We start from the raw sequence: 57,671 nt of genomic DNA, 5'->3' as shown, positions 1-57,671 counted from the left end.
TGAAGGTATTTTACTAGGGTTTCAGCTGTTTTGCCTTTATAAAATTCATCCCTGCCATTTTTTAAAATTCTTTTCAATGTGGCTGCCAGCGCAGGATATTTTATGACATCATTTTCTTTGAAAACAGTTGCAAACAACGTTTTGTCACTATTTACTTTGATAATTTTGGCTCGATAAGCATGTAACCGCTCTTCTTGTTTTTTAGTAACAATAACACCTCTTTCAGCAAGTGCAATGACTGGCTTTAGAATTTCTTCTATCGGTAATGAACCCATTTTTTGATGTACTGCAAAAACGCCGGCTATCGTTCCGGGAACACCAATTGCAAGCGGGGATTCGGTGCTTTTTCCTTTTATAACGTTTCCTTTTTCATCCAAAAACATGTCTTTTGTAGCTGCTAAGGGTGCCTTTTCCCTGTAATCCAATGAACCAATTTCGCCATTCGCTTTTCGGTACACCATAAAACCACCACCACCAAGATTTCCTGCAAACGGATAAGCAACAGCAAGAGCTAATTCCGTTCCAACCATAGCATCAAAAGCATTTCCCCCTTTTCTCATGATTTCGACACCAATTTTGGAAGCTTCTTCCCGGGCCGAAACCACCATCGCTTTTGAGCTTACTAAACCTGTCGGTTTCGCTATTTTTTGACTCGATTTGCAACCTAAAATGACTAAGGCCAGTAGAAAAAGTATTTTTTTCATAGCGTTTTTATTTTATTATTGGCGTGGATTATTAATTCTTCAAAAAAATGAGTGAACTCATTTTCAAATTCGACATAAAATGCAGCAAGTTCATTAGTCGCAAATCTCATTTTAGATTCGTTATTGGTACGCTGATCCATTTGAGTCAAAATTCGCTTAATTCCTTCCACTGTTTTATAACTGACGAGCCAATTGTATTTGATCATGTAAGGCATTATTTCCCGGGTTCTATCCGATAGAATCGCAGTGTTGTCGTGCAAAGATTGATAAAAACGGGCTACAAAATCTTCCAGTTTCTCATCAGAATATTTCGCCCAGTTTTTTGCCAAAAAATGATCGTAAAAAACATCCACTATTACACCCGCATAATGATGATAGTTCTGATGTAGTTTTTTTGTGCTTTGTCTAAAAATGGGATGTGTATCTGTATAGGTATCTATTTCTCGATGCAGCAGAATTCCTTTTTGAACTTCTGAAGGATAGCTTTCAAAATGTTTCCCGCGAATGCCATCGGCCATAAAATTGCCAATTTTGATCAAATCGTTGTCACCGGAAAGATAGATATGGGCCAGAAAATTCATCCGTAAGTTTGTTGGATTAGTAGCTATTGTAAAATTGTTGCTATAAATATAAAAAAAACTTTTTTCTTAAAGGTAAAAAAAGAGATTCGCTGCAATTAACTCCCTTAATTTTTAATTGGTATCAGATGCCCAATAAAAACTGCCATTTTTTTTCTGTTTTATTTTGTTGTCGTTGCATTAAATATTTTTATAAATCGTTCAGAAATAACTGATTTAGTTGAATATGAATTTACTAAAATCGGTTGTTTAAGTTTTAGTATACTATCAACTATTGTTTGTATTTCCTTGTCGGAATTAGAATCAGAAATTGGTAAAAAAAGAAATTTCTGATTGTATTGTTTCATGATTTTTTTCTCTTTTTCAATTAAGACACCATCAGTTTTTTCTGGTATTGTTTGATTGTCGGTCATTGTAATTATACCGACCAATAAGCGTCACATTTTTTAATTGTTTAATGTACTGCAAGCTTGTATAATTCCATGGGCCGACACCAGACCTGTTAAAAAAGGTTATGGTGTTGCTAATACCAATCCGGTCTGAAAAGGAATTTAGTTTCACATCAAATAATTGGTCTTTTAAACTGGTATCTGCAGGATATTTTTCAACTAAAAAAATTAAATAATCAAAAGTTGTTTTTGGATCTTTTTCTAAATTTAAAGCTTGCAGTTTTAATATATAAAAATCTTTTTCATCAGGATAAAAAGATAAAGCCTGGTCTATAACTGTTATAGCTGCTTTACTATTTTTTTGCTCTATCTCCAATTTGGTCAGGTAACTAAATGCTTCTTTATATTTTGGGTTTTTAATAATGACATAATTAAAATAATACCTTGCACTGTCAATCTCATTTTTCATTTTATAAGCCCTGCCCAATGCCAAATGAAAATCTAAATAATTAGGCGACTTTTTTATTCCCAAATGACCAAGTTCAATGGCTTTATTATAATTTTTTTCAACAGAAATTAATTTGTTCGTTACGACTACTAAACTATCAATATCGATTTTTTTGAGAGAATAAATAAGTGTTGGATAAGATTGCCTCAAATTTTGAAGATTTAAACCTGTTTATTTTTATTTTTATTTAATATTTTTAAATCAATTAATTGATTATAAATTAAAAAGAATTACTAAAAAGAACACAGAAATTAATTTCTAAAGTACAGTCATTCGTACTAAAATTAGTTACAAAATTTCTTTCAAAAAATTGATCTTTGCTACAAAGTAATGATTTACATCAAAAGAATTAATATGTTTTTGCAATTTATATTATTCGCTTTTTTCTTATAAAATGATGCAGTTGACTACAAGTTAAGTAATTAAATCTGGTGATTAAACTTAATAGTGACTATTTTTAAAAATAGGTTTGACAAGTATTATTGCAACTCCGGTAACTTTTTTATATTTGTCCATCTTAAATACCTTAAAATCTAAATCATAAATGACTTTAATAAAATCTATATCGGGAATTCGTGGAACTATTGGCGGAAAAGTAGGAGATAATTTAACACCAGTTGATGCGGTTAAATTTGCTTCGGCTTATGGAACTTGGTTGAAAAAATATATTGGAAAAGAAAAAATCACTGTTGTTGTAGGTCGGGATGCGCGTATTTCCGGACCAATGATTCACAATCTAGTGGTGAATACTTTAATAGGTTTAGGAATTGATGTGATTGATTTAGGTCTTTCAACAACGCCAACTGTTGAAGTGGCGGTTCCATTGGAAAAAGCTGAGGGTGGAATTATCCTTACCGCTTCACACAATCCAAAACAATGGAATGCCTTGAAATTATTGAATGAAAAAGGAGAGTTCCTAAATGGGGAAGAAGGGCTGAAAATTCTTGAAATTGCCGAAGCGGAAGCTTTCGATTTCTCTGATGTAGATGACTTAGGAGCTATTATGATTAACGATGCATACATGGATATTCATATCGATGAAGTATTGAATTTGCCATTGGTTGATGTTGATGCGGTGAAGGCTGCTAAATTCAAAGTGGTGGTTGATGGCGTAAATTCTTCAGGAGGAATTATTATTCCACGATTACTTGAATTAATGGGCGTTGAAGTGGTAGAACTGTACTGTGAGCCAAACGGACATTTTCCACACAACCCTGAGCCTTTAAAAGAACATTTGACAGCTATTTCGGAATTGGTAGTAAAAGAAAAAGCGGATTTAGGAATCGTGGTAGATCCTGATGTGGATCGCCTGGCATTCATTTGTGAAGATGGTGAAATGTTTGGGGAAGAATACACTTTGGTAGCTTGCGCCGATTATGTTTTGAGTAAAACTCCTGGAAATACGGTGTCGAATATGTCGTCTTCCCGTGCGTTGCGTGATGTGACAAATGCACATAACGGTAGCTATGAAGCCAGTGCTGTAGGTGAGGTGAATGTAGTGGAATTGATGAAGCGGAACAGCGCTGTTATAGGTGGAGAAGGAAACGGTGGAATCATTTATCCTGAATTGCATTACGGACGTGATAGTTTGGTGGGAGTAGCGTTGTTTTTAACGCATTTGGCAAACAAAAAAATGACAGTTTCCGCTTTACGTGCTTCGTATCCGGAATATTACATGAGCAAAAATAAAATTGAATTGACGCCACAGATTGATGTTGATGTAATTCTTGTTGCCATGACAGAGAAATACAAGAATGAAGAGATTACAACTGTCGACGGAGTGAAAATTGATTTTGCTGAAAATTGGGTTCACCTAAGAAAATCAAATACAGAACCCATTATCCGTATTTATACCGAAGCTGCTTCTCAGGAAAAAGCGGATGCTTTGGCATTAAGAATCATGGACGAAATAAAAGCGGTAGCCGGGATATAACCTCACTTTTTTTAATAAATAAGACCCTTTCAGAGTTTACTTCGAAAGGGTTTTTGACTACAATAGGGATTGTTTCTATTTACCCTCATTGCCTTTTTCATAGTGAAGTCGAGTTATTGCCTGGCTTTATTTCTTATTTCTTGGATCATCGGCAGGATTGATATAGGTGATTCCCCACGGCCCCATACCGTGCAATTGAATGATGCATTCTTCTTTTGTGAAGAAATAATGGTGCGTGCCGGTTTTCATCACAGCAAATGCTCCTGTTGTCATCTTCGTTGCTGTTTTTTCGTCATATTCATCTCCCATTCCCATATAACATGACCCCTTAAGAACAGTAATATGCTCATCGGCAGGATGCCAATGCGGCATTATCCTGTAATTGGCGGGAATTTTTGCGCGCATCGTAAATAATCCTGCCGCACCAGGGTCGCCTTCTATCACTGCTGCCTGGGATCCTGGTGGCAAACCTGGAGGAGCAGGGGCCCACTTAATATCATTGGGCATAACCATGATGTGATCGCCGGACATTTTCATATCCTGCGCCTGAACTTGTATAACCATGCTGAAGATACCCAATAGCATCAAGACAGCCATTTTTTGTATTGCTTTCATTTTCATTGTTATTTTACTATCGTTTTTGTTAAAAAAGATTTGATTGGAGATCTGGAGCTGAAAAGACAAAAAGACCTTAGGGATATCGTTCCATTTTGTTAAACGGTATAAATTCGGAAAATTAGAGAGGAACTGTCCTAGCGGGACAGTCCTTCTCATAGGTATTTTAACGGACTGATTGGTGTTCAACGAAAAGGATTGCCAGAATATTCATAATGAAGAGGCAATACGGTGGGTTGGGTGGGCGTAATACCATTTTTAGTAAGGATGGGTGTTAACGTTTGTCCAAATTCATTAAACTTGTCAGCATTTTCCCAAACATCAATCACTTTTAAACCTTTACCGGCTTGTGCGCTCACGTGATATTCCAACCCTTGCGGATTTTCATGACCTGCTGCACGTAAATCCTGCCACACCTGGTCATATTGTTGTGATGTCATTTCAGGAAATTCGTACTGAACCATTATTTTTTTCATATTTTCCATTTTGTTATTTTTTATTCTTCTACTCGTGTGGCTTTTCGATGACGCCCCGTTTTTTTAGTGGCTTCTGGTCTCCACTTTCAACTCTTATATTTTAAACTTCGTATGTTAAGAATTCGCCGAAGAACCTTGTAACCGGTTCTTGTTTTATCCTTTTCCAAATGGAAAGGATTTTTAGTAAACAAAATAGCGATTGCAGCTACTGGAAGCATTTCAAGCCTATTGTTTTTGACAAGAAAAAAAGTCTAACAAAAATACGAATATTTAAGATTTAATACGTTGATTGTTAGTTAAATGTGTTTGTTTTTTTTATTTTTATTTAACGGCTTTAGATAAAAAAAAACATTATTAAAACATTGTTAAGTAAAAGGTTTGTATGAAAGTAAATTTAAAAGTAATAAAACAAGTGGTTTTAAATTGAAAATAATAAAGATTGAAATGATGTCAAAGGGAATCAATTTAAGCTCCTAATAATTGGCGCAATCAAATGTGGTGTTTCATTATTACCATTATAGAAAAACAAAAAGTACTGGAGCTCTTGTCCAGGCTATTAAGGAAGATTTATAAGTGGTAATACGGATTAAAAAGAGCGCGTTAAAAAAACAATCCTTTTTAGCGTATAGTACTTTAAAGGGATAGGATTACAGATCAGCTCAACGTTACGATGAAATATTAAAAATTCACTCTGAAACTTATATTTGGCGTTAAGCCAAGTGATTTGTTGTCGACCTGAACGGCATCATTGGTATCATTTGGGTTCACCTTGTAATAACGATTGATGCTGTTCTCCTGATTGGTGGCATTAATTACACCGGCAGTAAAGGAAGCTTTAATGAATTGCGACAGGTTAAAGTTGTAATTTAAGGAAGCGTCTAAACGCATGAAATCAGGTAAATTTTCGCTGTTTGGGGAATCATAATTTACCATGGTGTTATTTCCGTTTTGTATCGTTTCTTTACCCTCAATCGGTTTTGTGTAGGGCTGCCCGTTTCTCCAAATGCCACCAACAGCTATTTTTAGATTTTTAAATATATTGTAATAAAAACCTAAAGATAGGGAATGTCTTATGTCTACATTATTAGGAAAGGTTGAAGGCGTAAAAGTATCAAATTCATAGTCATTTGTACTAAAAGTGTAACTAATCCAAACGCTATAATGATAAGCCGTTTTATTGGCTAAAAATTCCAACCCTTTGGCAGTGTAACTTCCATGAGCAATATCAAACTGAAAACTGTTATAGAAACCCTGATTGGAAGGAGTAATACCATCAACAACTTTATAAAAACCTGTAGCCTCAATATTCAGTTTGTTTTGGTTGAATTCTAAACCAAAAGATCCTTGTTTACTCGTTGCAATTGGGATGTCCTTATCATTGACTAAAACCCAACGTCTTTTTTCGACACCTAAAAAATCATCTTCAAAATCTACAATTTGGGTAGCAGATTGATTTTTAAATTCGCCTTCTAATTTTAAAGCAAATTGATTTGATAATTTTTGTCTGATATTTATTCTTGGTTCCACTAAAAGCTTTTCAAATTTTTGAAAATAATTCAAACGCAATCCAACTCTCAAATAGGTATTATTCTTATTGTATTCAACTTCAGAAAATAAAGCATGATTTAATAAAACATCTTTTTTAGTACTGGAGTAAAATGGATTCCTAACGGTCGTTTGGTTTAACATGCCCGTTTCGTTAAATTGGTAACCAAACAGGAAATTCAGGTTGTCATTTGTTTTATAATAAGTGTTTAGCTTTGTTCCGGTTTCCAGAACTTCATTGGCTTCGGTTAAACGCTGGTCTGTTTCCACCCTGTAATCGCTGGCGTCAATATTGTATCTGGAAAAGTACGTGATAAAGTTTGTGCTTAATTTTGGATTCCATTGTGCTTTCCAGTTTCCTCCATAGCCAATGTTTTTTTGAGATAAGTTGCTGGCTTTAGATTCGGTTTCGTTTGAATTTGTAAGGAGACGTTCTGAATAATCTAAAGCGTTATTGATACCAATAATATTGGCTCTAAATTGATGTTTTTCATTCCAGTCAAAAAGTAATTTAGCCGTATAGTCATAGAAGTAAAAATCAGAAGAAGTATCCTTTCGGTCACTATCCGAACTGATGTCAGTATCCTGAAAACTTCGTTCAAAATATTTAGTATAGGTTGGTGATTTAAACAAATCGGTAATGGAACGACGTCCTGAAATATGTAGTTCTAATTTTTTAGTTATCGGAATTTCAAAAAATGCATCAGCACTTATTAAATTAATTCCTCCGCCTCCGGAAAAAATATTTTTAACATCGTCTTTGGTCTGCATGTTTATCGTACTCGAAACACCATCGCTATATTCAGCACTTGTTCCGTTTTTACTAACGATTACTTTGTTTGTAAGATTGGGGTTGTATGGTGAAATTAATCCAAAGAAGTGACCCGAGTGATACATTTTGATATTGTCCCAAATCACTAAATTTTGATCGTTAGTCCCGCCACGCACATTAATATTAGCAATACTTTCATTAGTACTTTCAACACCAGGAAGTACTTGAATGGATTGCAAAATGTCGGGTTCGATTAATCCGGGAAGAATGCCAAATTTTTTAGTATTTAAAACAGTGCTTCCGTCTAAATATTTTTGTAATCCGGGAGTTAAATAGACATTGATCAAAACCTGATTCAGTTCTTCATTTTTTATGGAAAGAACAATTTCTTTGCAATTATTTTGTGCAGAAAACAATTCATTTGCCGGCATTCGCTTGGATTCAAAACCTAAGTAGGAGATGGTAAATGTTGCATTTATTGGAATATTCTGCAACTTAAACGTACCGTTTTCATCTGTATTTGTAGATCTTCCGATATCATTTACAATTACGGAAGCACCAATAAGAGGGGTCTTTTTTTCGTTGGATAAAACAATTCCGCAAATGGATATTGTTTTGTTTATTATCGAAACGGTAACATATCGATTGTCCAAAGCTTTGAAATTCAAAAGTGTTTTTGAGTTGAGATAATCAATTGTTTCCTGCAGTGTAAATGAAGTATTCGGTTTTTCAATTGCAATGGCAGCTACATCTTCAACAGCATACGAAAACTTAATATTAAATTGTTTTTCTGTGGAAATAATAACTTCGGTTAAAGGAATTTTTTTAGCTGTATTTTGCCCGTAACATATACTTCCAATACAAATTAGCAGCGCAATCAACCATTTATTTGACATCATAGTTGTAAAATATAATGGTTTTACCTTGAATCCTGTAACTTAATTTAAGTGGAATTGTAACTGCCTGGAGCGCTGTTTGTTCATTGGTATGTGTAAAACTTCCTGTAAACAGTTTTGAAGTATCTATGCCTTCTGTTTTAATTTTTATATCGTATTGACGCTCCAGTTCTGCGATTACCTGATCTAACGGAATGCTTTTAAAACTTGATTCTTGCTGTATCCATGAAGGGTTTTGGGCATTAAAATCTTCGATATTTTCAATAGTACCATTGATAACCCGGAATGTTTTCCCAGGAGGTAATTTAACGATTTCATTGTTGTAAGTCACACTCACCAGGCCTTCATAACAATTAACTTCAAAATAGTTTTTGCGTTCTTTTACATTAAACTGGGTTCCTAAAACTTTGACAATTCCGGTAGTTGTATGTACGCTAAAAGTTTGTCCTTTCTTTACTTTAAAAAAAGCTTCTCCTTCTAATGTTAAATCTCTTTTTTTAGACCATTTTTTTTCGTTAAAAGTTAATTTGGAAGCGGCGTTTAGTATCACTTCGGAATGATCTGGCAGCGTAACGGTTTTTGTCTGTGCTATTTGCGTTTCGAAAGCTATAGTATTGTTAAAAAAGAAGAAATAGGCTGCGCTTAACAAAAGAACTAAAACCGCAGCGACTCTATACAATGCCTTAAAGTTTAAAGTGCGGACTTTCGTTTTTCTGTTAGCATGGTTTCGGGCCTTAAATGCTTCTAAGGCTGCGTGTGCATTTACTTTTGGAGTTTCCAATTGCGATGCATAATGAGCAATTTTTTCAAGTGTTTCCAAATCTTCAGATCGTTTCAAATCTTCAATTTCTTCGCTTGAAAGCTCATTATTTAACCATTTTAATATCTCTTTTTCGTTTTTCATTTTATATCTCTATGTTTATAAGACAACTAACTTTTAAATTACCCTACCGCTTCAGGACTACTTATATATTTTCTATTTGGGCTTTTAATATTTGTAGCGCTCCGGACATTCTTTTTTCCACTGTTTTTTGAGAAACAGCAAGTAATTCAGCTATTTCTCTGTATTTTTTTCCATCTATTCGGTTCATTAAAAATACTTCCCGCTGCGCTTCACTTAATGATGCGATGGCTTTTGTAAGTTTTTGTTTGAATTCTTCTTCTTCTAGTAAATATTCGGGACTTTGATTATTGGTATCTAAATTGGGTGTTTCTTTTGCATACCGCAATACAACTTTTTGATGCTTTATGTTATTGAGAAACAAATTATTGATACTGGTAAATAAATAGGTTTTTACTTTACTGAAGTCGATTTTGGAACAGTTCTCCCAAATTTTAGTAAATGCATCCTGTACCAAATCTAAGGCAGCTTCATCGTCGCCACATTTGTAAAAAGCAAAATTATTTGCTGATTGCACGTGCTTTAGGTAAAAATCTCTAAAGTGATTTTCTTCGCAAAGTTTACTGTTTTCGTCGCTCATCTAGTAGTAATTCGTTTTTCCGTAGGTTGTAAAAGTAAATTATTTTTTCAAAAAGCAAGTGGGTAAATTATAATTGTCTTTTCATAAAAAATATTTCAAAAGTTAATTTATTGATTTGTAGGTTTTTGTGAATTTATTTGTAAAATTTTATATTTTTTTTAAAATTTAGGTAGGGTAAAAAGCAAGCGAGTTGTCTTACTAACAGAAAGCGTAGAAAACATCGCTGGTACATATAAAAATACATTAAATTTGAAAATTATGAAAAAATTAAAAATTATTACAGGAATTGCAATGATGGCTATCTTAGGATTTACATCATGCCAAAGTGAAATAGAGGACGTACAAGGAGAAAATCCAAATACAAATTCTGCTAACTCAACTACAACAAGCAATCTGAAACGTACCTCGATGTACGATGGTTCATTTGATGATTTTTTAGACGGAGCCTCATGTTCTTCCATTTTATTACCGGTTACCGCTAAGGTAAATGGTGTTCAGGTTTCCATTTTAACCCAAGTGGATTATCAACAAGTTATTTCTATTTTGGGACAGTTTAATAATGACCAGGATGCAGTAGTGTTACAATTTCCTTTACGAGTTAGATTAAGTAATTATACAGAGGCCACTGTTAGTAACCAAACGGAATATAATGCTATTCTTAATGCATGTACATCAGCGGAAGCTTCTGGTCAAGATGCCATTTCGTCTGTAAATATTAGCTTCCCAATCACAATTTTAACCTATAATTTGAGTTTACAACAAACAGGAAATATTGTCATTACGTCCGAACAACAATTATATACGTACATGTCTAGTGTAAGCAGCACTGAATTGTTTTCAGTAAAGTATCCAATTTCTGTGACTATTAACGATGGAACGAAAACAGCTCTTTCAAGTGATGCTGAATTGCAAGCAACGATTACCGCATCTCTAAAGACAGAAGCAGCAATGGCAGAAGCAGTTCAAAATTCGAAGAAATTAGAAACGATCTTGGTTAACGGTAAGTTTAAAGTAGATTCATTTGTAAGTACAGGAGTGAACTCAGCAACAAATTACAAAGATTTCACGATAGATTTTGCAAATAATTTATCAGTAACTGCAGTAAATTTATTGAATACAACTGTAAACGGTACTTATGCCGTAAGGTCGGAATTAAATGTTTTTGTAAAATTGAATTTTTCTGAAAATGCTACGTTTACGCTATTGAATAATAATTGGAAAGTAACAAGTTTTACCGCTTCGACAATATCGTTACAAAGTACAACCAATGCAGCGGTTACATTAGTATTAAAACAAATATAGGGCTACATCTTAGTTGGTACTTTTTAAAAGGACAGCTGCTGAATAAGATGTAGCTGTTCTTTAAAAATAAACATATAACACAAAAGAGAATAATGAAAAAAGTAATTGCAATGCTAACAATGGGTTTCGTCCTGTTGGTGTCCTGTTCAAAAGATGATGCTCCTGATACTGGTGACACTATAAATCCTGTCACTAATAAACAAACAACCGGAAGTTCTTCGAACGATTTATTATCGGATAAAAAGTTTAAAAGCATGGTTATAGAAGTCGTTTATGTACAAGGCTTTGAGCCATCAACAACCGCGATTAATAATTTTGTCTCTTTTCTTGATTCAAGAACCTATAAACCAAGTGGAATAAGTATTGTAAAAAGAGCCATTCCATCAACAGGGAAAGCAACTTTTACTGACCAGGAAATTGTAGCGATAGAAGACGCTAACCGAACAAAATTCAACACATCGAATCAGATTGCGGTTTGGGTCTTTTTTACCGATGGAAAATCATCAACTGACACCAGTACTGCAGTTGTTTTAGGTACAGCATACAGAAATACTTCCATAGTTATTTATGAGCAAACCGTTCAGGGTTTGAGCGACAGCCCATTTGAACCTAATAGAAGTTTATTAGAAACAACGGTCATTTCGCATGAATTAGGGCATATCCTGGGACTTACCAATTTAGGAGCAACATTACAAAGTAATCATGAAGATACTACCCATCCCAAACATTGCAATGTAGAAAATTGCTTAATGTATTGGTCATCTGAAACGGGAAAGGGAATTTCAAATATGGTTTCCACAGGTTCGACACCACAACTGGATGCACAATGCATTGCTGATCTTCGAGCCAATGGAGGAAAATAATTTAATAAAAAATCAGAAAATTTTATGAAAAAGAGGAATTTGACACTAGCATTATTTTTGGGAATAGTATTCTCGATAAATGCGCAAATGAAAACAACACATAAATCGAATGGAGGAATAAAAGGGGGATATACTTTAGCTGCAGTAAGTTTTGACGGAGAAGCAGAAACAGAACAACGACATAGCTTTCATATAGGTGTTTATGGGGAGGAATTTATAAGTGAAAGCTTTTCTATTCAACCTGAATTGCTGTATTCTCAGCAGGGATATGTAATTACAAGCAGTAGTGGGACTTTTACCCAAAAGCTGAATTACATCAATTTACCGCTAATGCTTAAAGCCTATCCTTCCCAAAACTTCTTTTTAGAAGCAGGGCCACAAATTGGAGTGGCTGTTTCGCACAAAGAAGAATATGATGGGCTTTTTAGTGGTTCGCAAGATTACGATCCTAATAATTTTGATTGGGGAGTTAATTTTGGAGGAGGTTTTAAAACCAATTCCGGAGTCAGTTTAGGCGTACGTTACCATTTAGGTTTAGGAGATTTATATGATGACGGGAAAGCAAAAAACAGAGTTTGGCAATTTTCCGTAGGTTTTGATTTATAAAGTTGAAAATAAGAAAATAAAAGCGTCAGCCCTATCAATCCACTATTTTTAAAAACAATAACCCTTTCAGAGTGAAGTGCTTCGAAAGGGTTATTGTTTTAATTTTGCTTTTGTAGCTTATATGCTACGTACTATTTCTATCATAATTCGGACCCGGCTTTAGGACTGTATTTAATACGTTCTAAATAGAGCTCAATGTTAATTTTTAATTTAGTGATACGGGAATAGTTATTTTTGTTTAAAGCGATGCAAACTAAGATAATTGCGGCAGTTAGGGAAATAACCACACCGAATGCAGCGAAAAGAGTAAAGGATAATACAGCGACAACAAGAGCGCATAGTAACCCAAATATTTTTATTGATTTTTCAGGATTTGACTGGGCAGTATTAATTTCTATAATTTTAGGTAATTGCTGTAGTAGTGGGGTAATATCGGGTTCATAAATTTCATTTTTTTTTAAATCAGCAATCAAATCCTCAACAGTTTTTATTTTTTTATTTTTAGAATAGAGGTAAGGGAATATCTCATTGATAAAATTTTGATTTCTTAAATCTTGAATATTTCCAATCAACATTTTAACTTCGTCGGGTATATCTTTCCTGATCAAGATTTCCTTTTTTAAGGCGCCAAAGGACAGTGTTGTTAATGAATCGACATTTTTATAAATATATTGGGTTAATTCTTCTTCAGAGAAGGAATGTAATTTTTTCTCCGGAATGATACGGTTATCCATGATAAAATGTGGTATTAATTTATAAAAGAGATAAATATTTCTATATCTTTTACAAAAGTATTTCCTTTGTTTTGTATTACTTTACGGGAAACCTCAATGGAAGTGAAATTAGTGGAAATTCATAAAAATGGAAGTGATATTCGGAAATAACAAGCCGCTAAATTCTCAATTTCATAAAATAATAATATCTTTGAATCAAATTAAAGCATAATGACTACAATCGAAACGCCAACACAATTAGAACTTTACTTCCAAAAGTTTCGTCAGAATATAATAGGAATTAACCAAGAGTTTGAATCGCCTTACGGAAAAAAACAAATTATTTATACGGATTGGACAGCAAGTGGACGGTTGTATCGTCCTATTGAAGAAAAGTTAATGAATGAGTTTGGTCCTTTTGTAGCCAATACCCATACTGAAACTACGGTTTCGGGAACAGCAATGACTAAAGCATACCATCAGGCGCGACACATTATTAAACAGCATGTTAATGCCAATGCCGACGATGTTTTAATTACGGATGGTACAGGAATGACTGGTGTTGTCAATAAATTTCAACGAATTTTGGGATTAAAGGTACCGGAAAACCTAAAGGATTTCATCACGATTCCCGCCGAAAAGAAACCGATTGTGTTTATTTCGCATATGGAACATCATTCCAATCAGACGTCATGGCTGGAAACGATTGCTGATGTTGCCGTCATTCCATCCAGTGAAGATGGATTATTTAGCATAGAAAATCTGGAACTTTTATTAGAAAAGTATAAGGAGCGAAGTTTTAAAATTGCTTCCATCACTTCTTGCTCGAATGTTACCGGAATTAAAACGCCTTATCACCAGGTTGCTAAAATTATGCATCAACATAACGGACTTTGTTTTGTTGATTTTGCCTGTTCAGGTCCCTATGTGAAAATAGACATGCATCCGGAAGATTCCGAAAGTTATTTGGATGCAATTTTCTTTTCACCTCATAAATTTCTAGGCGGACCAGGCACTTCCGGTGTTTTGGTTTTTAATAAAAAATTATACCAAAACCTGATTCCGGATAACCCTGGAGGAGGGACGGTAAGTTGGACAAATCCCTGGGGCGAACACAAATACATCGATAATATTGAAGATAGGGAAGATGGAGGGACGCCAGGTTTTCTTCAGGTGATAAAAACCGCTTTGGTGATTCAGTTGAAGGAACAAATGGGGATTGAAAATATTTTGAACAGGGAACATGAAATCGTTACTGTTGTTTTCGAATCACTTGGAAACATCCCAAATATTAAAATTCTGGCAGGTCAGCATCGGGATAGGTTAGGAGTGATTTCTTTTTTTATAGAAGACTTACATTTCAATTTGGGTGTAAAGCTATTGAATGATAAATTCGGAATCCAAACGCGCGGCGGTTGCAGTTGTGCCGGAACGTATGGTCATTTTTTATTGCATGTGGACCAGGAAACTTCCCATAAATTAATTGACGAAATTACGCTGGGTGATTTAATAAGAAAACCGGGTTGGATTAGAATGTCTATTCATCCCACAACCACAAATGCTGAAATTGAATTTGTTTGCAATGGAATTAACGCCTTGGCTAAAAACCATAAAAAATGGGCTTTAGACTACAATTACAATTCAGCTACAAATGAATTCGTGCATAAAGATGTACAGCCTTTAGAAGATGAATTGGTGAAAGAGTGGTTTTCATTATAAGAAACTGAGGTGTTTCGGAACTAAATAATTTGACAATAAAAAATCACTTATTCAAAAACAATGCGTTTTTCAATAGGTGATTTTTTATTTTTTTTCGGACCGCTATCTTCTATGCTTCCATCTTTTATGGGTCCAAAAGTAATATTCCGGAGCTTCAAGGATTTGTTTTTCAACTTCCTGAATATAAGCATGTGTAATTTCAAAATTAGGAATTGAGTTAGGATTGTCACTAATAGGAATTATGGTAAGCTCATAGTAACCTCTTTTTACCTTTTTTACTTTTGCAAAAACAACAGTCATGTCGTATTTTTTTGCTAACATTTCAGGCCCTGTATGTACAGGTACTTCAATACCCATAAAGCGATCCCAATGAAATATTCTGTCCGCTTTTGGGGATTGATCACTGGCTAATCCATATACGCAAAGAATATTGTTTTTTTGATTGTGTGCAATCAGTGGTATTGTTTTATTTGTGGGAACTAATTCGGTATTGTATTTTGATCGGATGTCTCTAACGAGTTTATCAAAATATTTATTGGCTAATTTTTTGTAAACACCTATACCCTGGTACCCTATTTTTTGGTTAAGGGTAATCAACCATTCCCAGCTTGCATAATGAGAGGCAATAAGCATAATGCTTTTTCCTTTTTTTTCATATTCTTTAATGACTTCCAAATTTGTTATTACAAATCTTTTGTTCATTTCTTCGGATGAAATAGTCATGGTCTTGATCATTTCCATAAACATATCACATAAATGGTGATATGATTTTTTTTCGATAGTAAGGCGCTCTTCATCATTGAGATGTGGTAATGCAAGGGCTAGATTTGCCCGAACTACTTTTTTTCGATACCCAATGATGTAATATACTAAAAAGTACACCGCATCTGACAACCCATAAAAAATACGAAATGGAAGAATAGAAACGATCCAAAGAAAGGGGTAAGCAATAATAAAAACAAGAAATTGCATGCAAAAATTTTTTTTGCAAATATAAGGTAAAAATGAACATCGAGATAAATTTTGACCAGTTACTGTGTCTGCATTTGAGAATGACTATATTTACAATTCACAATAAATACACTTTATGAATACCTTTTTAATCGCAATAATTGTTGTAAATGTTTTAATTAGTTACAAGGGTTTTAATGATCTTATCTTTTTTAGAAAATATGAATTTCATGTAGGGAGTATTCGTGCAGGCGAACAAATAAGAATGTTGTCATCGGGTTTTCTTCATGCTGATTTACCCCATCTGATTTTTAACATGCTTACTCTTTATTTCTTTGCACCGGTAGTAATTGGATTTTTGGGTGATTTATCGTTTGTATTGATTTATTTTGGAAGTTTAATTTTTGGAAGTCTATTAACAATGATTTTTCACAAAAATCAATACAATTACAGAGCTGTTGGAGCATCTGGGGCCGTAACCGGAGTTTTGTATTCGGCAATATTATTACAGCCGGATATGATGCTGGGTATCTTTTTTGTTATTCCAATTCCCGCCTATCTTTTCGGAATCCTTTATTTATTATATTCTATCTATGGAATGAAGGCTAAGAATGATAATATTGGACATACGGCCCATTTTGGCGGCGCTGTTGGCGGTTATCTGATTACACTTATCAAAGAGCCTCAATTGTTCGTAGATCACACTTTAATGGTCGTATTATTAGCAATTCCAATAGTTATTCTTTTTGTTATGGAAAAAACGGGAAAACTATAATGGCATAAATTTTGGAAGAGAATTACAACAAAAAACACTTAAATTAGTATCATAATGAAAAAAGCAGTACTATTTCTATCTATCATGTTTATGACTATGTCTTACGCACAAGAAATTAAACAGGTTCCTCAAATTAGCGTAAACGGGGAGGGCAAGGTAAAGGTTGTTCCGGATCAGGCTACCATATTGGCAACAATTGAAACAAAAGGAAATAATGCCAAAGACGTTAAAAAACAAAATGATCTAAAGACGGAAGCGGTTTTAAAGTTTATAAAAAAAATGAACTTAGATCCGGCGGATTATAAAACCCAACGTGTTGCTCTAAATCCAGAATACGATTATGAAAAAAAGAAGCATAATTATAACGCTACACAAACAATCGAAATTCTGTTGAAAGATTTATCAAAATATGATGAATTGATGGAAGGGCTGGTAGATGAAGGGATCAATAGAATTGACAACGTTACCTTTCAATCTTCAAAATTGGCGCAGTATCAATCTGAGGCCAGAAAACTAGCTATGAAAGAAGCTAAATTAAAAGCAGAGGATTATGTTTCGGTTTTAGGTCAGAAAGTGGGTCGTGCTATGACGATAGCTGACAATTCACAAACGTATTACCCACAGCCGATTCGTTTTGCGGCCATGAAAATGGAAATGAGCGATGCTGCAGCACCAAGAGAAACACTTGCAGTAGGAGAAATTACTATTACGTCTAATGTAAGTGTGAGTTTTATTTTAGAATAAAAAAACAAAATTATAAATAGAAAAATCCCATCTCACTTTTAGGCTGAGATGGGATTTTTTGATTCTTAAATAAGACTATTATTTATACATAAAAAAAACTCTTCAATTGCTTGAAGAGTTTTAGTGGGGAGAGCAGGATTCGAACCTGCGAAGTTTACACAGCAGATTTACAGTCTGCCCTCGTTGGCCGCTTGAGTATCTCCCCAAGACTCAATAAGGATTGCTTATCGTGCTAACCGGGTGCAAATATATAAACTGTTTTGAAGTTTCCAAACTATATTTAAACTTAATTTTAGTATTATTTTTAAAGTATTGGTATTGAATAAAATAAAAAAATCTCCACTAGGGAGATTTTTTGTTTTATTCAATTGAAGCAGCTTATTTTGCTAAAAGCGCTATGATTTTTGCTCTTAATTCGTCGCCTCTTAAATCTTGTGCTACTACATTTCCTGATGCATCAAGAATAAAAGTAGCAGGAATAGATTGCACTTTATATTGTGCAGCTATTGGCTCATCCCAAAATTTTAAATTGGAAACATGGTTCCAAGTCAATTTGTCTTTTGCAATCGCATCTTTCCACGCTTTAGCATCTTTATCTAGAGATACGCCAACAATGTTAAGCCCTTTTGAATGTAACTCTTTATAAATAGCCACTACATTTGGATTTTCTCTACGGCAAGGACCACACCAGGAAGCCCAAAAATCAACTATTGTAACTTTTCCTAAACATTCTTTCAGAGAAATTACTTTCCCTTCAGGATTAGGACCTGAAAAATCAGCTCTTCATTTAGTTTCAGCAGTTGGAGCAGTTGGAGCTTGTACAGGAGCTGCAGCTCCTACAGTTTTTCTTTCAGCAAGTTTAGCTTTAATGGCTTTACCAGGTTTTGTGCTTTTTAATGATTCCTCTAAGCTATTGTATAATTTTTCAGATTTTGTAAGATCTGTACTTGGGTCATTAAGCATTCCCTGGATAATTAAAGCAGAAATGAATGCTTTTGGGTGCGATTCAGCATATGCTACGTATTTAGCTTTTGAAGCTGTACCAACTTCTTCCTGAATTTTAGAAAACTCTTTCATCAATCCATTGATAACAACAGTATCTTTGGTTTGCTGAGCAGTATTCATCGCTTGCATGTTTTTAGTCTGAAAATCGATTAATTTCTTTTGAACCTTAGTAATTTCCTCATTGAAAGTTACGTACTCGTCATTGTTATAAGTTCCAGAAACTTTTGATTTTTGGATGCTGTCTTTGTTGATAACAATTGCGATTTCACCGGTCTCTAAAATAAAAGGTATTTTTGTCTGTGCTCCTTCAAGTTGTAAAGTATGGAAAGAAGGCTCCGTTACTTTTCCTTTAATTTCAAATTTACCATTTTCAACTTTTACAGTGTCAATAGCAATTAATCCCATTCCATTTTCATTCGGAGTTTCCAGGATTATTGTTTTACCATTTTCAATTCCTGTTGCAGTCCCTGAAATGATGTATTCATCTTTGCCAACTTTGCTACAAGAAATTAAAACAACAGTAGCCGAAAGTAATAAAATTATTTTTTTCATTATTAATTAGTTAATTAAGTTAAGTGTGCAAAAGTATTTAAAATTATAAATTATAAATAATTTTACACCCTAAATTTTTGTTATAATTTTCTATTCTTAATAGTGTGTCAGAGTATATTTTATTTGAGATTCTTTTTATTTACAAAAATCGGAAGAAAGCGTATTTATTTTTTTAAAGCAGTCGCCGGTCAGAAAAGTATGGAATTAGTGGTTTTGAAAGTGATTTCGAACAAGGGTATGAAGAAGGTATTTTAATCTGAATTCCTTCTAGTTTCGGGAGTATCTGATCTGAAAATTATGCTTATCCATCAAAAAAAAGGGGGTTAGGAAGCGGTAGTAGTTTGTTTTGTTAATTTTCATCCTCGTTTTGTAGGTATAAGATCGCCCCCTTTTTAAATGGTTTAAAATAAAAAAGCACCCTTTTTGAAGGGTGCTTAAGTGTTTTTTATTCTTTTGAAAAAATTAATCTTGATTGATTGTTTTTCTCCATGTAAAAGAATTAAGAATATGTCTTTTTGCAAATCTACCAGGAGAATCCGCATTCACCATTTTTACGTAAGTTGCTTTAGGAACACTAATGTATTCGTAAACGCTTCCGTTTGAAAAATTGATAATTAATCTACCCTCAACGAATTTATAATCTGAAATTGTAGCAGTTGCTATTGTTTCAGTATATTCAGGTAAGTTTTGTTTAAGAGTTTCAGGATTGATACTTACCAAAAAGTGATAAGCTTCAATAATTTTTTTACTGTTTTCCTCTGCAGCTTTTAATCCTTCGTCATTTCCTTGAAATTTGTCAGGATGCGCTTCTTTCATCGCATTACGATAAATCGTTTTTAATTCTTTAAGCTCAGCAGTTTTGTCTACATTTAGCAGTTTGCGGTATTCAACTATTTTTTTCATAAATAAAGGTAACTACTTGTCTTTTAATATAAAATCAATATAATTTGATTTCTAAATCAACAAATTTTTTGCAAAGGTACACTTTTTTTTAAATTTTTAGTTTGTGACAAAAAAATATTAAAAAAAAAGAACTTTAATTCTATTTTTTTTTGTTAAAAAAGGAAGATATAAAGGTACTACTGTTGTGGTTTATTATTGGCTTTATCAAAATTTTTAGACTTTTTCGGATATTTATTATAACTGATATCGCTTGGGTTTTCAATTATTGATTTAATTGTGATCCAATCACCAACAGTATGTTTTTGGGCCATTTTATAGTCTAAAAGATATTCACCACAAAAAAAGTTGTTGTTTTCATCTTTTTCCATAATTCCGGTGTAAACACCTTTTTGTAACATTCTTTCTTCAGAAGCTTTGGTCATAATCAATTTATTTTATAATAATTCTAGTTGGCAAAGTTAATCAAATATTACTTGTCGTGCTATGTTTTAGACTTTCTGATTATCTTTGTTCGATGGAAAAAATATTTCGTCCTAACCCCAATTCCTTCAAAAATACTTTTTGTGTCTTTTATGAAGAGCCTTTGAATAGCCTTAATGGATTAGAACTTCAATATGACAGTAAATCGGGGAGCAAATATTATTATACTAAAGCAGGGATGTATCGTTTGTCTAATCATTGGGGGCGGCTGGCAAACAGTAAATGGCGTTTAGAGCCTTTGGAACCCGAAACCGAGTCTAAAATAAAGCTGGGTTTTGCCCCATGGACTAATTTCTATGCTGATAATGCAGTGGAAGAATTATATTATTTGGAAGTAAATTATATAAAACAAACCGTCAATTACCAACATAAAAACAATCCGAAATATGACAATAAGGCCCTACTTCGGACGAGTTTTGATACCGCTAAACGAATTAAGCAAATTCGAAATTTATTTATATTGACATCCTGGGCTAAATATTTTGATTATGATGATTTGGATGCCTTACGCGAACAAATAATAAATGAACTGATTTTTACCAATAAAACTTTAGAAGAAATAAAAAGAAAACTCCTTTAATCATTAGATGCAATCATAATTAAATCATGGGTCGTGATTGGCTTAGATAAATAGCCTAATATATCTGGATAGGTTTTTGATTTATTTTTATCTTCTACAGCAATAGACGAACTTACTATATAGATAATAATTTGTTTGTTTATTTGCGGTTTCAACACTCCCATTTCTTCCATGAATTCCCAGCCATCCATAATTGGCATATTAATGTCTAATAAAACAATATCAGGAAGTAATTCAATATTTTTCAGTGAATTTTGTAGGGCTTCAATAGCATCTTTTCCATTTTTGAATGCGGAAATTACCGAAAACATTTCAGATCTTTGGATGATTTTGTTAACGATGATTTGGTAAATAGCATCATCGTCTATTACCCAGATTATTTTTTTTGTCATTGAATATAAATTTTAAATGTCGTCCCTATATTAGGTTCACTTTCCACAGTTATATTTCCACCCATGGCATCAATTTGATTTTTTGTTATAAATAGACCAATGCCTTTTGAATCGACATTGTTGGTGAATGTTTTGTACATTCCGAAAATTTTATCCGCATTTCTGACCAGGTCAATCCCAACTCCATTATCAGAAATTTGAAGTACTTTCATATCATTTTCCACCGACCATTTTATTATTATAGTTGGTTTACGTTCCGGATGGCTGTATCGAATAGAGTTAGAAATAATATTGTAAAGTATACTCTCCAGATAGGCTGGATTATAATTTATGATCACATCCTTTGTCATGATCGTAGAAATAGAAACCTCTTTAGAGGTTATTTGTTCGTTAAGTACATTTTGGACTGTATTGATGTAGTATTGCAAGTTTAAAGGTTCAGAAACTAAACCAATGTTATTGCGAATATTGATGACCTCGTTCAAATGAAACATTGTTTCGTTAAGTGAATTAGAGACCGATTTCAATAATTGCATCATCTGTTCTTTTTCTTCCTCTGATTCGGAAGATTCAATTAAATTCATGATCGATGCAATGTTGCTGGTATGTGATCTTAAATTATGGGAAACAATATAGGAGAAATTAAGGAGTCTTTTGTTTTGCTCGGTTACTAAATTGAAGGAATTATTTAAATCTTTTTCAGCTTCTTTAGTTTTACTGATGTCAATCATGATTCCTCTCAAACTTACTGCTTTACCATTTTCAAAAACAATATTTACAATATCTCTCAGCCAAACAACTGTTTCGTTTTTAGCAACCATTCGGTATTCAAAATCATGATTTAAATTGGCATCAGTTTGAAACTTACAATAATTTTGGACCCATTCTTTGTCTTCAGAATAAATGTGGTCTGCCCAAAAAGTATGGTTTGACAACCATTCTTCCGGGGTATAGCCCAGTATGGATTCTACTTTTTTACTGATAAAAGTAAACGAAAAGCTTTCAATATCGCATTCCCAAACAATTCCGTCAATTGTATTAATAAGCGACTCTACTCTTTGTTTTGTATCGAGAATGATTTTTTCGGTGGCTCTGCGCTGCGTAATGTCCTCTGTAGAGACAATAATTCGTTCGAATGTTTTTCTGTAGCCTCGAATTACATTCCATCTTAAATTAACGTCGCGATATTCTCCCTCAGCATTTTTTATTCTGGAGTCTATAATAAATTGTTTTTTGCCTTGGGTAATTGCAATTAAATGTTCAATGAAATCATCCTTAGATTTTAAATCAAGGAGATTGGATCTGTTATTGATTAATTCTTCTTTGGTTTTGACCTTATGAAGCTTAAGGCATGCATTATTAACATTAATTAATTTAACTAATGAATTGCATTTATCCACTACCTCTGGAGTACTATAAAAGTAGTCAGTAACTATTGCTTTATTTTCATCGATTAGATTTAACTCCTGAAGGTAATTTTTAACTTCAGAAAAATCTTCTTCTCTTAAAGGCAATGGGGAGTCGTCAAATAAACTCTTAAATCGTGTTTCTGTTTTTTTAATCCGTTCTTCAGTTTCTTTTTTTAATGAAATGTCTTCGACAATTGCAATATGAGAGGTTGCCTTTTCATTTATTTTCCACAGCGGAGATACGGTAAGATTGATCCATATTGTCTTTCCTGACTTTGTTAAATATCTTTTTTCCAGTGCATACGATCTAATTTGTCCTTTCCTTAGTTTTTCTAAACTCGTTAAATCTTCTTCTAAATCATCCGGGTGCGTAACAGATTGAAAATTTTTCATTTTCATTTCCTGCTGTGAATAGCCTAGTAAGTGGCAATATTGTTTATTAATTTCAATGAAATTGCCAGAAAAAGAATCTATATAGGCGATTCCTACAGCTGCCTGATCAAAAATAGCTTCAAACTTTATCTCAGAATTCAAAAGTTTCTTGGTCTGGGTGTTTACTAAAGACTGTAATTCTTCGCGTATTTTTAAAAGATTGAATATTAAAATGCCAAAAAGTGCGGCCAAAATAAGTCCAATAATTGCTGGAATTAAAATCTGGTAATACAGATAATTTTGATGTTTTGATATGAGGTATAATTTCCAGTCTCCATCAGGAATGTAGGTAGCGATATTGTATTTTTTAGAAAAATCACTTTTATTTGGTAAATAAAAAATTTCCTTTTGATTGTCAGTATCGTTTTTTGAAAACTGAAAATAGTATTTTGAATCATCAATGTTGTTAATTCCTGAAGATTTTAATAGGCTTTGCAGTTTAATAACAACAGCTGAAAACCCCCAAAATTGATTGTTCCGAAAAACAGGAAACCGACCTACAATTCCAACGCCTCCTTGTTTTAATTTTAATGGACCGGCAAAGTACATTTTTTTGCTTGCCACTGATTTTAATGCTTCTTTAAGATACGGATCTGTCAGAATATTTAAATTGATTGCCGCTTCATTGCCTTTTATTGGATAAATGTATTTTATTATCCCTTTGGGAACCAATTGAACGGCGCTAATGCTAGTATTTGATTCCATCAATTTTTTTCCTACATAATCAAAATTTTCAGGAACGCCATTGTCATTAATTGTCAGCGCTAACGTTAACGTAGTTGTATAGCAGTTTTTAAGAGACTGTTCTATGTTTTGATTGACAACATGAAGGATCGTATTCATTTCTTTTTGCTCACCTTCTTTTATAAGTTCATACTGTTGCAAGACAATAAAACAGGCTATGTAGCTTAGTAATAGGAACGTAATGAACCCTGTGGTTTTTGGTCTGTTTAAGAACCAGCTGATGAATTTAGGGTTTTTTTTATGATCCATTTGCGCTATTTGCAAGATTGAGGAAGCTTAGTTGTTTAGGAAATAAATATATAAAAAAAATAGTATAACAGCATAATGTTTTCATATTATAGTCATATTCTTAGTTTTTAAGCTGTTAAAATGTTTTTTTATAATAAATAATGCTTATTGGGATATCATATTTGAGATGAAAACCAGTAATTGCAAAAAAAACAGTCTCTTCTTGCAATGAATTTTTAGATTTAAGATCAGAAAAATGGAGTTTGAAATTGAAATGGCAATTATTTAAAAAAGAAAAATTATCAATTTAAAAACAATTTGAATTTCAATAAATAACCCGAACTTTGCATACGTTTTTGAATCAAATAATTGATTTTGATAATTAAAATAAAAAGACAATGAGCAGAAATAACGAAAGAAACATAAAAAAGCACAACGATAAATTGCATAAAACACAAGATAAAGTAAAACAAGCGGAAATACTGCGCAAGGAAAAATTAAAGCAAATTGTGAAAAAGTTCAACGAAAACAAACCATTAGACAGTAATTAAAAAACGGAACATCATGGAAAAAAATAGATTTAGCAAAGTGAAAAGTGGTGTCCAGGAAATAATTGATTTTATTGCAGAAAAAAATGCCAGAGAGGCAAGCAATAAATTAGTTGAAGTCAGCGAGGAACTGGATGAATTACTTGACTTTGCAGAAGAGGACGAGGATTTAATTGAAGTTAGCAAGTATCAGGTACTACTAAATCAATTGCACCAAATTATAATTTCACTTGACGGGCAAGCGACCGGTACAATTTAAAAGCTATTTATTTAAAAAATGATTGAAAAAAAATGCTATTGCTGTTCGAAAAAAAACTTTCAGGACTGTTGTGAACCAATTGTAAAAGGGATTCAAAAAGCGTCAACTGCACTAGCCTTAATGCGTTCCAGGTATTCAGCTTATGCAATGCATGAAGTGGATTATTTATGGGCGACAACACATATTTCGGTGCGAAATTATCATTCTAAAGCTGAAATTCTAAATTGGGCGACAAGTAACCAGTGGCTCCAATTAGAAATTATAAATAGTGCTGAGCACACGGTGGAATTTAAAGCTTATTTTTTTGATGGCAAACTTCAAAAACAAATCCATCACGAACGTTCTACTTTTAAACTCGAAAATGGAAGCTGGTTTTATGTTGACGGGGAATTTTTTAATTAGTTTTTTTTCAAACAAAAAGCTTCCTTGTTCTTGTTCTGATGTTTTTAACTAAAAATTAATAAACGTTTTTCCAGACTACATTTTAAAATGGTGTAATTTTAAAGTCTATGAAAAATGATACTAAAAAAGGTTTTTATTTCAAGCAATACGAAGCGCCATTTCAGTCTCCGTTTGATAGGCTCTTTGGTATTTTCAAAGAATTGATCACACACACTTCAGGAGATTTTGATGAAGCAATCGACTGGTTGCGAGAATTGGATAAAGAATATAAACTCACTGATGAACACTACACTATCGATGATTTTATTGAAGATTTAAAGAGAAAAGGCTACATCCGTGATGAACCGAAAGAAGATGGAACTTCAGGAATTGGAATTACTGCAAAGACCGAGCGCGCCATTAGGCAACAGGCTTTAGATATTATTTTTGGAAACCTAAAACGATCGGGAAGCGGAAACCATAAAACAAAGCATTCCGGAAACGGAGATGAACATACTGGTGAATACCGGGAATTTCATTTTGGCGATGGTTTGGAAAGAATTTCGTTGACCGAAAGTTTACGGAATGCCCAAATTAACAATGGTGTCGATGGTTTTATGTTGACTGAAAATGATTTGGTTGTTGAAGAAACGCAGTATAAATCCCAAATGAGTACGGTTTTGATGATTGACATCAGTCACAGTATGATTTTGTATGGAGAAGACCGAATTACACCTGCTAAAAAAGTAGCAATGGCTCTGGCTGAATTAATTACGACACGTTATCCAAAAGATACTTTAGACATTCTGGTTTTTGGAAATGATGCCTGGACAATTGCAATACGGGATTTACCCTATTTGAAAGTTGGGCCTTATCATACCAATACAGTTGCCGGTTTACAACTGGCCATGGATATACTGCGTCGAAAACGAAATACCAATAAACAAATTTTCATGATTACCGATGGAAAACCAAGTTGTGTTAGGGAGAAAGACGGTTCTTATTATATGAACAGTAATGGACTCGACGAATATATCGTCGATAAATGCTACAATCAGGCGCAGCAAGCTCGGAAATTACACATTCCAATAACCACTTTCATGATCGCCAATGATCCGTATTTGCAACAATTTGTAAATCGTTTTACAGAAGCCAATCAGGGAAAAGCATTTTATACCGGATTGAAAGGACTTGGAGAAATGATTTTTGAAGATTATGAAACGAATCGTAAAAAAAGAATAAAATAATATAGGAACAGAAAAAGATACAGGAAGAAAGACCATTTGCAACATGAAAATAGAAAATATAACAACACTAGGTGAATTAAAAAAATCAGGTTACCTAAGCAAAAGCATCAAAGATGAATTGCGTTCCAACCTAAGAGCAAAAATTAAATCTGGTGAACCTACTTTTGAAGGTGTTCACGGATTTGAGAATACCGTAATCCCCGAATTAGAAAGAGCTATTTTATCGCGTCATAATATTAATTTATTGGGTCTTCGCGGTCAGGCCAAAACAAGACTGGCACGTAAAATGATTGAATTGCTTGACGAATACATCCCGTTTGTAACCGGTTCAGAAATTAATGATGATCCTTTGAAACCAATTTCGCGTTTCGCAAAAGATAGTATTGAACTAAAAGGGGATGACACGCCAATATCATGGTTGCACAGAAGCGACCGTTTCTTCGAAAAATTAGCCACACCAGATGTTACTGTTGCTGATTTGATTGGAGATGTCGATCCGATAAAAGCTGCTAATTTAAAACTTTCGTATGCTGACGATCGGGTCATACATTTTGGGATGATTCCAAGAGCGAACCGCTGTATTTTTGTTATTAATGAACTGCCTGACTTACAGGCAAGAATTCAAGTGGCGTTATTTAATATTCTGCAGGAGGGCGATATCCAAATTCGTGGTTTTAAGTTAAGAATGCCACTCGATATGCAATTTGTTTTCACTGCAAATCCTGAAGATTACACCAATCGCGGTAGTATTGTGACACCATTAAAAGATAGAATTGGTTCTCAAATTTTGACACATTATCCAGAGACCATTAAAATTGCCCGAACCATTACAGAACAGGAAGCAAAACTGGATCCAGTACAAAATGAGATGGTTTACGTGCCTTCATTAGCGAGAGATTTACTGGAACAAATAAGTTTTGAAGCAAGGGAAAGTGAATATATTGATAATAAAAGTGGTGTGAGTGCCAGATTGAGTATTACCGCTTTAGAAAATTTATTAAGTACTGCAGAGCGCCGGGCATTGCTATCGGGAGCAGACAAAACAACCTTACGTTTATCTGATTTTATGGGAATTATTCCTGCTATTACCGGAAAAGTGGAATTGGTTTATGAAGGCGAACAGGAGGGAGCGGCAGTTGTGGCACAACATTTATTAGGTGATGCAATTCATACTTTCTTTCCTGCGTATTTTCCAAAAATTGAAAAACTGGAAAAACAAGACGAAAAAACGCCTTATACGGATATCATTGAATGGTTTTTTGCCGAAAGTGGTTTCGAATTACTGGACGATTGTTCCGATGAAGAATATGAAAGAATCTTAGGAAGTATTGTCCCGCTGGAAGTTTTAATCAAGAAATACCAACCGCAACTGGAAAAAGAAGATAAATTCTTTATGAAAGAATTTATTCTTTGGGGCTTGGTAGAATATAAAAAACTAAGCAAAGACCGCTTTTCAGAAGGCTACCAGTTTAAAGATATTTACGGTAGTTTTATCAGTAAATTATAATTATAAAAAAGGGTTTGGATTGATTTCTAAACCCTTTTTTAGTATCTTTAGCTATAGCATTTGGTTGCGCTTCAAAAAATAGACTGCAACCCATTCTCCGGTTTTTTCATTAGCGAATTGATGATTTATTTTCATCAAGAAGCCTTTTAAATAAATGTATGCAAAAAAAATAATTTTATTTATTTCATAATGAGGCCGTAACGGATTTATTTAGTCTATCTTGTCCCGTTGGCAGTCTAAGCAGTCAATGAAAAACAGACATGGAAAACAGCTTTGAGGATTTGATTGCTACTTATATTGAAAATAAGGTAGGTATATCCGAACATTTTTTGAGTACCAATTTAGCCAATAACCTAAAGCAAAACCTACTTGCTTTGAATCAGGAGAGTTTATTAATGGCTGCAGGAATTGGAAATTCTGAGAAACTTTCATATGATGGTGCGATACGGAGCGACTCGATTTATTGGCTTGACAAAAAGCACAACAACGTATTTGAAAATGAATTTTTTGCTCAAATAGAAGCGTTTATTCTTTATCTGAATCAAAGTTGTTACGCAGGAATAACGGGTTATGAATTTCATTATTCGCTGTATGAATCGGGTGATTTTTATCTGAAACATTTGGATCAGTTCAAGAATAATCCCAGTCGAAAATATTCTATGATTAGTTATTTAAACAGCAATTGGAAAGAAAGCGACGGTGGCGAATTACTGATTCATCAACGGAATAACAATCAGAAAATTTCGCCTACTCAGGGTAAAACCGTTTTCTTCAAGAGTGACGAATTAGTGCATGAAGTTTTGGTAACCCAAAATACCAGAATGAGCATTACAGGATGGCTAAAGAGTGACTAACTTAGGTATTTCATTTAGGATCTGCATAAAAATAACCAGGTCGTAAATACTTTAGAAAATAATTCAGATTGGTGATTTTTAGTTGCGTATAAATAGTGAGGGTTGTACGTAGTTTTCAGGCTTAACACTTTTAACAAATAGATTCCGGGATTAAATGCGGAATTGTAATCGAAAGAAACATGCTCAAGAATTATAAAGAGCTATGCGAGGCCTTGGATTTTAAGATGTATTATTTAGGCAAAATCAAAAACATTGTAAAGCGCTAAAAAAGCGTTCCTTGTATGCCTTCCGGTTGGGGATGGCCACTAAATTTAAACGTATCGATTACAATGAACTGTTTTATGGTATCATCAAATCTTCGTAAAACAATACTGTCACATAAAAAAAATGCATCTACTGTCGTAAATAAAGCTTGGGCCCTTTCAAGATTTTCCGGAGATAGTCTTCGCGCAATGGACAGATGTGGATCATCGTTTTTTTTCATATTTCGAACATGGAGCGATTCTTGAACCCGCTTCATTAGGGGAATCAAACGACTTTTAGAAACTGCGTTAGGTGATAAGTAAAAGGCACCATTTGTATAGGCACCAAAGGCATTTAAAGTTACTTCAACGGGTTTTAAAGTAATACACAATCGGTCTAATTGATTTTTAACAATTTCAACTGTCGTATCGGTTGCTTTAAATTCACAAATAGTAATATGGGCAACAGAATTTTTACTGTGAAACCAACCCACTTCCTTTGCCAATCGTTCTTTCATTGACTTAACCAATGAAATAACTGCTTCCGAAGGGTATATCGCTACAGAATAATCCTTTTCCATATTTTGAAGATTTACGTATGCAAAAGTAAAGAAATAGTTATTGTAAGCTTCTGTATATCCTATAAATCTGAATACTATATTCCTTTGATCCAGGTTAGTCTTAAAAATTCTTAAAAAAAAGAGCAAATAGAAAATATAACAGTAATTTTACAGTCAAAATATTGTTCATGTTATTTCTAATTATAAGTATTTTATGCAGTGTAACTGTAGGTGTACTTTTTAAATTTTCACGCAGGTATGCAGTAAGCAATACACAAATCGTAGCTTCAAATTATGTATTTGCCCTTGTACTTTGCTATTTCTTCTTCAGTCCAGATCTTAATGGCATAGCAAATTTGGCGCCTTGGGGAATTTACATGACGATTGGTGTTTTGTTGCCCGCCGTATTTCTTTTTCTGGCCGCATCCATAAAATATATGGGTATCGTAAAAACTGATGCTGCACAACGGCTTTCATTGTTCATTCCTATTTTGGCAGCCTGGTTAATTTTTAAAGAAGATTTCAATAGTTTAAAAGTTACTGCACTTTTGGTGGGTCTTCCGGCATTATTGCTCATTCTTGCTAAGCCCTCCCGAAACACAGAAAATAAATGGATTTATCCTGCAGTAGTTTTACTTGGATTCGGACTCATAGATATTCTTTTTAAACAAATCGCACTTGATGCTAGCTTGCCGTATACTACTTCATTATTTGTGGTTTTTGGGATAGCTCTGGTTATAATGATAATAGCAGTTATTTATGAAGTCATTGTCGGTAAGGTGGAATTAAACATCAAAAATATTCTTTTTGGCTGTCTGGTTGGAATTTTTAACTTTGGAAATATTCTTTTTTATCTGAAAGCACATCAGGCATTTGCTCAAAATCCATCGACTGTTTTTGCAGGCATGAACATGGGCGTAATCATTATTGGAAGCCTGGTTGGTATATTTGTTTTTAAGGAAAAATTGACTAAAATGAATTTTGCAGGTCTTTTTTTTGCTTTGCTGGCGATAATTTTAATTGTACGCTCACAGACAATTTAAAGCGAATCAGTCGATGCAAATTCGTTGACCTTAATGGAATGAAGGTGGTACCCTTACATTTGGGTTTAGCGTGCTTATAGTGTACCGTAAACGCGAACGATATAATTTCCATTTAAAAATTGCATTGGATCAATTTGGCTTTGCAAAATAACTCCGCTATGAGGAATTTCTAGTAATAATTGCGCTGCCTGTACTAATGGTGCAGCTGTAGTTGTTTGAATGGCTCGCAATTGATGTTTACCTACTTTTTGTGGAAGTATGCATTTTGCAATCTCCCTTCTGCGCAAAGTCCCTGTTGTATCTTTACCTTCTACCGCAGCATACAAAATGATTTTGTCGTCTTCAATATGAGGGATTACGGTTTCCATTTTTTCCTGCAGGTTTTTAACAGCATCAGCTGTATTTCCTAAATTAGTAAGTTGCTCCTGCACCCAGGCGTAATGCCCTGGATGTCGTAAGGTTTTGTAGTCAAGCGAACGCACTTTGCCCGATAATGCATCAGGTAAATCCGCTGCACCGCCTGAAGTGAGATCCTCTTCATAAGTAATGCCATCAATAATAATAGTTGCTCTTTCCGATAATGAAGGCAGGGTAGTTTTTATAAAATTCCTCAAGGCGATGGTTTCTTTAAGATATTCTGTAGCAACTCCCACCGGACTCCAGGTAAATCCGTAATAATGCGGAGCAACTGCATGATTGGTAAGAGCGCCAACCTTCATTTCTAATTTATCCGCTTTGTCGACTTCAAAGTCAATGCAAAATTGTTGAAAAAGACCATCAGCCAGCAAGTCGATGTAGCCCGGTGCCAGACCAGTTTGAAGCACAAAACCAGTTTTGGCATCTTTTGCCAATGCTATTATTTCTTCAGTTTCTGCAACATATTCGGTGAGGTTAGCATAATGCAGGTTAAAATCTTTGGCAAATTGGGCTATCCTTGGAGCCTGACTACCCGGTAGGCAGTCGAGAATGATATCTCCCTGACGTAAGATAGCTGTCATTTCATCCGTTAGGCCTTTTTCAGCAAGGTGAAAGTCGTTAACCGAACAGGGTTTTGTTGTTCCAGCTTCAATCCAATGCGCTACTTTTTTTGCTTTGGAGTGGGTTCTGTCTCCAATAAATAGGCTAGGGGGGACTTCGCTCCATTCCATCAATAACAAACCGGCTGCTTCGGCAATTCCACCGGCTCCTGCAATAATAATATTGTGATGCTTTTTCATGTATTAAAGGTACTATTTTTTCTTGATTTAGTATTTGAGATACGCCGAAAATTTGTTGACTGCGTAAATCAGACTCCTGCTACAGCAGGCTTCAACAAGAAATCCATCATGAAATCACAAGCGCATAGCGCTAAATAGCTTAATTTCAAAACGCAAGAGCAGCGAGGGAAAGGATTTATCAAATTAAGTATTGAAAATTATTTGGCTAAAGAAAAATTAGTGAAACAAGAGTCAATAAAGGAAGGGCTTGGTGGAATAAAATGACGAAAAAAATCAGGGTTTTCAGCTATTATTTTAAAACAGCATCATTTCAAATTTGAAATGATGCTGTTTTATACTACTTTTATTTCCAACCGCCGCCTAGTGATCGGTACAATTCGATAGTTGCGGTTAATTGTTCACGTTTGATATTAGCCAATTCTAATTCACTTTGCAATAGAGTAGCTTGAGCCGTAATTACCTCAAGATAATCGGCCATTCCGTTTTTAAATAACATATTCGAATTTGTAATGGCTTGCTGTACTATTTTTACGCGCTGCTGAAGAAAGAATTGTTGTGTTTCCAGTTTTTCAATTTTTAATAAAGCATCTGATACTTCGCTAACGGCTACCAGAACAGATTGTCTAAAAAGCAGTACTGTTTTTTCTCTTTCTATTTTAGCAATATTGTATCGGGTTCTTATCTTTTTACCGTTCAGTAACGGTTGTGTTAATCCACCAACTGCCGTTCCAAACAAAGAAGCAGGTAGGTTAAACCAGTTGCTTGTTTCAAAAGAATTCAAGCCGCCACCCGCCGTAATTTTTAGCGCGGGATACAAACTTGCTTTAGTAATTCCGACATTTGCATTTGCTGCTACCAAAGCCAATTCGGCACTTTTTACATCAGGTCTCCTGCTTACCAATGAAGTTGGAATTCCTATCGTTAAATTGTTTTTAAGCTGAATTGAATGTAGCGTAATTGTTCTTTCTTTTGAACCCGGAAAAGAACCTGTTAAGACGCTCAAAGCATTTTCCTGAATGGCAATGTTTTGTTCCAATAAAGGAATTAATTGTGCTGCCATTAGTTTTTGTGCTTCCGATTGTTGTATAGCCAAAGAAGTAACTTGACCGGCATCATACTTTAATTTAATGATAGCCATGGTGCTATCATTTAGTTTTAGGTTTTTTTTGGCGATTTTTAATTGAGAATCAAGCATCAAAAGATTATAATAACCTTTGGAAACATTATAAACAATAGTGGTCTGCAATGCTTTTTTTACTTCCTCGGATTGAAGATATCCGGCAAAAGCGCCTTTTTTCTGATTGCGGATTTTTCCCCAGATATCTGCCTCCCAAGAAAGTCCGATACCAGCCGAATAGTCTTCAATGTGTTTTTCATTTAAAGCCTGATTTAAATTAATTCCGTTGAAACTATTTTCAGAAGGGCGATTAGAATTTACATTGACAAAAAGTGACGCTTCGGGAATATTTCCCCATTTTGCCTGGGTCAATTGAAACTGTGCAATTTCAATATTTTTGGTTGCAATCTGCAAATCATTGTTTTTTGTAATTGCACTGTCTATCAGTTTTATGACGTCTTCCTCTGAAAAGAAATTTCTCCATTCAAGGTCAGCAATACTTGTTGTATCATTTGAGATTGATGCATTCCTGAAATTTTCAGGAAAAGCATCTTTTGGAACTTCAATATCCTTTGAAACTTTACAGGACAAGAATGTTGTGATAGTAAATAGTATCGCAACAGCTTTGGTTATATTATTTTTCATTTTTATATTTTTCTTTAATTTTCTGGAAATGGATCTTCTGGAGCTTCAAGAGCTTTTGAAACTTTAAATGAAATCAATGTGATGATAACAAAAACTGTTATCAGAATCAGGGTTATATAATTTTCCATTTTTATACTTTTTCGTTATGAATTACGGCTACTGGTTTTCCAGAAACCCTTTCTTGTAAATGTTGGAATACAATGAATAAAACCGGGATGATCAACAACCCAAGGATTACTCCTGAAACCATACCTCCGGCAGCACCAATACTAATTGAATGGTTGCCCATTGCAGATGGTCCTGTGGCACTCATCATTGGAATCAATCCCACGACAAAGGCCAGCGATGTCATGATAATTGGACGCAGTCTCAATTTTGCAGCTTCTATAGATGCTGCCACTAATGATTTACCTGCTTTTCTTCTCTGCGAAGCAAATTCGACGATAAGAATGGCATTTTTAGCGAGTAATCCTATAAGCATGACAAGTGCAACCTGTACGTAAATATTGTTTTCGATTCCTGTTAAACCAATCGCTACGAAGACACCAAATATTCCTGCCGGGATCGATAGAATTACCGCTAAAGGCAAAATATAACTCTCATACTGTGCAGCAAGTAAGAAGTAAATGAATACCAGACACAATAGGAAAATTGTTGTCGATTGGCCGCCGGAAGCGATTTCTTCGCGTGTTTGTCCTGAGAATTCATAGCTATAACCTGCAGGCAATTGTTGCGCTGCAACTTCCTCAATTGCTTTTATGGCATCTCCGGAACTAAAACCGGGTTTTGGAATGGCATTAATCGAAATCGAGTTGAACAAATTGTATCTCGATGCAGTTTCAGATCCATAAATGCGAGTCAGTTTTACCAAAGTATTAATTGGTACCATTTGACCTGTTTTGTTTTTTACGAAAACGCGGTTAATTGATGAAGGTTCGGCTCTATCGGCAATATCTGCCTGAACAACGACCCTATAATATTTACCAAACCGATTAAAGTCTGAGGCTTGGGCGCTACCAAAATAAGCCTGCATCGTTTGCAGAATGTCTTTTACACTAACGCCCAATTGATCTGCTTTTTCATCATTTATATCCAGTTGTAATTGCGGATAATCTGCTTTGAAACTGGTAAAGGCTACTGCAATTTCAGGTCGCTTCATCAATTCTCCAATAAAGTTTTGAGAGACTCCACTGAATTTATCCAGTTTGCCACCAGTTTTATCCTGAAGCACCATATCCAAGGCTTCCACATTGCTGAAACCGGGAACAGTGGGAAAACTAAATACGAAGAAACTACCACCAGAAATAGCACCTAATTTCCCACGAACTTCGTTCATTATTTCGTCGATATTTTTGATTTCTCCACGCTCTTCATTTGGTTTAAGCAAAACGAAAACAACTGCTGAAGACGGACTTGTAGAGTTTGTCAGTAAGTTGAATCCTGAAATCGCAGTTACAAATCTTGATGCATTTAAACCTCTCAAAGTGTTTTCTGCCTGAGTCATTACTTTTTGTGTTCCATCTAAGGAGGTTCCCGATGGTGTGTTAACGGCAATTGCGATGAAACCTTGGTCTTCTGTCGGAATAAATCCTGACGGAGTAGTTTTTACCATGAAAATCGTTGCCAAAGTAATTAAGGCCAAACCACCTAAACTAACCCATTTGTGGCGAACCAAAAATCGCAAACTTCCAACATAACGGTTGGTTAAGGAATTAAAACTCCTGTTGAATCCATTGAAGAATTTTTCTTTAAATCCCTTTTTAATTTCTGGATCACCGCCCTTTGCAGCGTGGGTATCTTTTAAGAATAAGGCTGCTAATGCAGGACTTAAAGTTAAAGCGTTAACTGCAGAAATTATAATCGCGATGGCCATGGTAAAGGCAAACTGGCGATAGAAAACCCCTGTAGAGCCCTCCATAAAACCGACCGGCAAAAATACCGCTGCCATAACCAGGGTAATGGAAATAATAGCACCAGTGATTTCGTGCATAGCTTCATGTGTAGCTACTTTTGGCGATAAATGTTTATGTTCCATTTTTGCATGAACGGCCTCGACAACGACAATCGCATCATCTACCACAATACCAATCGCTAAAATTAAGGCGAACAATGTTAACAGGTTGATCGAAAATCCGAATAACTGCATGAAGAAAAACGTACCCAAAATAGCCACCGGAACTGCAATTGCAGGAATCAAAGTTGATCTAAAATCCTGCAAGAATATAAATACAACAATGAAAACCAAAATAAAGGCCTCTATCAAAGTATGCTTAACCTGATCTATCGACTGGTCTAAGGAGACTTTTGTACTATAAAAAATATTGTGTTTTATTCCGGCTGGGAAGTTTTTAGCTGATTTTGCCATTAGCTTGTTAATAGCGACCTGAATATCATTGGAGTTTGAACCGGCAAGCTGAATGATACCGATCACTACACCTTTTTTACCATTCAAACGTGTTAGACTGTTGTAGGAATAGGCACCAAGTTCGATTCTGGCAACATCTTTTAATCGAAGTATAGAACCATCGGCATTAGCACGTATAGCAATATTCTGATATTCTTCAGGTTTTGTTAGCTTCCCTTTGTACTTGATAACGTATTCAAAAACTTCTTTACTTCGTTCTCCAAATTTTCCTGGCGCAGCCTCTAAACTTTTATCTTGGATGGCTTTCATCACTTCATTTGGCGTAACCTGATAGGTAGCCATTTGAGTTGGATTTAACCAGACACGCATGGAGTAATCTTTTACACCGCCGAAAATACTCGCAGAACCTACTCCCGGAATACGTTTGATTTCTGGGATGATATTGATTTGAGCATAATTGGCAACGAAAGTCTGGTCGTATTTCGATTCATCGTCGGTATACATACCAATTGCCATAATGAAACTATTTTGTTGCTTCGCGGTGGTTACGCCCTGCTGTACTACTTCAAGAGGCAACTGACTCGTTGCCTGTGCAACCCTATTTTGAACGTTAACGGCAGCTTGGTCAGCATTTGTACCGAGTTTAAAGAAAATTGTAATGGCTAACGTACCGTCGTTACTGGCTGTTGAGCTCATGTAAGTCATGTTCTCCACACCATTTATTGATTCTTCCAGTGATGGTGCAACAGATCGCAAAACTGTTTCTGCGTTTGCCCCAGGATAAACGGCCGTTACCAAAACCGATGGTGGCGCAATATCAGGAAACTGTTGTAAAGGCAATTTTGTAAGTCCAAGTACACCTAATATCACCAGTAATATGGAGATAACAGTTGCCAGTACGGGTCTTTGTATAAATATTTTGAACATTTTCGTAAAATTATTTTTTGTTAGTTATTTGAGCAAATTTAGCAGCTGGTTTCTCAGGCTGAATGAGTTGTCCTTCCTGAAGTTTATCGATACCGCTTAATACGATTTGGTCGCCTGATTTTAGGCCGTCTTTGATAAGATAGTCCGTACCGCTTTTACCGATAACCGTGATTGGCATTTTGTTAACCTTGTTTTCCTTGTTTAGGGTAAAAACGAAAACTTTATCCTGCATTTCTATCGTGGCGGATTGAGGAACCAAAATAGCATCGTTATGTTGAATACCTAAACGAATTTTGCCCGTATTTCCTGAGCGTAAAGTACCACTTGGATTAGGGAACGTGGCTCTGACGGTAATTGCTCCGGTATTTTTATCGAATTGTCCATCGACCATATCAATTTTTCCCAGTTCAGAATACGCATTATCGTCTGCCAGGATCAAAGAAACGGGCGGCATTATTTTTATTTTGTCATTGATTGTATTTCCGGAATATTGTGCTTTGAAATTGATAAAATCAGTTTCCCCTAAAGAGAAATAGGCATAGACTTCATGAACATCCGAAAGTTTTGTCAATGGTTCGATATCCGCTGCCGAAACTAAGCTTCCCTGTTTTTTTGGCAGTCTTCCGATATAGCCGCTTACCGGAGCTATAACAGTAGTGTAGCTCAAATTAATTTTTGCAGATTCTACCAGTGCTTTTGCCTGGTCCAAATTTGCTAAAGCAATTCGGTGTGATGCTTTTGCAGATTTCAGTTGGTAATCAGAAACCACTTTGTTTACCACAAGCGGAGTTAGTTTGTCAATTTCCAATTGTGCATTAATCAGCGCTGCTTGGGTACCATGAAGGTTTGCCAATGCATTGTTAAGTTGTTCACGGAAAGGACGTTCGTTTATTTTAAACAAAGACTGTCCTTTTTTAACATAAGCACCTTCATCTATAAAAACTTTTTCAAGATTACCGCTTACCTGAGGACGGATTTCCACATCAATGGTCCCTTGAATTGAAGCTGGATATTCAGCATCTGTGATAGTAGTTGCACTTTTGATGGCATAAATAGGTAATAGTGGGGCTGAAGCGGCAGGGGCCTGAGATTTATCCGAACATCCTGTTACAACTAAAGCAACAATGATACTAGCTAAGATTGTATTTTTCATTTTAGTCTTGATTTTAATTTGTTGAAAATTTGATTTATTTAAATTTGGTTTTGTATTAATTTCTCTTATATATTTATTTGTATTAAATTATTTAACATCGTTAAGTTAGTTGACGAAAAAATCCCTATAATTATCCCTTCCAATTACAAAATATATAATTGGCATTAAATTATTTATCGTCGTTAAGTAAAATAGTAAAAAAAAACTTTTTGGACTGTATTACTAGATTAAATTATTTATCACTGTTAAGTGATACTTAAATTTTTTTTGTTATTGTATTGATTTAATAATTCCGCCAATAGCATCTTTCAAAATCTGTGTATTAATCGTTTCTAATATTTCACTTTTATTAATTATATTGATTGAAATTAAACCGTGAATCACAGAAAAGAAAGTAAAATATTTTTGTTTTATCACTTCTTGCGATGGATTGTTTTTTTTCATTATTTCAGCGATAACAGCAGTAAATAATTTGTAAGGCCCTTGAGCTAGAGAGCATTGTTCGGAGCAACAGCTCATCTGTACACCAAACATTACCTGATACATTTCGGTATCAGTAAATGCAAAATCCCAATACGCCATCCACATCGCTTCAAGTTGTTCTTCAGGAGTTTCGTATTTATTTTTAGCCTTTTCAAGTTCAATTACCAACTTTATGAAACCTCTGGTGGTCAGCTCTTGTAATATGGCCTCTTTGTTAGAAAAATATTCGTAAATAATGGGTGCGGTATATTCGATTTTATCGGCAATTTTTCGCATACTTAGACCTTGCCATCCATCTTCTTTTACAATAGTATAGGCAGCATCCAGAATATTTTTTCTGGTTTCTTCTTTTTGTCTTAATATACGATCTTTACTTGCCATTTTATTTTTGGTATTAAATTGTTTAACACCGTTAGGCAAATGTATGGCTATTTTTAAAATTAAAACAATTCTTTCATAGTTTTTTCCTATTGTTATATATAAAAATTTAGTTTTAGGTTTTCTGGAAAAAAGGAAAGAAAGGTGTAAGCCCACTTTAGTAGTAGTTTTTGCAGGGCCAAATGGTGTATCTGATCGTCTGAAAAAAGCAGACTCTCTTGTTTTTATTTATTTTATTAATTGAGCTGTAGTTACTGATTTGTGTTGTTTTTAAGGATGTTTAGTCGTAAAAACAGGAGGTATGTGAGACAAAATAGACCTTTGAAAAATAGCTGTTCTAATTAAATAAGTATAAAATTTAAGCGTTGCATTTTCACAAATTGTTATTAATGCGAATCAAGGGTTGAAAAGCAGTGGTATAGTTAAATAACAAGAAATATCTTTCAAAATATTTGTTTTAAAGTCTGAAAATCAGTACGTTTAAGGTGTATTCGAAGCACTTTTAAACATATGATTATTCAGACTAAAGCCGTAAAATTAATACAAATCTATTCAACAATTTGTGAACAATTTGAAAAAGATTTAAAATACACATGTCAGCGATTCAGCAATAACGACAAGCAAGATTTAACAGATCAAGAAATTGTGACAATTTACTTATTTGCATTAGAAGAGGAACGGCGAATTACCGTAACGCAAATCCATCGATTCGCTGCCGAATATTTGTATTCCTGGTTTCCAAAACTTGGTACTTATTCTGCGTTTTCTAATCGACTGAACCGATTATCAGAAACTTTCAGAGAATTGGTAACTAGCTTGATTACAGACAACTATCCTGAGGATTGTTTTTTTGATCAGAGCTTGTTGGACTCAATGCCGATTATAACCTGTTCTGGAAAGCGTTGCGGAAAAGTTGCCAAAGACATTACAGATAAAGGATATTGTTCTACAAAAAGCATGTATTACTATGGAGTTAAACTTCATTCATTAGCTTTTAGACGAGAAAACAAAATTCCTTTTCCCGAGGAGATACAAATTACCCCGGCATCTGTCAATGATTTAACCGTATTCAAAGAGGTATGGTCAACGAAAGAAGATAGATTCTTTTTTGGCGATAAAATCTATCAAAACAAAGAATTTTTCTCTGATTTTGAGAAAGAAAAAAACTCTGTAATGATGACCCCTGTTAAAGCAGTAAAAGGAGAATGTCAAGAAATTAGAAATAGAGACAAAGCTTCAAACGACCTGTATTCAACCGCAGTATCAAGGGTTAGACAACCTATTGAATCCCTTTTCAATTGGTTAATTGAAAAAACCAATATTCAAAGAGCATGCAAAGTTAGATCCACAAAAGGCTTGTTAGTACATCTGTTTGGAAAGATAGCAGCTGCCTTTATAAACTTAATTTTTTAACCCTTGATTCGCATTATTAGTAATAAATTTCAAAACTTTTTGATTTAACCCCAATACTTATGGGGTTTACAGGCTATAAGCTACAGATTTGAGCAAAATAATACGAATAATACAAACAAACGTTCATCCAGTGCTTCAATTTGAATTAAAGCTTTTCATAATCTGCAGGACTATCTTTTTTAAAGAACATATTAACCACTGGTTCCTACGCAGGTTTCTGCTGTTGTTTCGGAAACGATAAAACGTAGCTGTTACGTGTTGGAATTTTATTTTATTATGTTTAAGTATTGAAAGATAGATTTTGTAATTTCTTTTCTGCAGTTTCCAAAAAAAGAGCTATTGGATTTTCTGCCCTGTGTTAGCTGTGTCGCAAAAAAATAAGTTCCGTTTTCATTCTCTAAATAGCCAACCCACCAGCCTGTATTAATTCCTTTTTCCTTTGTCCAACCAGTTTTTGCATGAATAGTGTAGTCTTTTTTTTGTTCAGTTATCACTATCTTTTTTACTATTTGGATGTTTTGTTTTGAGAATGGTAGCTTTTCTTCGTAAAGCTTTTTGATAAACTCTACCTGATTAATAGGTGAAATAGCAAAATTACCAAAATTCCAAAAATCATCGTCTTTTTGAGAAAGGTTAAGATTTCCATAATTACAAATGGTCAAATATTTTTTATAATTTTTTTTGCCAATTTTTTTGCTAGTTCAACAAATACCCAACCTACCGAAGTTATAAAAGCCTCTTTGGCGGTCATACTGTGATAAATTTCGGGTCTTGAACCATATTTGATTGTGTCTGCTCTTCCTTCCCATTTTACTATATCATTCTCGCTTAAGATTGTCTTTGTTTCTAATGCAATAAGCAGGTTAATAATTTTGAAGGTAGATGCGGGCAGCATCTCCTTCGTTGCACCAACTTTGTCGGATAAAATCCATTTATGGCTGTGATTGTCATAAATCGCAATTGAACCCTTTACGTTGCAGTTGTCAAAATATTTTTTTAAATCTTCACGTAACACAATAGCGTCCCTGCTTGATGCAATTGAATTGTTGCTCGAGCCTTTGTTTGCACAAGACAAAATAAGTCCAATAAATAAGATCCCTATAATTAATTGTCTAAATTTCATTATTATACTACTGTCTTTTCGATATCATATGAAAAGTGGTGACTTTGTAACAAGTGCACTTTCGCATAGTGCAGGAACATGGGTTCCGTTTAACACCGCTTCATTGTTGGTCTTTCAGGCTTGGCGAAGCATTATTAGGCGCTGGCTTATTCATTGTTATCCTTATTTATTGAACTAACTATTGTTTTCATCATTATTCGATATAATCCTGACGATAAAGTGTTATATTTCTGCTTTATTTCTTCGTTTTCGAACCATATATCATTCCAGGAACCCATTCCTCCAAAAACAAAAGCTTTACTTGCGGACATCAATAATTGACGATTTTCAAGAGCATAGTTATCTTGAACAATTAAATCATTGTGGTAAAAACCAGTTTCTGGGCTTTTACTTTCAAGTGTTTTTTTTGCCTTTTCAAATATTTCACCCCAATTTTCAGCTGTTTCTTTAAATGCAAATTCAGCAATTTGTTCAAGGATAGTTCTTAATTTTTCTCTTACATCTCTTAAATCAAATTGTAGATTAATAGTTGGTTGTTTAGCAACTGCTTTTCGATAAGTTACAATCCATGGTTTATCTTTTAAGATTTTATCATGGGTCCAATTGCTTAACCAAAAATCAGAGTAGTTATCGTAAACACATTCAATAAACCAATTTCCACCTCCAGCTACGAACCCGGCTAATTTATGGTCATCTGATTTCTTTGTGTGGTAATATAGACGAAGTTTATTGCAACCATCTTTTTTTAATACTGTAAACCATTCAGTTGGGGTGTTAGCAACTATAAGTTCCTTTTTTGCAGTAAAAATGTTTTTCTTTCGTATTTGTCTAAAATCCACAGAATTGCAATGTTGGAAGGTGGAATTTTGAAGATTAAAATTAGTTGACTTTCCAGTTCTTAAATATTCGTTTCCATATGATGTTATTGTAATAGTTTGAGCTAATATTCCTGTCATTTTTTTTCCGTATTTTTTTTCTGCATGCACCCAGCATCCCGCTACTGAAAGAGGTTTTGGGACTAAATTATACCTATTGTTAAGATTTACCAAAACTACCAGATACAAATTTATTTTCCCATTAAGCCGATTGCCAAGATCAATTGTAACAGCTTATTGATAGTAGGTTTTTGTTTCATTGTTGTCGCCACAAAATAGGAGCGACCACTGATATCGATTCCAACAGCAAGTTGATAATTTCCATTGCAATAATGGTTTTCATTTTTTATACTTTCTAATTTTTTGGATTAATAAATATGCTCAAAGAGGAAATTATTTCATAAACAAAATATTCTAAACGGGATCAAATAAATGCCATCACTGGGAGCATCAGACGCTTCCCAACCTGATATCCGCTTGGTTTATCCTAGGGAAGCGAGGGGAACGGTGGTGTGAGGGGTACACTCCGTCAATTTCTAACGGAGCTATCTCGATTGTGGCTGGGTTTTTATATAGTCTAGTTTACTGATAACAATTGTGTTTGCCGCTTTGTCATGTAAAGTTTGAACATTTTTACTCGATAATGCAATTAAATAAATTGGAGGAAAAAAACTATAAATTCATTTTACTACATTTCGTATTAATAGTTTCATTGTTGTCGGTAATTTGTCTTCATCCAATTCAGAAACTTTAATTTTTAGTATTAATTTTCCAACTGAAGAGCCTTTTAGTACTATGTCACAGCCTAAAAAATAAATAAAACCAATAAGAGAGAGCAACATGCCAACTTTCAAAGATACTAATGCAAGTATTACAAAATAAATAAATATTATGTCGATTAAATAAGCACCTAATCTTTTTCCAAAAGTTGTAGGACTCATGCCTAAATAGTTACCCGAAAAATTATTGCCTAACGGATTTTCCGGGCTATATTCATCTTTAGAAAGTACTGTGCCTGGTACATATTAAGCAATAATCACATTCTAAACCATCTCCTAAGTTGTCCGTTGGAATTAAGGGAATAAAAAAAATGTGGAAATGCTTTTTAAATCTCTTTAACGTGTAATTTTGTTTATTTTGACAGTTTGGGCAATTAAATTCTCCAGTTTTAATAACCGATGGGATTGTTTTTGTTCCGAAAATAATCATAGTTGAAAAATTAAGTTAATAGTTTAAATTGATTTTTAAGGATTGTTTGTCAGTTCGTCTGAAAAGCTCCAAAGGTGCCTGACATGAGTTAATCAGAATGTAAATATATGTGATTTAAACTACAATTTTTACGATTTTTATAAAAATGATTCCGGTTCGTCTTTGAATAGAGGAAGCTCTAAAACTCAGGAAAAATGGAGATCAATCTATGCTGGCCATTTATATGGAACTTCCTCCTTCACTTTACGAACAGCGCATTATTTCAATGTTCTTAATAATTGTTCTTTTCTTTTCTTTTCTTTTCTTTTCTTTTCTTTTCGTGTGGCGGATACTACTAGAACATTTTAGTGAGCCATATTTTGCCGTAGTTTTCTTTGTCCTTAAATTCAAGACTGCAAAATTACGTTTTACTTCAATATTTAAACTCATTTCCCTCAAAAAAAACAAAATGGTGCAAGCAATAAACAACAAATCATGTCCATCAATTTATTTAGCGGAAAACTTTTTCACTTTATGATAAACTAGCGCTATTTCTAAAAAAAAAAACCATTTTACAGCCTGTAAAATGGTTTTTTATAATTATTGAATCATCGGTATTAGTATACCAATGGAAAAATACGTTATCTTTTTTATTTTCTCATAGCATATTTAATACCCCCCAATAAATGTTGTAAAAAAAGTGGTTCGCTGTAGCTTTCAACAGTATGCCCTAGAGCCGTGTAAAAAACCCTGCCCCCTTCAAAATTATGATACCATGCCATAGGATGATTGTTATTATTTTTCCCACCTGTATAGGAGGACTCGTCGATTTTTATGAGTACGCTTATTTCGGGATTTATATTTTTAAAATTATACCATTCATCTTTTCTCTCCCATATTGAAGGCAGGTGTTTTGTAGACAGCTGTTTGTTATCTACAACTACCAGCTTGGCTATTTGTTGCTTTGGGTGCGATTCAAAACTTGCTCCAATCATTGCCCCATACCATGGCCAGTTATACTCACAATCTGTTGCGGCATGGACACCTACAAAACCGCCTCCTTTTTTCATGAATTTTTGCAGAGCCAGTTCTTGTTTTTCTCCCAATACTTTACCTGTTGTGCTTAAAAAAATAACGGCCTGATAGCTTTTTAATTTTTCGGTGTTAATATCAAGAGAATCTTCCGTTGCATCCACCAAAAAATTATTTTCAACACCTAGTTTTTTAATGGCATTGATACCTGCCAAAATACTTTCATGTCTATAGCCGTTTGTTTTTGAATAGATAAGTACTTTTTTTTGTTGCGATGGATATTCTTTTTCAGCGTTTTTTTGGAAGGAGGCTAAAAGAAATAGGAAGGTGCAACTGCTGACCGAAACAGCAATATATGATAAAAAAATATTTTTTTTTGTTCTGAATGTGTTCATGTTTAAAAGAAATTTATAATAATCATTTGTAATTGTTTTTTAAAATAAGGCTAGGTATGTTCTGTTTATGACAAATTCCCGTCGTATTTATCCGGAGTACATAATACAGGGCCTATGTGGCATCTTTTTCGGAAGTGCAATAACCCGGAAGTGTTATTTGTTTCATCATTTGTAAAATAAGGAGTAGGTCTTTTGTCATTGCAAATTTTTCCATTCTGGTTTTTTAATACGTTAAGTACTTATTTCATCGTTATTGTTTTATAAAAATAGATAAATTAGTGAAACAAATACATCCTAAGAGATTGTATTTTAAAATTAATTTCAGATTGCATGCCCTAAACACAATTTAAATTTGCTTTTACTATTTGTTTAAAACTACTAGGAAATCCTTTATGTTTGCTTTTAACTAATATAATTTTTTTTAAAGATAAAATAGTTAAACTGACAATAATTTTCTCTGATTAGTAACCATGTTAGCAATTTGCTTCTTTTTTTTCCTGTTTATAATGATGTCTCTGTCGAATGGAAACAGCAGGTTAATGTGGGAAAAACTAAAACAGTGAAGCTTGTTGTCAATGATCAATTACTTTCATTTTAAAACGATAATTTGGAATACAAATCGGAACCTGGAGTGATTTGATGATTGGCTCCTGATCTGATGCTATTAGAGTCAAAAATTCCTTTGAATTGCTAAAATATAATTATATTGCTATAAAAACGGCCTCCACGGTTAAACTACAAATAAATCAAATTATTATTTAGAATGAAAAAAATCCTGACAAATCTTACCACCTGGGTTTTAATAGCCATAATTTCGGGAGCAATTTTAGGCCATTTTATGCCTGAAACGGCAACAAAAATGCAGTTATTAGGTACTTATTTTATAAATGTTGTAAAAATATTTATCAACCCCATAATATTCCTGACAATTTCTCTAGGAATTAGTGGGATGGGAAGTCTAAAACAAGTTGGAAGAGTTGGTGGAAAAGCGTTATTATACTTTGAAATTGTTACTACGATTGCTCTTTTAATTGGGGTTGCGGTTACTTGGATTATTCAACCGGGGAGCGGAGTTGCAACTGTTGTTGCCCAAAATGAAGAAATTTCAAAGTACACAACCGGTGCAGAAAGTTTTAATTTATTAAATTTTTTAAAAAGCAATTTAACAATCCAAGTGCTATTGTTCTCTATCTTTTTTGGGATTTTTCTAAATAAATATAAGAACAGCGACCACATTAAAAACGTTCTTACTTTTTCATCAAGATATGTGTTTAAAGCACTTCATTTTGTAATGTTTTTTGCTCCAATTGGTGCTTTCGGCGGAATTGCTTACACCATTGGGAAATTCGGAATTGCGACTATGATTCCGTTAGCAAAACTGATGCTTACGGTTTATATCACAATGGCATTATTCGTTTTCGTTGTATTGGGGTCTATGCTTCGCTATTATAATGTCAGTATACTGCAATTTTTAAATTATATAAAAGAAGAGTTATTAATCGTTTTAGGAACTTCATCATCAGAATCGGCATTACCCTCTTTAATGGAGAAATTAGAAAAAATGGGTTGCTCCAAGTCGGTAGTCGGATTGGTTGTTCCTGCAGGTTATTCCTTTAATTTAGACGGAACAACAATTTATTTGTCAATGGCAGTTTTGTTTTTGGCGCAAGTTTATAATATCGATTTGAGCTGGGGACAAATGGGAACCATTATAGGAGTTCTTATGATAACATCCAAAGGAGCTGCCGGAGTTACAGGTAGCGGCTTTATAGTCCTGGCATCAGCACTTTCAGCCGTAAAAGTTATTCCTATCGAAGGATTGGCTTTGCTTCTTGGAGTTGACCGTTTTATGAGTGAAGCACGATCAATCACTAATTTTATAGGAAATGGAGTGGCCACAATTTTTTTATCAAATAATGAACAAGAATTTGACAGGGAAAAAATGAAAGCAGCATTTTCAAAAGAAGCGTATGAATACAACATAAATGAATTATGATTGATCAAAGACCGATGCGGTGCTTTTAATTGGGTAAGAATAAGGATTACTATTTAATATTTAGTGAATCGAAAAAATTTAAATTTAAAATTTTGTACCAAAAAAAAATCGGTACTCCAGATGAAATAAAACATTGAATTTACAGACTTTGTGAAAAATAGTAATTTTAATAAACAGAAAAAACAGCAAAATGTGTTTTGGAATTTATTGTAACTAATACGGAAACAGCCATGAGTACTACATTGACATCCTCAAACCTCCTTTACTTTACCGAGTACGGATCAGGATCACCGCTTTTGCTGGTGCATGGGCTAATGGTTACTGGTGAGATGTTCGAGCCGGTCATCGAGCATTTTGCAAATCGACATCGCGTAATCGTTCCCGATTTGCGCGGCCACGGTCAGAGTCGTGGACTTCCACCTCCGTATACGGCTGCGCAGCTCGCAGCGGATCTATCGCACCTGCTCGACCATCTGGGTATTGATTCTGTCACTGTGCTTGGCTACTCACAGGGCGGCGCGATTGCACAACAAATGGTCCTCGATTATCCTGAGAGGTGCAATCACCTCTTACTCGCCTGCACCTACGCCTTCAACATGGCGTCCTTTCGCGAAAAGCTCGAAGGACATATTGTGCCGCTTCTCATCTGTGTTCTAGGTATGAGGCGATTCGCTAAGTTTATCATCTCACAGGGCTTGCAGCAGCTTGACAAAGAACGAGCTGACTGGGTGGTTGGGCTCATCGCGGATCAGGACCGCAAATTGATGGTAGTTGCGTGGAAGGAAACGATGGCATTCGACAGTAGACGTCACCTGGCAGAGATCAAATGTCCGACGCTCGTCATCGCCGCTTTGAATGATAAGGCAGTTCCGCTCCGCCACGCAAAGATGCTCCATGAAGGTATCACAGGTTCACAGCTTGTCATCGTGGATCAAGCGAACCACGCACTCATTTGGACGCACTCGAACGAGTTCATGCGATTAGTGGACAAATTCCTCTCATCATGATGGCGTAGGACCCTTAATTGTCAGAAAAGGGGACTATTCTAAAACATTTCAAACCGATTTACCTTTAGGAACTACGTTTAAACCTTATTCATCGGTAGCATAAAGTTTGCAAAGTAACTTTTGATTTTTATTATTTTTATTATTTTTATTTATCAGTATAATATACTTTTTAGTATATTTACAATCTAATTATAAGGCAGAATGCTTACAAAGGCGGAAAAAACAAAACAATTCATACTCGAAAGTGCAGTGCCACTGTACAACGAGAAAGGTATTTCGGGAGTGAACATCGATGATGTCCTTGAGGCTACCAAACTTACAAAGGGTTGTCTATATGGTCATTTTGAAAATAAGGAAGACTTGTCTGAGCAAGTTATCGACTTGTCGCTTAAGAAGATTTCTGACAAAGTAAGGGCTGCAGTGTCAAAAGGTAAGACAGCAAAGGGTAAAGTATTTGCATTTATTGATTTTTATAAAAATCCTATCGAAACATACATTCCTGGAGGATGTCCAATATTTAATGCTGCTGTAGAGGCTGATGACAATTACCCTGGTATAAAACAAAAAGTAGCAAAAGTGTTTAGAGCCGGTCAGGAAGAAATTACCGCTTTACTTCAAGAAGGAATTAATAATGGTGAATTTTCCGATAATCTCGACCCTGTTGTCTTTGCTTTTAAAATGGTAGCTGCGGTTGAAGGAGGGATGGTAATGTGCAGGGTAATGAATACAACGAAACCCATGTATGGTTTGATTAAAAGTCTAAAGTCGGAGTTAGAGCAATACGCTATGTGATTTTTTGTAGAATAAAATAGACTAAAAAGTATATTATAAAATAGACTAAAAAGTATAAATGTTAAAAAAAAATAGATCTTATAAATAATACAAAAGTTTTTGAGCGGTACACCTTAAAGGATTGAATTAGTTAACCGAGTGATTATGGCTCCTGTGACTGGCGGTCGTTCCAATAACTTAGGATAGGTGGCTACTAAATTAACCAGGGAATGATAGAGTCCTTTACGGATGTTTTAAACAATCCAGATGCGTTACAGGCAGTTGCAAAACATTTCCGTTAATTGTTAAAGGTACAATCATTATCAACAGGGGCTTCAATAGCAGAATAATGGCGATGGAGATCTCGTTTCTTTCGGCGTATCCTTTTAGGCGAACCTGAATATCGTAGGATGGCTCATAACCGATGCATCACTGAACCAGCCGGCCAGGAAGCCTTTTATACACCAGACGAAAAAGGATATAGCAATTATCCGACAATAAATAAATAAATAAATAAATAAATAAATAAATAAATAAATAAATAAATAAAGAGAGCATTTTTAATTTTAATTTATATAATAATGAAAACAACAGGAAATACAGTATTTATCAGTGGCGGAAGCGCCGGAATAGGATTAGCGATTGCTAAAAAACTAAATGCCGCAGGCAACAGGATAATCATCAATGGACGCAATGAAGAACGCCTGCATAACGCGTTAAAACAATTGGATAATGCCGTTTCAATACAAGGTGACCTATCGCTAGAAGCAGATAGAATCCGTATCGCGACGCAACTAAAGGAAAATTATCCTGAGGTGAACATAATCGTTAACAATGCAGGTGCGGCCTTTAGCTATCTGCTGAGTGAAATTTCGAATGCACATGAAAAGGCTGCTATCGAAATGAATACGAACTATTATAGTGTTATCCATTTTACAGAACTTTTACTGCCACATCTGATGCAGAAAGCAGAGGCTGCTATTGTCAACATCTCCTCAATTGCCGTTTTCGGCAGTCACAAATTACTACCAACTTATGGAGCTACCAAAGCTGCCCTACACAGTTACACCGTAGCGTTAAGATATACCTATGAAGAGGAGAAAAATCTTCAGATATACGAAGTATACCCGCCATTGGTAGATACGGAATTTTCAGCAGAAATAGGCGGTGCAAATGGTATTCCACCGGCTGAGGTTGCCGATGAACTTTTTTTGGCACTAGAGAAAGATCAGTTTGACGTCTCGGTGGGCGATTCAAAACAATTTTTCAAACAGGCTTGATAATACAGGTGACTTAGGTTCTTCGTTATAAAAGAAGGAATTACAGGATGCATTTTTTACTGTAATTACTGATACTTTTTTTTCGGAATAAATGTTCTGTACATAGAATAACGAAGGATTTATTTTGAAAATACTTAACTTTATTGCTGCATTTTTGTATCTGTGCCATGCCTAAAAGGCTTTAGTGTTGATTTTAAAAATACTGCCGCTAGGAAGATTTATAAATTTCAAATTTAAAAATACAATGGAAATAAAAGGTAAAACAATATTGATTACTGGAGGTGGTTCTGGCATTGGGTTAGAATCTGCCAGGCAGTTTTTAGCCGAAGGAGCCAACGTAATTATCACAGGTAGAAACGAGGCCAAATTAGATGCGGCAAAAAAAATACTCCCATCACTAATAACTATAAAAAGCGATGTTGAAAATCAAGAGGATGCCTTATCCCTTTTTAATAAAATTGCGTCTTTAGGGGGTATTGATATTTTATACAACAACGCAGGCGTCGGAACCCCCGCACTTAATCTTGCGATTGCAAATGAGCAAATTCTCAAAAATGCAATTTATGAAATGAATGTTAATTATTTCGGGGTTATAAGACTGAATAATCTTTTTATTGAAATGCTGAAATCAAGAAAGGAAAGTGCTATCATCAACACCTCTTCGATTTTGAGCTTGGTACCAGCGTTGGAAGAGCCAACTTATTCTGCCACTAAGGCAGCCTTAAGCTTTTACTCCCAATTACTTAGAAAGAATCTGGAGATACAGGGCAGCAATGTAAAAGTATTTGAGCTGTTGCCTCCGGTTGTAGCAACAGATATGACTGCTCAAAGAAATGATAAGAAAATGACTCCAGAGCAGTTGGTAAAAGCACTTATTTCAGGAGTTAAAAGAGATCGGTTTACCATCCGTGTAGGGGATACAAAATTATTATATATCGTGAGCAGGTTTTTTCCTAAACTAGCTTTCAATTTAGTAAACCCTAAAAAAATATATGCGAGCCTGAAGCAATAAATAAACTTTAAAATAGATAAGATGAAAGCATTTATAATTGATAAGTATAGTAAAAATGAGAGGTTGCAGCTTGCTGACATGCCTGTACCAGAAGTAAAAGATGATGATGTTCTGGTGGATGTTTACGCATCTGGGGCAAATCTTTTAGACTTCAAAATAAAGACAGGAGAATTCAAGCTGATTTTGCCTTATAAACTTCCTTTAATTTTGGGACACGATGTAGCAGGCGTAATTATCAGAGTTGGGAAAAATGTAAAAAAATTCAAAGTTGGCGACGAAGTCTATGCCAGACCAGCCGACCACCGCATTGGTACATTTGCAGAATTCATTGCGATAGATGAAAAAGATGTAGCCCTCAAGCCTAAGAATCTTTCTATGGAAGAAGCGGCATCCATTCCCCTGGTAGCTCTTACTGCCTGGCAGGCTCTGGTTGAAAGAGCACAAATTATAAAAGGGCAAAAAGTGTTTATCCAGGCCGGTTCCGGAGGTGTAGGGACTATTGCAATTCAGCTTGCTAAACATTTAGGGGCTACTGTTGCTACTACCGCAAGTGCGAAAAGTTTCGATTTGGTTAAAGGACTGGGTGCCGATCTGATTATTGATTACAAGAATGAAGATTTTGAAAACCGCTTGAGCAATTACGATGTCGTACTGAACAGTCAGGATAAAAAGACACTTGAAAAATCGTTACGAATACTAAAATCCGGTGGAAAACTTATTTCTATTTCCGGGCCGCCCACTCCTGATTTTGCAAGAGAAATAGATGCGCCCTGGTATGTGAAAATAATCATATCATTAATAAGTGCCGGTATACGCAAAAAAGCAAGGAAACGGAATGTTGACTATTCCTTTTTGTTTATGCGGGCTCAGGGGGAACAGTTAAGCAAAATTACAACACTTATAGAGGCGGGAACAATCAGACCGATTATAGACAAAATCTTTCCTTTTGAAAAAACTAATGATGCACTATCTTATGTAGAAAGTGGACGTACGAAAGGAAAAGTGGTCATCAAAATAAAATAGACCGTGGTCTTGTAGAGAGAACTACATCAAGGTGGATATTCTGGGCAACTATCTTATTCCGTTTTTTTGAGCATGGCACTATTTTTTTTAGTAGACTAATTGTCAGTTGTTTGAATGTTCTGATTTGCAATTGTATACCTATGCTTAGTTTCCAGTATGCAGTGATCTTGGGTTCAATAATCTCCAGTATAACTGATGTGCATATCAAATAAAATTGCGTATAATATCCAAAGTAAAGTATTAATATAAACGAGTTAAAATATTGTTTATCAATGTTTAATTCGTTTTGTTTTGTGATATTTTGTTTTGCTATTTTCCGATGCAATAAGGTAGCTTAACCTATTGAAAGCATTAACTAAGTAGATTTATGATCGACAGCTGCGACAGAACCCTGTTAACTCCAGATATAAAGAATATAAAACTATGATGGTGGTCATTTTAGTTCCTAGTTGCCCAGCCTTAGGTCCTGACAGATGTTTTTTATGGCCAAATATCTTGATAAGCCAAACAATTATAATGTTAAACTTTATGTTCTTTGCTCATATTTTTTTTAAATCAGAAAGTGCTGGTCCATTTATTACTTTGCCTTTATTGGTAAAACGGGAGCCGTGCATTGGACAATCGAATGTTTTTTCGTCGGCATTCCAATGCAGTATCCCTCCTAAGTGAGGACAAACTGCAGAGAAGGCATGAAGATTATTCTGCTGGTCACGATATGCTGCAATCTTTTTCAATCCGAATGAAATAATCCCACCTTCACCCGGTTTTAAATCGTCTATTTTTTTTATATGTTCTGGAGTTAACCAGTCTCCGAATTGCACTACCATATTTCCCACTTCGTGCAAGTAATCACCAGTAGTTTTTAGTGTAATGCGTGAGGGACTGTATATTTTAATCCAGGGATTTTCTTTTCCGGTAATTATGTCGGTGATAATCATTCCGCCAAGTGTTCCATGTGTCATACCGTTACCAGAATCACCTGTTATAATGTAAATGTTATCTTCATCTGGATTCTTGCCAATATACGCCAATGAATCGATAGGTTCCAGTACCTGACCAGACCATTTGAATTCAATAGCCTCAATAGCAGGAAAATGTTTCTTTGTCCATTTTTCCAGTTTGATATAACGATCCTCCTCTTTTATATTCTCGTCGTCTGCCTGTCCAGTACGATGGTCTTCTCCGCCAGCAATCAATAGGTCATATTGCTCATCAAACTCTTCTAAACGAACATAATGATAGGGCTTTACGATCCATTTTGAGCTAGAATCTCCAGTGTCCCACCACAATGCATACGGTAGTTTTCCTTTAGGAACTTTGGCAGCTATCACATAGGTGCGATAAGGCCATTGTTTCGTATGCATTATTACCCAGTCATTGATGGGGGTGTTAGTTGCAACTACAATGTGATTTGCTTTTACTTTAAAACCGTTTGCAATGGCACCATGGGTCGTAATATTTCCTGCTTTTGTCTGTGTATAGATTTCGCCTCCCAATTTTATAAAGGCACTAGCTAATCCTTTAAGATAAAAAAGTATATGAAATTGTCCCTGATCAGCAAATTTAAGACACCACTTTCCTTTTTCAGCTGCAATGGACGGGACCGAATTTAGCATCTCAGTAATAAGTCCGGCACGCTTTGTCGCTTCGTATTCCTTTTCTAATGTTTCCTTGGTATCAGAAGGATGCAAAAACAAATAGCCATCCACTCTTTTAAAATGGCAATTAATTTTATGATGTTTAACGGTATTTGCTATCCATTCAATAGCAGCCATATGACTATTGGCTACTAATTGAGCAGTATGTTCGTCGAAAGTTTTTTCCAATTCAAAATAACGGTCGTCAAGTGCACACGTAATATGAGCAGTAGTTCTTCCTGTTTCACCGCTTGCAATAAATCCGTCTTCAACCAAAATTACTTTACGTCCTTCCTTTGCAAGACAGTAAGCGGTGGTGAGGCCTGCAATACCACCTCCAATAACTAAAATATCAGTATCAATATTCTGGTTTAGTTTCTCAAAAGCAAGCGGCTTTATTGCCGATGAAAACCAATAAGAAAGATTTTCCCCAGAGGTTATAGTGCCATTTTCAGATTCAGTAGCATTTTCAGGAGTTTTCATTTGAGACTTTTTTAATGATGGGTTTTTAATGTGTTTATTTTGAATTACTTAGGAGTCATTGAAAAAATAAATTTACGAAATAAATTTAATATTATGGGAAATTAACTGTAAAGTAAAAACGATTGGGTGTTGGTTAGGATATTGAAATTCAGTAGCTTTAAGTTTTAAAAAAGAGGCAATTGCTGTAGTGGAATACAAGTAAAAATTATTCTAGAGTTGAATTTATCAGTCTATACAAAAGCGCATGGTAGAAAAATTATTCTCAATGATTATACGGACGAAATTAAAATAGAAATCTTTTGAATAATTTGCAGTGTGATTTCTAATAAAAGGCCTTTTGTTTACGTAATTCATTCATAGTGAATAATTAAGTAACTTTGTATGAATGGAATTTAATAATAACTTTTAAAAGAAATAATTATGATAAAAAAATAATTAGAATTTAGGAAGTCACCTTTAGTGTTACTATTGCCTCAAAGTTACTGTCGTAATAAATAGGACACAAATCGAAATAAAACCCTAAAAGAAACGCCAAAAAATATTGTAATGGCAAAGAACAAATTAGGGTAAGCAGGTAATAACTGCTGGTATTGAAATTGAAGTATGAAAACCAGCTAATTTTGCCTTATCAAGGAATGTTTTTGATACCATATGGTGTTATAAAGTAAGAAAAAAAATGGACTTAAAAAATAAATCAAAATGGGAAATTTACTCTATACGATTGCTGTAATATTAGTTGTAATATGGGCAATCAGTTTTTTTGGTGGATTTGTGACAGGAGGGCTAATACATATTTTATTGTTGATTGCTTTAATTGCAGTTATCTTAAGGGTTATTCAAGGGAGACCACCTTTGTAAAGAATCATGTATTATAAGTATGACTATTTTTATAGTAATTAATTAATTATCAATAATTTATATTGTTGTTAAGGTAGTATTGCACAGCATAATTGAATTCTAATAGAACAAAGTAGTAGTTTTTTTGTAGCTATCTTTTTGAAATGGCTAGTGGTGACAAACTGCTTCATTTTTAATGATAAGGGGTTCAATATTTGACGCTACTAAAAAGTATTTTTTTGTAAAAGTATTCTCTGTTTTTAATTTTGTTATTATTGTTTGATGAAGGGAAATCTATTTCTAAAATTATAATGATTTTAGGTTTAATTTATCTTTGAATATAAAAAATGCCGCTCTGTATAGTAACAGTTGCGGCATTTAAAAAAATCTAAAAAAGTCTTTATGTTGCTTCTAAGAATTTTTATAACACAAATACACTATGCAAATTGATTTTTGCTTATTCAATTTCAAATATAACTCCGTTTGATTTTCAATGGTCTTGTAATGTTTACGTGTTTTTTGAAATGTTTTTTTAACAGTTAGCCTCGCCACTAAATAATTTATTGTAGATTCTGCTCCTTGATTCAAGTTGATGTCAGTTTCTTTCAGTCCATCATAACATCCGCTAGCTTCAGGGATTTTTCCAATAACAGATTCCGGGTGGATATACAAATGGTATAATATTTTATTTTTAGTTATATTTCCAATACCTGAAAAGATATGCTGTTCTAAAAGTGCATCACAAACCATTTTATTTGGTATTTCCTTGAGTTTCGTTTTGGCATTTTTAGAGTTCCAGTTCTCATTTATAACATCTTCATTCCAATCGTATTGCGTATTTATGTCACAGTCTAAAATTTTTATGTCACAGAAATATAAATTCAATTCGCCATTTTTGAATGTAAGATTTAAACGAACGGGTAAATCAAGAGGGAAATTAATAAATCTAAAACGAATTGATTTTTGTAATGCAAAAGGAAATAATCGCTTACATTTACATTACAATTTCCGTTTGAAAATGGATGATGTTTTGAAAAGGTGAACCAGTTCCTAAATGCTGTCAAGGATCCTAAGGATAAGTGGCTTGCAATAATGACGGAAGACCATGTCCGACATACTAAAAAAAGGAGACCTTTTTAAAGGGTCTCCGATTGTAGATTCTGATTTACCATTTATCAACTCATACTGCTAAGTATGAAATGACTATTTGAATCAGCTTTTCTTTTCAGATAGTTTTACTCAAGTGATGAATCAAAACCACAGTCAAATATACAATTTACTTTTGCCATAATTATTGTAAACTATTGGTTTAACGAATCATTAACTCTGATATGTAAAAATCTTAAACTATTGCTGCTTTTTATTTCTTCCTTTCTTTTTTCAATAGTATTTTGGTAGTTTTTTTCAAAATTCTATAATGATGTTTAAAATAAAAAACAATTTCTGTTGGATTGTTTCAAAAACGAATTTTTAGATCTTATGAAAAAAGAGAAAATTGCATCCCTAACTATATTTGAGATATGGAAGGGTATGAAATTATGGGATTTATTATGATTTGTTTTTTAGATCTTGAGAGCTATGATTTATAAGTTTAGGAAAACCGTTTTATTTTTTTTAGAACTGTTGTTTAGAAAATAATATAGACAGCGTATTATTACACTGAGTTATTAAAGCTCCCCCCGAAAAAGTATTCGTGCGTTTATCACCGTTTATCAAATGGAGAATTCTAAACGGATTAGGATTTGCAGCCTTTGAATTTTAATCTTTTTCTATGCTTATTCGATAAGATAGTATCGTTAAAACTAATGTTAACGGTGTGAATAGGAATGTTTCGATGTTTGTTTTTGCAAATAAATTTCCAATTGTATTAAATACAAATAGCAGTGCGAAAAACCGGATGCTATAATTTAGTATTTTGATGGGAATGTTAATTTTTAATAATTTTCCTCTTATTGCTATCACAGTAATTATTATCAAATTTATTAAAATTGAAAATATTTCAATTTGGCGTATTTCCATTTGATTTTTAAAATTTCCACCCCAAACTATATTATATGGAATTATTTGGCTCAGTATCGAAAGGTGAAATATTATAATCATTCCGAGAATAATTAAAATTGCAAATATTGAAAATTTAAAAGATATTTTATTAAGCATAAATCGTATTTAGTTAAATTTATTTTTATCATTTCTAATCTTATTCCGGTTAAAATGGACACCTATTCTATCTAACTTATTATAAGGAATTATATAACATACTTATTTTCACAATAATATATTGCCTAATTCTTCAGAGAAACCATCTATTCAGTTGTTTTTAAGTTATACCTAATTCTTCAAATGAAATGTTTGAGTTTTTCATCATTCGTTTGACGGCA

50 protein-coding genes, 1 tRNA gene and 2 pseudogenes (1 of these 53 running past the window's edge) are annotated in these 57,671 nt (G+C 34.3%); 23 read left to right on the top strand and 30 right to left on the bottom strand.

Translation table 11 applies throughout. From position 1 onward, the window contains the following. The 3 genes from ggt to ACNQGH_RS17735 all read right to left on the bottom strand — a co-directional run. Positions 1 to 704 carry the beginning of a gamma-glutamyltransferase gene (gene ggt, locus ACNQGH_RS17745; RefSeq protein WP_417957352.1) on the bottom strand. It extends 982 nt beyond the left edge of the window, so 704 of the gene's 1,686 nt are visible here — the first part of the coding sequence; it begins with the start codon at positions 702 to 704; its stop codon lies beyond the left edge, outside the window. Continuing rightward, positions 701 to 1,285: an acyl carrier protein phosphodiesterase gene (locus ACNQGH_RS17740; RefSeq protein WP_417957351.1), complete on the bottom strand. Its 585-nt coding sequence runs from the start codon at positions 1,283 to 1,285 to the stop codon at positions 701 to 703. The genes ggt and ACNQGH_RS17740 overlap by 4 nt, the downstream gene beginning before the upstream one ends. Positions 1,286 to 1,660: 375 nt before the next feature. After that, positions 1,661 to 2,329: a hypothetical protein gene (locus tag ACNQGH_RS17735; RefSeq protein WP_417957350.1), complete on the bottom strand. Its 669-nt coding sequence runs from the start codon at positions 2,327 to 2,329 to the stop codon at positions 1,661 to 1,663. Between the two features lie 394 nt (positions 2,330 to 2,723). On the opposite strand from ACNQGH_RS17735, the gene glmM reads away from it, so the two are divergent. Further along, entirely contained in the window at positions 2,724 to 4,112 is a 1,389-nt protein-coding gene (gene glmM, locus ACNQGH_RS17730) for a phosphoglucosamine mutase (RefSeq protein WP_417957349.1), read from the top strand. A 126-nt stretch (positions 4,113 to 4,238) separates the two neighbouring features. Here the strand turns inward: glmM and ACNQGH_RS17725 are convergent, their stop codons facing one another. From ACNQGH_RS17725 to ACNQGH_RS17705, 5 genes are all read right to left on the bottom strand, one after another. Beyond that, positions 4,239 to 4,727 (bottom strand): cupin domain-containing protein, encoded by a 489-nt coding sequence (locus ACNQGH_RS17725; protein WP_417957348.1) that lies wholly within the window; start codon positions 4,725 to 4,727, stop codon positions 4,239 to 4,241. A 185-nt stretch (positions 4,728 to 4,912) separates the two neighbouring features. After that, on the bottom strand, positions 4,913 to 5,191 hold the full coding sequence (locus ACNQGH_RS17720) for a hypothetical protein (RefSeq protein ID WP_417957347.1): 279 nt from the start codon (positions 5,189 to 5,191) through the stop codon (positions 4,913 to 4,915). Between the two features lie 690 nt (positions 5,192 to 5,881). Beyond that, a complete protein-coding gene (locus tag ACNQGH_RS17715) occupies positions 5,882 to 8,419 on the bottom strand; it encodes a TonB-dependent receptor (protein ID WP_417957346.1) in 2,538 nt (845 codons plus the stop codon). Next, on the bottom strand, positions 8,406 to 9,320 hold the full coding sequence (locus tag ACNQGH_RS17710; RefSeq protein ID WP_417957345.1) for a FecR family protein: 915 nt from the start codon (positions 9,318 to 9,320) through the stop codon (positions 8,406 to 8,408). Before ACNQGH_RS17710 ends, ACNQGH_RS17715 begins: the two co-directional genes overlap by 14 nt. A 61-nt stretch (positions 9,321 to 9,381) precedes the next feature. Beyond that, the gene (locus ACNQGH_RS17705) at positions 9,382 to 9,897 is read right to left on the bottom strand and encodes an RNA polymerase sigma factor (RefSeq protein ID WP_417957344.1); all 516 of its coding nucleotides are present in this window, start codon (positions 9,895 to 9,897) and stop codon (positions 9,382 to 9,384) included. A 258-nt stretch (positions 9,898 to 10,155) separates the two neighbouring features. Here ACNQGH_RS17705 and ACNQGH_RS17700 point away from each other — a divergent pair, with 258 nt between their 5' ends. The 3 genes from ACNQGH_RS17700 to ACNQGH_RS17690 all read left to right on the top strand — a co-directional run bounded on the left by ACNQGH_RS17700 (position 10,156) and on the right by ACNQGH_RS17690 (position 12,668). Further along, positions 10,156 to 11,199, top strand: a complete 1,044-nt coding sequence (locus ACNQGH_RS17700; RefSeq protein WP_417957343.1) for a hypothetical protein — start codon at positions 10,156 to 10,158, stop codon at positions 11,197 to 11,199. A gap of 92 nt (positions 11,200 to 11,291) precedes the next feature. After that, the gene (locus ACNQGH_RS17695) at positions 11,292 to 12,062 is read left to right on the top strand and encodes a membrane metalloprotease (RefSeq protein WP_417957342.1); all 771 of its coding nucleotides are present in this window, start codon (positions 11,292 to 11,294) and stop codon (positions 12,060 to 12,062) included. A 24-nt stretch (positions 12,063 to 12,086) separates the two neighbouring features. Further along, a complete protein-coding gene (locus ACNQGH_RS17690; RefSeq protein WP_417957340.1) occupies positions 12,087 to 12,668 on the top strand; it encodes a porin family protein in 582 nt (193 codons plus the stop codon). Between the two features lie 140 nt (positions 12,669 to 12,808). Here the strand turns inward: ACNQGH_RS17690 and ACNQGH_RS17685 are convergent, their stop codons facing one another. Next, positions 12,809 to 13,276, bottom strand: a complete 468-nt coding sequence (locus ACNQGH_RS17685; RefSeq protein ID WP_417957339.1) for a hypothetical protein — start codon at positions 13,274 to 13,276, stop codon at positions 12,809 to 12,811. A gap of 336 nt (positions 13,277 to 13,612) precedes the next feature. Between ACNQGH_RS17685 and ACNQGH_RS17680 the strand changes: the two genes are divergently transcribed. Beyond that, the gene (locus tag ACNQGH_RS17680; protein ID WP_417957338.1) at positions 13,613 to 15,100 is read left to right on the top strand and encodes an aminotransferase class V-fold PLP-dependent enzyme; all 1,488 of its coding nucleotides are present in this window, start codon (positions 13,613 to 13,615) and stop codon (positions 15,098 to 15,100) included. A gap of 102 nt (positions 15,101 to 15,202) precedes the next feature. Here the strand turns inward: ACNQGH_RS17680 and ACNQGH_RS17675 are convergent, their stop codons facing one another. Next, a complete protein-coding gene (locus ACNQGH_RS17675; RefSeq protein ID WP_417957337.1) occupies positions 15,203 to 16,072 on the bottom strand; it encodes a lysophospholipid acyltransferase family protein in 870 nt (289 codons plus the stop codon). A 115-nt stretch (positions 16,073 to 16,187) separates the two neighbouring features. On the opposite strand from ACNQGH_RS17675, the gene ACNQGH_RS17670 reads away from it, so the two are divergent. After that, complete coding sequence (locus ACNQGH_RS17670; RefSeq protein ID WP_417957336.1) at positions 16,188 to 16,826, top strand: rhomboid family intramembrane serine protease; 639 nt, start codon at positions 16,188 to 16,190, stop codon at positions 16,824 to 16,826. Positions 16,827 to 16,880: 54 nt separating this feature from the next. Beyond that, on the top strand, positions 16,881 to 17,570 hold the full coding sequence (locus ACNQGH_RS17665) for an SIMPL domain-containing protein (protein ID WP_417957335.1): 690 nt from the start codon (positions 16,881 to 16,883) through the stop codon (positions 17,568 to 17,570). 124 nt (positions 17,571 to 17,694) lie between these two features. Here the strand turns inward: ACNQGH_RS17665 and ACNQGH_RS17660 are convergent. The 5 genes and pseudogenes from ACNQGH_RS17660 to ACNQGH_RS17640 all read right to left on the bottom strand — a co-directional run bounded on the left by ACNQGH_RS17660 (position 17,695) and on the right by ACNQGH_RS17640 (position 20,452). After that, positions 17,695 to 17,775 (bottom strand) — tRNA-Tyr (locus ACNQGH_RS17660). A 173-nt stretch (positions 17,776 to 17,948) separates the two neighbouring features. Next, positions 17,949 to 18,335, bottom strand: a pseudogene (locus ACNQGH_RS17655) (TlpA family protein disulfide reductase); the annotation flags it as partial. Positions 18,336 to 18,353: 18 nt separating this feature from the next. Next, complete coding sequence (locus ACNQGH_RS17650; RefSeq protein WP_417957334.1) at positions 18,354 to 19,127, bottom strand: DUF4369 domain-containing protein; 774 nt, start codon at positions 19,125 to 19,127, stop codon at positions 18,354 to 18,356. A 462-nt stretch (positions 19,128 to 19,589) separates the two neighbouring features. Further along, a complete protein-coding gene (locus ACNQGH_RS17645; protein WP_143387403.1) occupies positions 19,590 to 20,030 on the bottom strand; it encodes a KTSC domain-containing protein in 441 nt (146 codons plus the stop codon). A gap of 176 nt (positions 20,031 to 20,206) precedes the next feature. Continuing rightward, complete coding sequence (locus ACNQGH_RS17640) at positions 20,207 to 20,452, bottom strand: hypothetical protein (protein WP_035672083.1); 246 nt, start codon at positions 20,450 to 20,452, stop codon at positions 20,207 to 20,209. A 92-nt stretch (positions 20,453 to 20,544) separates the two neighbouring features. Here ACNQGH_RS17640 and ACNQGH_RS17635 point away from each other — a divergent pair, with 92 nt between their 5' ends. Beyond that, positions 20,545 to 21,090, top strand: a complete 546-nt coding sequence (locus ACNQGH_RS17635) for a hypothetical protein (protein ID WP_417957333.1) — start codon at positions 20,545 to 20,547, stop codon at positions 21,088 to 21,090. Here ACNQGH_RS17635 and ACNQGH_RS17630 read toward each other — a convergent pair. Beyond that, complete coding sequence (locus ACNQGH_RS17630) at positions 21,087 to 21,482, bottom strand: response regulator transcription factor (protein ID WP_417957332.1); 396 nt, start codon at positions 21,480 to 21,482, stop codon at positions 21,087 to 21,089. The two genes, ACNQGH_RS17635 and ACNQGH_RS17630, sit on opposite strands and share 4 nt — an antisense overlap. Then, positions 21,479 to 24,316, bottom strand: a complete 2,838-nt coding sequence (locus ACNQGH_RS17625; RefSeq protein WP_417957331.1) for a PAS domain S-box protein — start codon at positions 24,314 to 24,316, stop codon at positions 21,479 to 21,481. The genes ACNQGH_RS17630 and ACNQGH_RS17625 overlap by 4 nt, the downstream gene beginning before the upstream one ends. A 377-nt stretch (positions 24,317 to 24,693) precedes the next feature. Between ACNQGH_RS17625 and ACNQGH_RS17620 the strand changes: the two genes are divergently transcribed. The 6 genes from ACNQGH_RS17620 to ACNQGH_RS17595 all read left to right on the top strand — a co-directional run bounded on the left by ACNQGH_RS17620 (position 24,694) and on the right by ACNQGH_RS17595 (position 29,091). Continuing rightward, entirely contained in the window at positions 24,694 to 24,846 is a 153-nt protein-coding gene (locus ACNQGH_RS17620) for a hypothetical protein (protein ID WP_417957330.1), read from the top strand. Between the two features lie 13 nt (positions 24,847 to 24,859). Continuing rightward, positions 24,860 to 25,102 carry a hypothetical protein gene (locus ACNQGH_RS17615; RefSeq protein WP_417957329.1) on the top strand — a complete coding sequence of 81 codons (243 nt, stop codon included), beginning with the start codon at positions 24,860 to 24,862 and terminating at the stop codon, positions 25,100 to 25,102. Positions 25,103 to 25,120: 18 nt separating this feature from the next. Next, positions 25,121 to 25,504 carry a YchJ family protein gene (locus ACNQGH_RS17610; protein WP_417957328.1) on the top strand — a complete coding sequence of 128 codons (384 nt, stop codon included), beginning with the start codon at positions 25,121 to 25,123 and terminating at the stop codon, positions 25,502 to 25,504. Positions 25,505 to 25,611: 107 nt separating this feature from the next. Continuing rightward, on the top strand, positions 25,612 to 26,730 hold the full coding sequence (locus tag ACNQGH_RS17605) for a vWA domain-containing protein (RefSeq protein WP_417957327.1): 1,119 nt from the start codon (positions 25,612 to 25,614) through the stop codon (positions 26,728 to 26,730). A 43-nt stretch (positions 26,731 to 26,773) separates the two neighbouring features. Then, on the top strand, positions 26,774 to 28,237 hold the full coding sequence (locus ACNQGH_RS17600; RefSeq protein ID WP_417957326.1) for an AAA family ATPase: 1,464 nt from the start codon (positions 26,774 to 26,776) through the stop codon (positions 28,235 to 28,237). Positions 28,238 to 28,497: 260 nt separating this feature from the next. Next, positions 28,498 to 29,091 (top strand): 2OG-Fe(II) oxygenase, encoded by a 594-nt coding sequence (locus tag ACNQGH_RS17595; protein ID WP_417957325.1) that lies wholly within the window; start codon positions 28,498 to 28,500, stop codon positions 29,089 to 29,091. A gap of 262 nt (positions 29,092 to 29,353) precedes the next feature. On the opposite strand, the gene ACNQGH_RS17590 is transcribed toward ACNQGH_RS17595, so the two are convergent. Then, positions 29,354 to 29,914 (bottom strand): 2'-5' RNA ligase family protein, encoded by a 561-nt coding sequence (locus ACNQGH_RS17590; RefSeq protein ID WP_417957324.1) that lies wholly within the window; start codon positions 29,912 to 29,914, stop codon positions 29,354 to 29,356. A gap of 167 nt (positions 29,915 to 30,081) precedes the next feature. On the opposite strand from ACNQGH_RS17590, the gene ACNQGH_RS17585 reads away from it, so the two are divergent. Continuing rightward, positions 30,082 to 30,936, top strand: a complete 855-nt coding sequence (locus ACNQGH_RS17585; RefSeq protein WP_417957323.1) for an EamA family transporter — start codon at positions 30,082 to 30,084, stop codon at positions 30,934 to 30,936. A gap of 74 nt (positions 30,937 to 31,010) precedes the next feature. Here ACNQGH_RS17585 and ACNQGH_RS17580 read toward each other — a convergent pair whose 3' ends face one another. The 5 genes from ACNQGH_RS17580 to ACNQGH_RS17560 form a co-directional block, all read right to left on the bottom strand. Beyond that, the gene (locus ACNQGH_RS17580) at positions 31,011 to 32,153 is read right to left on the bottom strand and encodes a saccharopine dehydrogenase family protein (protein ID WP_417957322.1); all 1,143 of its coding nucleotides are present in this window, start codon (positions 32,151 to 32,153) and stop codon (positions 31,011 to 31,013) included. Between the two features lie 343 nt (positions 32,154 to 32,496). Next, positions 32,497 to 33,915, bottom strand: coding sequence for a TolC family protein (locus ACNQGH_RS17575; RefSeq protein WP_417957321.1), 1,419 nt, complete (start codon positions 33,913 to 33,915; stop codon positions 32,497 to 32,499). A gap of 130 nt (positions 33,916 to 34,045) precedes the next feature. Further along, positions 34,046 to 37,207 (bottom strand): efflux RND transporter permease subunit, encoded by a 3,162-nt coding sequence (locus ACNQGH_RS17570; protein WP_417957320.1) that lies wholly within the window; start codon positions 37,205 to 37,207, stop codon positions 34,046 to 34,048. 10 nt (positions 37,208 to 37,217) lie between these two features. After that, on the bottom strand, positions 37,218 to 38,360 hold the full coding sequence (locus tag ACNQGH_RS17565; protein WP_417957319.1) for an efflux RND transporter periplasmic adaptor subunit: 1,143 nt from the start codon (positions 38,358 to 38,360) through the stop codon (positions 37,218 to 37,220). A 270-nt stretch (positions 38,361 to 38,630) separates the two neighbouring features. After that, positions 38,631 to 39,224: a TetR/AcrR family transcriptional regulator gene (locus ACNQGH_RS17560; RefSeq protein WP_417957318.1), complete on the bottom strand. Its 594-nt coding sequence runs from the start codon at positions 39,222 to 39,224 to the stop codon at positions 38,631 to 38,633. Between the two features lie 507 nt (positions 39,225 to 39,731). Between ACNQGH_RS17560 and ACNQGH_RS17555 the strand changes: the two genes are divergently transcribed. After that, positions 39,732 to 40,634, top strand: coding sequence for a transposase (locus ACNQGH_RS17555; RefSeq protein WP_417957317.1), 903 nt, complete (start codon positions 39,732 to 39,734; stop codon positions 40,632 to 40,634). A gap of 266 nt (positions 40,635 to 40,900) precedes the next feature. Here ACNQGH_RS17555 and ACNQGH_RS17550 read toward each other — a convergent pair. The 5 genes and pseudogenes from ACNQGH_RS17550 to ACNQGH_RS17530 form a co-directional block, all read right to left on the bottom strand. Beyond that, positions 40,901 to 41,757: pseudogene (locus ACNQGH_RS17550) on the bottom strand (penicillin-binding transpeptidase domain-containing protein). A 146-nt stretch (positions 41,758 to 41,903) separates the two neighbouring features. Further along, positions 41,904 to 42,713, bottom strand: a complete 810-nt coding sequence (locus ACNQGH_RS17545) for a hypothetical protein (protein WP_417957316.1) — start codon at positions 42,711 to 42,713, stop codon at positions 41,904 to 41,906. A 599-nt stretch (positions 42,714 to 43,312) separates the two neighbouring features. Further along, entirely contained in the window at positions 43,313 to 43,573 is a 261-nt protein-coding gene (locus ACNQGH_RS17540; RefSeq protein WP_417957315.1) for an RDD family protein, read from the bottom strand. A 58-nt stretch (positions 43,574 to 43,631) separates the two neighbouring features. Further along, the gene (locus tag ACNQGH_RS17535; protein ID WP_417957314.1) at positions 43,632 to 43,841 is read right to left on the bottom strand and encodes a zinc-ribbon domain-containing protein; all 210 of its coding nucleotides are present in this window, start codon (positions 43,839 to 43,841) and stop codon (positions 43,632 to 43,634) included. Between the two features lie 629 nt (positions 43,842 to 44,470). Continuing rightward, a complete protein-coding gene (locus ACNQGH_RS17530) occupies positions 44,471 to 45,247 on the bottom strand; it encodes a ThuA domain-containing protein (RefSeq protein WP_417957313.1) in 777 nt (258 codons plus the stop codon). Between the two features lie 763 nt (positions 45,248 to 46,010). On the opposite strand from ACNQGH_RS17530, the gene ACNQGH_RS17525 reads away from it, so the two are divergent. From ACNQGH_RS17525 to ACNQGH_RS17500, 6 genes are all read left to right on the top strand, one after another. Beyond that, positions 46,011 to 47,243, top strand: a complete 1,233-nt coding sequence (locus tag ACNQGH_RS17525; RefSeq protein WP_417957312.1) for a cation:dicarboxylate symporter family transporter — start codon at positions 46,011 to 46,013, stop codon at positions 47,241 to 47,243. 230 nt (positions 47,244 to 47,473) lie between these two features. Continuing rightward, entirely contained in the window at positions 47,474 to 48,250 is a 777-nt protein-coding gene (locus tag ACNQGH_RS17520; protein ID WP_417957311.1) for an alpha/beta fold hydrolase, read from the top strand. A gap of 201 nt (positions 48,251 to 48,451) precedes the next feature. Beyond that, positions 48,452 to 49,042 carry a TetR/AcrR family transcriptional regulator gene (locus ACNQGH_RS17515; protein ID WP_417957310.1) on the top strand — a complete coding sequence of 197 codons (591 nt, stop codon included), beginning with the start codon at positions 48,452 to 48,454 and terminating at the stop codon, positions 49,040 to 49,042. Between the two features lie 560 nt (positions 49,043 to 49,602). Beyond that, positions 49,603 to 50,301, top strand: a complete 699-nt coding sequence (locus ACNQGH_RS17510) for an SDR family oxidoreductase (protein WP_417957309.1) — start codon at positions 49,603 to 49,605, stop codon at positions 50,299 to 50,301. A gap of 244 nt (positions 50,302 to 50,545) precedes the next feature. Beyond that, entirely contained in the window at positions 50,546 to 51,313 is a 768-nt protein-coding gene (locus tag ACNQGH_RS17505; protein ID WP_417957308.1) for an SDR family oxidoreductase, read from the top strand. A gap of 21 nt (positions 51,314 to 51,334) precedes the next feature. After that, entirely contained in the window at positions 51,335 to 52,336 is a 1,002-nt protein-coding gene (locus ACNQGH_RS17500; RefSeq protein ID WP_417957307.1) for an NADP-dependent oxidoreductase, read from the top strand. A 539-nt stretch (positions 52,337 to 52,875) separates the two neighbouring features. Here ACNQGH_RS17500 and ACNQGH_RS17495 read toward each other — a convergent pair. After that, positions 52,876 to 54,456, bottom strand: coding sequence for an FAD-dependent oxidoreductase (locus ACNQGH_RS17495; protein WP_417957306.1), 1,581 nt, complete (start codon positions 54,454 to 54,456; stop codon positions 52,876 to 52,878). Between the two features lie 699 nt (positions 54,457 to 55,155). Between ACNQGH_RS17495 and ACNQGH_RS17490 the strand changes: the two genes are divergently transcribed. Continuing rightward, complete coding sequence (locus ACNQGH_RS17490; RefSeq protein ID WP_417957305.1) at positions 55,156 to 55,314, top strand: lmo0937 family membrane protein; 159 nt, start codon at positions 55,156 to 55,158, stop codon at positions 55,312 to 55,314. 390 nt (positions 55,315 to 55,704) lie between these two features. On the opposite strand, the gene ACNQGH_RS17485 is transcribed toward ACNQGH_RS17490, so the two are convergent. Beyond that, positions 55,705 to 56,178, bottom strand: a complete 474-nt coding sequence (locus ACNQGH_RS17485; RefSeq protein WP_417957304.1) for a hypothetical protein — start codon at positions 56,176 to 56,178, stop codon at positions 55,705 to 55,707. Between the last annotated feature and the right edge of the window lie 1,493 nt (positions 56,179 to 57,671).

The sequence above is a fragment of the Flavobacterium kochi genome (genome assembly GCF_048286715.1).
Lineage (GTDB): Bacteria > Bacteroidota > Bacteroidia > Flavobacteriales > Flavobacteriaceae > Flavobacterium.
This window is presented reverse-complemented; position numbering and strand designations above follow the sequence as displayed.

Bases quoted from the DNA above. Each gene is read 5' to 3' on its own strand.
- ACNQGH_RS17715 (WP_417957346.1), bottom strand. From the start codon at position 8,419: ATGATGTCAAATAAATGGTTGATTGCGCTGCTAATTTGTATTGGAAGT.
- ACNQGH_RS17670 (WP_417957336.1), top strand. From the start codon at position 16,188: ATGAATACCTTTTTAATCGCAATAATTGTTGTAAATGTTTTAATTAGT.
- ACNQGH_RS17580 (WP_417957322.1), bottom strand. From the start codon at position 32,153: ATGAAAAAGCATCACAATATTATTATTGCAGGAGCCGGTGGAATTGCC.
- ACNQGH_RS17545 (WP_417957316.1), bottom strand. From the start codon at position 42,713: ATGACAGGAATATTAGCTCAAACTATTACAATAACATCATATGGAAAC.
- ACNQGH_RS17525 (WP_417957312.1), top strand. From the start codon at position 46,011: ATGAAAAAAATCCTGACAAATCTTACCACCTGGGTTTTAATAGCCATA.
- ACNQGH_RS17535 (WP_417957314.1), bottom strand. From the start codon at position 43,841: ATGATTATTTTCGGAACAAAAACAATCCCATCGGTTATTAAAACTGGA.
- ACNQGH_RS17585 (WP_417957323.1), top strand. From the start codon at position 30,082: ATGTTATTTCTAATTATAAGTATTTTATGCAGTGTAACTGTAGGTGTA.
- ACNQGH_RS17620 (WP_417957330.1), top strand. From the start codon at position 24,694: ATGAGCAGAAATAACGAAAGAAACATAAAAAAGCACAACGATAAATTG.
- ACNQGH_RS17500 (WP_417957307.1), top strand. From the start codon at position 51,335: ATGAAAGCATTTATAATTGATAAGTATAGTAAAAATGAGAGGTTGCAG.
- ACNQGH_RS17570 (WP_417957320.1), bottom strand. From the start codon at position 37,207: ATGTTCAAAATATTTATACAAAGACCCGTACTGGCAACTGTTATCTCC.
- ACNQGH_RS17720 (WP_417957347.1), bottom strand. From the start codon at position 5,191: ATGGTTCAGTACGAATTTCCTGAAATGACATCACAACAATATGACCAG.
- ACNQGH_RS17635 (WP_417957333.1), top strand. From the start codon at position 20,545: ATGGAAAAAATATTTCGTCCTAACCCCAATTCCTTCAAAAATACTTTT.
- ACNQGH_RS17645 (WP_143387403.1), bottom strand. From the start codon at position 20,030: ATGAAAAAAATAGTTGAATACCGCAAACTGCTAAATGTAGACAAAACT.
- ACNQGH_RS17505 (WP_417957308.1), top strand. From the start codon at position 50,546: ATGGAAATAAAAGGTAAAACAATATTGATTACTGGAGGTGGTTCTGGC.
- ACNQGH_RS17515 (WP_417957310.1), top strand. From the start codon at position 48,452: ATGCTTACAAAGGCGGAAAAAACAAAACAATTCATACTCGAAAGTGCA.
- ACNQGH_RS17530 (WP_417957313.1), bottom strand. From the start codon at position 45,247: ATGAACACATTCAGAACAAAAAAAAATATTTTTTTATCATATATTGCT.
- ACNQGH_RS17665 (WP_417957335.1), top strand. From the start codon at position 16,881: ATGAAAAAAGCAGTACTATTTCTATCTATCATGTTTATGACTATGTCT.
- ACNQGH_RS17555 (WP_417957317.1), top strand. From the start codon at position 39,732: ATGATTATTCAGACTAAAGCCGTAAAATTAATACAAATCTATTCAACA.
- ACNQGH_RS17615 (WP_417957329.1), top strand. From the start codon at position 24,860: ATGGAAAAAAATAGATTTAGCAAAGTGAAAAGTGGTGTCCAGGAAATA.
- ACNQGH_RS17700 (WP_417957343.1), top strand. From the start codon at position 10,156: ATGAAAAAATTAAAAATTATTACAGGAATTGCAATGATGGCTATCTTA.
- ACNQGH_RS17610 (WP_417957328.1), top strand. From the start codon at position 25,121: ATGATTGAAAAAAAATGCTATTGCTGTTCGAAAAAAAACTTTCAGGAC.
- ACNQGH_RS17520 (WP_417957311.1), top strand. From the start codon at position 47,474: ATGAGTACTACATTGACATCCTCAAACCTCCTTTACTTTACCGAGTAC.
- ACNQGH_RS17740 (WP_417957351.1), bottom strand. From the start codon at position 1,285: ATGAATTTTCTGGCCCATATCTATCTTTCCGGTGACAACGATTTGATC.
- ACNQGH_RS17575 (WP_417957321.1), bottom strand. From the start codon at position 33,915: ATGAAAAATAATATAACCAAAGCTGTTGCGATACTATTTACTATCACA.
- ACNQGH_RS17695 (WP_417957342.1), top strand. From the start codon at position 11,292: ATGAAAAAAGTAATTGCAATGCTAACAATGGGTTTCGTCCTGTTGGTG.
- ACNQGH_RS17560 (WP_417957318.1), bottom strand. From the start codon at position 39,224: ATGGCAAGTAAAGATCGTATATTAAGACAAAAAGAAGAAACCAGAAAA.
- ACNQGH_RS17675 (WP_417957337.1), bottom strand. From the start codon at position 16,072: ATGCAATTTCTTGTTTTTATTATTGCTTACCCCTTTCTTTGGATCGTT.
- glmM (WP_417957349.1), top strand. From the start codon at position 2,724: ATGACTTTAATAAAATCTATATCGGGAATTCGTGGAACTATTGGCGGA.
- ACNQGH_RS17680 (WP_417957338.1), top strand. From the start codon at position 13,613: ATGACTACAATCGAAACGCCAACACAATTAGAACTTTACTTCCAAAAG.
- ACNQGH_RS17650 (WP_417957334.1), bottom strand. From the start codon at position 19,127: ATGAAAAAAATAATTTTATTACTTTCGGCTACTGTTGTTTTAATTTCT.
- ACNQGH_RS17495 (WP_417957306.1), bottom strand. From the start codon at position 54,456: ATGAAAACTCCTGAAAATGCTACTGAATCTGAAAATGGCACTATAACC.
- ACNQGH_RS17600 (WP_417957326.1), top strand. From the start codon at position 26,774: ATGAAAATAGAAAATATAACAACACTAGGTGAATTAAAAAAATCAGGT.
- ACNQGH_RS17690 (WP_417957340.1), top strand. From the start codon at position 12,087: ATGAAAAAGAGGAATTTGACACTAGCATTATTTTTGGGAATAGTATTC.
- ACNQGH_RS17725 (WP_417957348.1), bottom strand. From the start codon at position 4,727: ATGAAAGCAATACAAAAAATGGCTGTCTTGATGCTATTGGGTATCTTC.
- ACNQGH_RS17540 (WP_417957315.1), bottom strand. From the start codon at position 43,573: ATGAGTCCTACAACTTTTGGAAAAAGATTAGGTGCTTATTTAATCGAC.
- ACNQGH_RS17710 (WP_417957345.1), bottom strand. From the start codon at position 9,320: ATGAAAAACGAAAAAGAGATATTAAAATGGTTAAATAATGAGCTTTCA.
- ACNQGH_RS17705 (WP_417957344.1), bottom strand. From the start codon at position 9,897: ATGAGCGACGAAAACAGTAAACTTTGCGAAGAAAATCACTTTAGAGAT.
- ACNQGH_RS17595 (WP_417957325.1), top strand. From the start codon at position 28,498: ATGGAAAACAGCTTTGAGGATTTGATTGCTACTTATATTGAAAATAAG.
- ACNQGH_RS17490 (WP_417957305.1), top strand. From the start codon at position 55,156: ATGGGAAATTTACTCTATACGATTGCTGTAATATTAGTTGTAATATGG.
- ACNQGH_RS17630 (WP_417957332.1), bottom strand. From the start codon at position 21,482: ATGACAAAAAAAATAATCTGGGTAATAGACGATGATGCTATTTACCAA.
- ACNQGH_RS17605 (WP_417957327.1), top strand. From the start codon at position 25,612: ATGAAAAATGATACTAAAAAAGGTTTTTATTTCAAGCAATACGAAGCG.
- ACNQGH_RS17640 (WP_035672083.1), bottom strand. From the start codon at position 20,452: ATGACCAAAGCTTCTGAAGAAAGAATGTTACAAAAAGGTGTTTACACC.
- ACNQGH_RS17590 (WP_417957324.1), bottom strand. From the start codon at position 29,914: ATGGAAAAGGATTATTCTGTAGCGATATACCCTTCGGAAGCAGTTATT.
- ACNQGH_RS17625 (WP_417957331.1), bottom strand. From the start codon at position 24,316: ATGGATCATAAAAAAAACCCTAAATTCATCAGCTGGTTCTTAAACAGA.
- ACNQGH_RS17565 (WP_417957319.1), bottom strand. From the start codon at position 38,360: ATGAAAAATACAATCTTAGCTAGTATCATTGTTGCTTTAGTTGTAACA.
- ACNQGH_RS17510 (WP_417957309.1), top strand. From the start codon at position 49,603: ATGAAAACAACAGGAAATACAGTATTTATCAGTGGCGGAAGCGCCGGA.